We start from the raw sequence: 55,048 nt of genomic DNA on the forward strand, positions 1-55,048 counted from the left end.
GACAGCCCAGCAAAGCCGCAAGCCCTCTGGCCGATACCCTCCACGCCTTGCTGGTCGACCTGCCGCTCGCGCTGCGACTGACCATCACCTTCGACAACGGCACCGAATTCGCCCTTCACCATCGCCTGCGCGACCTGCTCGACATCCAGACCTTCTTCTGCGATCCGCACGCACCCTGGCAGAAAGGCGGCATCGAAAACGCCATCGGACGACTGCGACGAGACCTGCCAAGGCGAACCGATCTCTCCGKCCTCCAGCCCCTCGATCTCATCCGCATCGCCAGACGCTACAACCACACCCCTCGGCAATGCCTGGACTTCCGCACACCTGCCGAGGTCTTCTCCTCACTGTTGCACTTCAAATGTGAGTCCACATCCCCACTTCCGCGGGGATGACAGGAACGGTGAGGTTCGGCAAGGTCTTGCCTGTGCGGGAGTAACCCGCAAGGCGCGCGCTCTCAGGCCGCCGCGGCCCCTCGGGCGATGAAGCCGGCATTGGCGAAGCCGGGCTTGGCATAGGCCAGCGGATGCCCGGTCAGGGGATCGTCGATCCGGCCGCCGGCGGCGTGCAGCACGGCATCGGCCGCCGCGGTGTCCCATTCCATGGTCGGGCCGAAGCGGAGATAGAGATCCGCCTCCCCCGCCGCGATCAGCACGATCTTCAAGGAACTGCCGAGCACCCGTCGCTCGGCGACATGGCGGTCGGCCAGCGCCGCGTCCAGCCGGGGGTCGTCCCGGTGCGACCGGCTGGTCAGCACCACCATCCCACCCTCCGGCGGGGGACGGACGGCGATCCGTTGCGGCGCCGCATCGCCCTGTTGCTGCCACGCCTCGCCGCCGGCCGCCCAGAAGCGCCGGTCGAAGGCCGGCGCCTCGACCACGCCGAGCACCGGCACACCGTCCACGACCAGCGCGATGTTGACCGTGAACTCGCCGTTGCGGCGCAGGAATTCCTTGGTGCCGTCGACCGGGTCGACCAGCCAGAAGCACTTGGCCGTGGGCGGGACGCCCTGGGCGGCGCATTGCTCCTCGGCCACCACAGGCACGCCCGGCATCAGGGCCCGCAGCTCCGGCACGATCAGCGCCTCCGCCGCATGGTCGGCGGCGGTGACCGGGCTGCCGTCCTGCTTGCGGATGCTGGCGCCGTCGAAACCGTTGTAGATCTCGAGCACCACCTGCCCGGCGCGGCGGGCGAGGTCGACCAACGCCTCGATCGGCGGCAAGTCTGGCGGCAGGGCTTGCCTGTCGGTCATGCCGCCTCGCGCAGCGCCGACCAGCTTTCCTCCAGCGCCACGTCGAAGCGGCGCAGCATCTCCGCCACCCCGGCCTCGTCGATGATCATCGGCGGACAGAAGCCGATAAGGTCGCCCGGCATGGCCCGGGTCAGCAGGCCGTGCGCCTGGGCCCGACGGACCAGTCCGGCGCCGATGCCGCGGGCCTTGTCGAAATTGGTCCGGGAGGCCTTGTCGGCCACCAGCTCGACCCCGGCGATCAGGCCCAGGCCGCGCACCTCGCCGACCAGCGGATGATCGATGTAGCGGCGCAGCCCCTCCTGCAGCGCCGTGCCGACGCGCCGGACCCGGCCGACGATGTCCATCTCGTGGTAGATCTTCAAGGTCTCCAGCGCCACCGCCGCCGCGACCGGATGGCCGCCATAGGTGTTGCCGTGGCCGAACATGCCGTGCTTGTCGCTGCCGGCCACCAACGCCTCATAGACCGGGCCCGAGACCAGCGTCGCCGCGATCGGCAGGAACCCGGCCGACAGCTGCTTGGCCACGGTCATGATGTCAGGGCGGATGCCGAAGGTGTCGCAGCCGAACCAGTTGCCGGTGCGGCCGAAGCCGCAGATCACCTCGTCGGCGATGAACAGCACGTCGTGGCGGCGCAGCACCGCCTGCACCTTCTCGAAATAGGTCCGCGGCGGCACGATCACGCCGCCCGCGCCCATCACCGGCTCGGCGATGAAGGCGGCCACCGTCTCCGGCCCCTCGGCCTGGATCGTGGCCTCCAGCTGTTCGGCGAGGCGGGTGGCGTAATCCTCCTCGCTCTCGCCGGGTTCGGCGCCGTGGTAATGATGCGGGGTGTCGACATGCACCACGCGGCTGACCGGCAGGTCGAAGCCATCCTGGGCATAGGCCAGGCCGGTCAGGCTGCCCGACATCACGGTGACGCCGTGATAGGCCTTGCGCCGGGCGATGATCTTCTTCTTCTCCGGCCGGCCCAGCGCGTTGTTGACGTACCAGGCGATCTTGACCGCGAGGTCATTGGCCTCGGATCCGGAATTGACGAACAGGGCACGTTCCAGCGGCTTCGGCGCGATCGCCATCAGCGCCTCGGCCAGGTCGACCAGCACGTCCGGCACCTTGCCGCCGAAGGCGTGGTAGAAGGGCAACTGCCGCATCTGCCGCGACGCCGCCTCGACCAGCCGCTCCTGGTCGAAGCCGAGCCCGGCGCACCACAGCCCGGCCAAGCCTTCGATGTATTCGCGCCCCTCCTCGTCATAGACGTGGATGCCCTTGCCGCGGCTGATCACCAGCGGCCCGCTCTCGCGATGGGCGCTGAGATTGGTGTAGGGATGCAAGAGATAGGCGACGTCGCGCGCGGCGGTGGAATTGGGGATCACGGGCGGCGTCCTCCGGCTGTTCGTTGGTGTCCGCCATGGTTACCGAAAGGTAAGGCATCCGTCCCGGGCGTTTCGCGCATGGCAGGGGAAAGGCGCGGGGACGCCACGGCGGCCGCTAGGGAGGGTTGCCGCCCGGCGAGATCGCCAAATCCGTCGCCGCCGGCAGACGCGGCGACACCAGCCGCAGCGTCTCGGCAATCCGGCGGATCACAACCGCGGCCGCCGAGACGCGGCGCAACGCCGGCAGTTCCACCGCCATCCAGGACAGGTAGGCCACCGGCAGAGTGACAAGCACCATCAGTGGGAAGAGCTGCGGCCACAGCAGCCCGGGCCACAGGCTGGCCAGGATCTGGCCGAGTGGCCAGTGCCAGATATAGGTGGCATAGGACAGCTCGCCGACCCGCCCATAGCCAAGAATCCGGCCTTTCGGAACCAGTGCGAGCCAAAGCGCGCCCATGGCGCAGGCCAGGATCGAGGTCAGCTCCGCCCACGCCGTGCCCCGCACCAGCACGGTCAGGCCGCCGAACACTGTGACCAGCCAGAGGGATAGCGGAATCCAGCGGCGGTAGTGATAGAGCGCGACGCCGATCATGAAGCTGATACCGAAGCCGGCCATGGCGTCGACGGGGACGATCAGGCGCGCGTTCGTGCCGAAGGTGACGGTGAGATAGAGACCGGCAACGGCGGTCAATGTCAGCGGCAGGCGCCGCGGGTGCAGCCATCCGGCAGCCCACAGCAGCGCCAGCACAATATAGCAGAGGATCTCGTAGAGCAGCGTCCACAACGACGGATTGACCAGGATCGGGTACGGAGCGGTCTCGAACACGCCAGGCAGGTCGGGCACGAACAGCCCGCTCGCGGCCTTCGGCAAGAAGAGCCACGTGTCCAGCCGGCTGAAATAGCCAAGGACCGGCAGGTTGGTCATAAGCGGCCCGATCACGAAGACCATGATGGCGGAGAACAGCAGCAGCGGCGGGAAAATCCGCATTGCCCGGGCCGCGGCGTAAGCGCTGAGCGAGGCTCGCTTCTCCAGGCTCATCGCCACCATGATGCCGCTGAACAGGAAGAACAGCCTCAGCGCGTTCTTGCCCATCAGGATCAGTGTCGCCACGAATGCAGGATCGTACTGTTGATAATAGGGTTTCAGACCGCTGATCTCGATCGAATGGACGAAAATGATGAACAGCGCACCGATCATGCGGCACAGATGGAAGTTGTTCTGCCGCGGCTCCATCGCCTTCTGCAGTGTCCGCAAGCGGGCCTCCATGGCGTCCGGCGCCGTCGCTGCGGACGACCGGCATCGCGTCGACCCTCTTCTGCAGGCGACGTGGCCCCGCCCCGCAGCCATGCGCGTCGACATACGTGGCTGGTCGATCAAGCATCCGGCACGACACGATTGTTGATCAAGGCGGCCACAAGGCGAGGAGGACTACCCGAAGGACGGAGGGCCCGGCCGTCTCAGCCCTCATGCGTCTCGTGCCGGCGGCCGAGGGCGACGGCCAGGGTCAGGGCCAAGCAGGGAGTGGCCGACAGCGAGCGGAAGGAGTCGATCTCGCCTTCATGCACCACGAAGCAGGCATCGGCGATCGGGTAGACCGGGCTGAGGTCGCTGTCGGTGATGGCGACGATCGGCACGCCGGCGGCCCGGGCCCGGCGCGCCACCTCCTGCACATCGGGGGCATAGCTGCGGAAGGTGACGACGAACAGCGCGTCGCCGGGGCGGATCGCCCGCGCCTGCTCCGCCAGCATGCCGCCGAAATTGTCGAGCAGGTGGACCGGCCGATCGAGCTGGGCCAGCAGGTAGGACATGTAGACCGCGATCGGGAAGGACCGGCGCTGCGCCACCAGGTGGATGCAGTCCGCCTGGGCCAGGATGTCGACCGCCCGGGCGAACATCACCGGGTCGACATCGCCGCGCAGCCGCTCCAGCGCGCCGATCGATGTGTCGATGAAGGCGTTGAGCGGACCAGATTCCGTCTCCGCCTCGCCGAAGCGGGCGTCGAGGGTGCGGATGCGGACGTCGTAGCTGGGCATCCGTTCGACCAGCTGGGCCCGGAACAGCCGCTGCATCTCGGAGAAGCCATCGAAGCCCAGCGCCTGGGCGAAGCGCACCAGGGCCGAAGGCTGGACGTCGGCCCGGGCGGCGATCACCGCCACCGTCTCCAGCGCGATCACGTCGGGATGGGCCAGGGCGAATTCGGCGATGGTCTTGAGCCGCTTGCTGAGACCGGGATAACGGGCCGCGATCGCCGCCCGCAGCGCCTCGAAACTGTCCGGCGCCGCCTCGACCATGTCCGCATCCATCCCCGCCATGCGCAGCGACCCCGTTCCAAATGTTCCAACTCCTGGAACAATAATCCCGGAATCCCCGGGCGGGAAACCGCCATTCGCGATGGCCGGGCCGCCGGAGAGGTGGTATAGACCAGTCGGCGCGAGACACGAGCGGGCTGACGCGGCCGGCACGGCTTGCTAGCGTCCCGCGCCACCATCACCGGGACCAGGGCATGGCGACACGCATCCATATCGGCGTCGACGGCGGCGCGACCGGCACCAGGCTTCGCGCCGTCGATCCGGACGGCCGCATCCTCGGCGAGGGCACGGCCGGCCCGTCGAGCCTGACGCTGGGCGTCGACGCCGCCTGGGCGCAGATCCGGATCGCGCTGGCCGCCGCCGGCATCGCCGAGGCGGATCACCCCGACACCACCGTCGCCTGCGGACTGGCCGGCACCGGCCGGCCGGAGAAGCGCGCCGATTTCCGCGCCAAGGCCCCCGGTTTCGCCAGGCTGCGCCTGTGCTCCGACGCCCATGCCACGACGCTGGGCGCCCATGCCGGCCGGCCCGGCGCCGCGATCGCGCTGGGCACCGGCACGGTCGGCAGCGCCCTGTTCGCCGATGGCGGCACCCGCCAGGTCGGCGGCTGGGGCTTCCCGGTCGGCGACGAGGGCAGCGGCGCCTGGCTCGGCCTCAAGGCACTGGGCGAGGCGCTGCAGCTGCTGGATGGTCGTAATGTCGAGCCGTCAGGTGGCTCGGCCCTGCACCGGGCGATGTACGAGACCTGCGGCGCCACCGCCCCCGAGCTGCTGTCCTGGACCTACCAGGCGCCCTCGACCAAATACGCCACCCTGGCGCCGATCGTGGTGCGGCTGGCCGAGCAGGGCGACCCCGCCGCGGTCCGGCTGATGCGGGCCGCGGGGCGCGAGGTCGACCGGCTGGCCCGCGCCCTGGACCCCGACGGCGTCCTGCCCTTCTGCGCCGGCGGCAGTCTGGCGGCACCGCTGCGCCCCTACATGGACCCGGCGATCACGGCCCGGCTGCGCCCGCCGCAGGGCGACGCCCGCGACGGCGCGGTGCTGCTGGCCCGGTCCCTGGCCCCCGGCGAAGCCTGGAGCGACGCATGAGCAAGATCCTGGAAGGCCGCATCCTGACGCCCGACGGCTGGGTCGCCGGCCGGCTGCATTTCGACACCCATATCCGCAGCGTCGAGCCGGTTCCGGGGCTCGAAGGCCCGCTGGTGATCCCGGGCTTCATCGACCTGCACTGCCATGGCGGCGGCGGCGGCGACGCGATGGAGGGCGAGGAGTCGGTCCGCACCCTGGCCCGCACCCATGCCCGGCACGGCACCACTGCGCTGCTGGCCACCACCATGACCTCCCCGGTCGAGGAGATCGGGCCGGCGCTGGACGGCGCCAGCCGGGTCGTCGCCGGCCGACGCCCGAACGAGGCGCGGGTGCTGGGCGTGCATCTGGAAGGCCCCTTCATCAGCCCCGACCGGCTGGGCGCCCAGCCGCCCTATGCCATCCCGGCCGACCTCGCCCTGATGGCCCAGTTCTGCGACCGCGCCGACATCCGGGTCATCACCTGGGCGCCGGAGGCCGACCCCGACGGCAGCCTGCAGGCCTTCCTGGCGGCGCGCGACATCCGGGTGCAGCTGGGCCATTCCTCCTGCGACTACGAGACCGCGGCCGAGGCCTTCGCCCGCGGCGTCGACGGCGTCACCCACATGTTCAACGCCATGACCGGGCTGCACCACCGGGCGCCAGGCATCGTCGGCGCCGCCTTGGCCCATGCCGAGCATGCCGAGCTGATCCCCGACCTGCTGCATGTCCATCCCGGCGCGATCCGGGCCGCGCTGCGGGCGATCCCGTCGCTGTACGCCGTCACTGACGCCACCGCCGCCTCCGGCATGCCGGACGGCGACTACCGGCTGGGCCGCTACACCGTGCGCAAATGCGGCAACGGCGTGCGGCTGGACGACGGCACCCTGGCCGGCAGCTGCCTGACCATGGACCAGGCCTTCGCCAACCTGGTCTCGATCGGCCTGGCGCCGGAGGAGGCGTCGCGCCGCACCGCCACGCTGGCCGCAGACTATCTCGGCCTGGCCGACCGCGGCCGCCTGACGCCCGGCGCCTGGGCGGACATCGTTGTTCTCGACGCCGATCTGAAGATCCGCAGCGTCCATGTCGAAGGAGAGTCCATTGACCTCGATCATGCTTGAGGAGGCGCGCGAGGCGCCCGCCCGCATCGCCGAGCTGCTCGCGGCCGACGGCGACCTCTATCGCGACCTGGCCGTCCGGCTGCGCGCCACCCGGCCGCGCTTCGGCGTCACCATCGCACGTGGCAGCTCCGACCACGCCGCCACCTATGCCGCCTACCTGCTCGGCAGCCGGCTCGGCGTCGTCACCGCCTCGCTGCCGCCCTCGCTCGAGACGCTGGGGCACAGCGACCTGGACCTGAAGGGCAGCGTTGCCATCGCCGTGTCGCAGTCCGGCCGCAGCCCCGATCTGGTGACGCCGCTGCGCCGCGCCCGCGAGCGCGGGGCGCTGACCATCGCGATCCTGAATTCGACCGACAGCCCGGCGGCCCAGGCCGCCGAGATCGTGCTGGACCAGCATGCCGGGCATGAACGGGCGGTGGCCGCAACCAAATCCTACATCGCCAGCCTGGTGGCGGCCGCGCGGCTGGTCGCCGAATGGGCCGAGGATGCCGAGTTGAAGGCCGCGCTGCAGCGGCTGCCCGAGGCGCTGGAAGCGGCGACGCGCTGCGACTGGTCGGCTGCGGTCGAGACCCTGGTCAAGGCCGACCGGATGATGGTGGCGGGGCGCGGCCTGAACCTGGGCGTCGCCCAGGAGAGCGCGCTGAAGTTCAAGGAGACCTGCATCCTGCAGGCCGAGGCGATGAGCGCGGCCGAGATCATGCACGGACCGAAGGCGCTGGTCGAAGCCGGCTACCCCGTGCTGGCCTATGCCCCCAACGACGGCGGGCGGGACAGCGTGCTGAAGATGGCGGCGGAGTTCCGCGGCCTCGGCGCCAACGTGCTGCTGGCCGGCGCGCCGGGGGTCGAGGGCGCCACCCTGCCGCTGCCGCCGCCGCTGCACCCGGCGCTGGACCCGATCCTGGCGATCGGCGCGTTCTATCCCTTCGTCGCCAGCCTGTCGGTGGCCCGCGGCCTGTCGCCCGACGCGCCGCGCAACCTGAGCAAGGTGACCGAGACGGTCTGACCCACCGATTCGGCCCGGATCCCGCTGATCATCCCGGACGGCCCACCAGGGCCGATCCGGGATATTTTTTGGCCCCGCCGCCCCGCCGGCGGATGGGAAACGAAGCGGAACGGGGCGAAAATCCGGCTTTGTAACAAAGTGATTCACGCCGGACCCGCAATCGCTTTACCTTCTGCCCAAAGCGCGGGCATCCGGCCCGCCGATATCGAAGTGGGGAGATTCGCATGAGCAGAGTCCGCAGCGGGACGTTCGCCTCGATTCTGGCGCTGGCCACGATCCTTGGCGGCTCGGCCGCCTGGGCCGATGTGACCATCGGCGCCGGCTTCGTGCTGAGCGGCGGCAATGCGCCCTATGGCCTGCAGGAGCGCCGTGGCGTCGAAGCCGCGGTCGAGGCGATCAACGCCGCCGGCGGGGTCAACGGCGAGAAGATCAAGGTGGTGTTCGGCGACGATGCCGGCGACCCGCGCCAGGCGGTGCAGGTGGCCAACCAGATGGTCAACGACAAGGTGGCGGCCGTGATCGGCCACACGCTGTCGGGTTCGACCGTCGCCGCCGCCGCGGTCTATGACGAGGAAGGCGTGATCATGATCACGCCGTCGGCCACCGCCGTGGACCTGACCGAGAAGGGCTACAAGACGGTGTTCCGCACCGTCGTCCGCGACGACCAGCAGGGCAACGTGGCCGGCGCCTACATCGCCGCGCACTTCAAGGACAAGAAGATCGCCTTCGTCCAGGATGCGACCACCTACGGCAAGGGCCTGGCCGACGCCACCAAGGCGGCGGTCAACGCCGCCGGGGTCAAGGAAGCGGCCTATGAGACAATCACGCCGGGCGAGCTCGACTACTCCGCGACCATCTCGAAGCTGAAGGCCGGCAATATCGACGTCGTCTATTACGGCGGCCTGTACAACGAGGCCGGGCTGCTGCTGCGGCAGATGCGCGACCAGGGGCTGAAGGCGCAGTTCATCTCCGGCGACGGCCTCTACGCCCAGGATTTCTGGTCGATCGTCGGCCCGGCCGGCGAGGGCGTGCTGCTCACCGTCGACCAGCTGCCGGAGAACAACCCGGCGGCCAAGGACGTGGTCGCATCGCTGAAGGCCAAAAACATCGACCCGGCCGGCTACACCCTCTACGCCTACGCCGCGGTCCAGGTCTGGGCCGAGGCGGCGAAGAAGGCCGGCTCGACCGACCCCGCGAAGGTTGCGGCCGCGATGCATGACGGCAGCAGCTACAAGACCGTGATCGGCGACATCGCCTATGACGCGAAGGGCGACCGCATCAAATCCGACTACTCCCTGTTCCGCCGCGTCGGCACGGCCTTCGAGCCGGCGAAGTAAGCAGCAGTCTCGATCGCTGCGGAGACCCAGGGGCCGGCCTTGTGCCGGCCCCTTTTCTACGGCTTCTGCCGCAGCAGCCGTTCGTCGACCAGGAAGTCGACGCCGCGCAGCCATGCCGTGTCTGTGTCGCCTCGAATCTGGCCCTGGACATGGGCCACGTACTGCCCACTGCGCAGGTCGGCAATCCGGAGATCCATCGTCGAGATCAGGGTGGAGACCTTGTGCACCGTGGGCAGCACCGCCAGCTCCGCCCCGCTTTTCCGCGCCACATCCAGCCAGCAGCCGCCGCAGCCGTATCGCGGCGCGGTCGCCGCGACCTCGGCGGCGAGAGGCGCGAGGTCGACCGGACGATAGCGGCCGGACTGCTCCAGCTTGCGGGCCAACTGCGCGGTGGCCAGTGCGATACGCGCGCCGTGATCGGGCGACGCCGCCTCGCCGCTGGTGTCGGCCAGCTCGAACGGGAACACCGCCACGGTCGCCGGCGTCTGCGCCCCGGCCGGCCCGGCGGCCAGGACGACGATCAGCAGCAGCCACCGCAGCACCATCCCCCGGCCCTCCGCCTTTGCGACCGGACCAGCCTAGGCCGCGGCTGCTGTGTCGGAAACGCGACTTACGGACGAGGCGCAGCCTTTACGCCACGCCGCGCCCGCCTTACATCGGCGTGATGCCGCCCTCCCCCAGATCGCTTTTGCTCGCCCTCGCCGCCGGCTTGGCCCTGGCCGCGGCGGGCCCGGCCGCGGCCCAGTCCGCCTCCGCGCCGACGCCGAAGGAGGCCAGCCCCGGCCTCGACCCCACCCTGCTGGGCTCGGTGCTGCAGCGGGCGGCGGCGCTGCCGCGGCTGCATGCGCTGATCATCGCCCATGACGGGGTGACGGTGGTCGAGCGCGCCTTCCACGGGCCGGGGCTGGACCAGCCGGTCAACATCAAGTCGGCTTCGAAGACGATGATGTCGGCGCTGGTCGGGATCGCCATCGAGCACCGCGTCTTCACCGGCGTCGACCAGCCGATCGCCCCGATCTTCGCCGGCTTCCTGCCGCCCACGCCGGATCCGCTGCTGGGCCGGATCACCATCGACCATCTGCTGTCGATGCGGGCCGGGCTGGACCGCACCTCCGGTCCCAACTACAGCCGCTGGACGCAAAGCGCGGACTGGGTGCGCTACATCCTGGCCCAGCCCTTCGTCGACCAGCCCGGCGGGGGCATGCTGTATTCGACCGGCGACACCCACCTGCTGTCGGCGGCACTGACCCGGGTCACCGGCCGCAGCACCCTGGCGCTGATGCGCGACTGGCTGGGCGGCCCGCTGGGCATCGCCATCCCGGCCTGGCCGCGCGACCCCCAGGGCATCTATGTCGGCGGCAACGACATGCGGCTGTCGCCCCGCGCCCTGCTGCGCCTGGGCGAGCTGTACCGGCATGACGGCATGGTCGGCGGCCGCCGGGTGCTGCCGCAGGGCTGGGTGCAGGCTTCGTGGACGCCCCGCACCCGGTCGCCCCACACCGGCCATGCCTATGGCTATGGCTGGTTCATCACCGCGGCGCGCGGCCATCCGGTCTATTACGCCTGGGGCTTCGGCGGCCAGATGCTCTATGTCGTGCCCGATCTGGGCCTGACCGTGGTCATGACCTCGAACCCGGCGGCGCCGTCGAACGACGGCTACGTCCAGGACCTGCACGGGCTGCTGGCCGACGGTATCGTGGCGGCGGCGGAAGCGGCCGGGAAGCCGGCGATCTAGGCTGGTACCGGACAACGAAAAAGGGCCGATGCAATGCACCGGCCCTTCGAAACCTTGCCGAGGATGAGGCTTACGCCTTTTCCTTGCCCTGCTCCTGGGGCTTGTTGTCGCGACGCTCGGTGATGCGGGCGGCCTTGCCGCGGCGGTCACGGAGGTAATAGAGCTTGGCGCGGCGGACGGCACCGCGACGCACGACCTCGATCGAGTCGATGCGCGGGCTGTACAGCGGGAAGACGCGCTCGACGCCCTCGCCATAGCTGATCTTGCGCACGGTGAAGTGGCTGTTCAGGCCGGCGTTCTTGCGGCCGATGCAAACGCCCTCATAGGCCTGCACGCGCTCGCGCGTGCCTTCGATGACCTTGACGTTGACCTTGACCGTGTCGCCGGGCTGGAAGTCCGGGACCTTGCGGTCGGCGGTGAGCTTCTCGATCTGCTCCTGCTCGATCGTCTGGATGATGTTCATGGCTCTAGTCCTTCTTGTTCATTGGTGTCGCTTCGCCAATCGCTTGGCGATCTCGGCCCGGGCGCTTTCGGACGTGGCTCCCGCCGCCCTGCTCCCTCTCGGGATGCGCGGCGAGGTATCGCTGCCAGAGGTCCGGGCGTCGCTCCCGGGTGATGCTTTCCGCCTGGTCCAGGCGCCAGCGCCGCACCTTGCCGTGATCGCCGGAGACCAGGATCTCCGGCACCGCGCGCGGTGCGCCGTCAACGCCTGTCCACAGGGCCGGCCGGGTATAGTGCGGATACTCCAGGAGCCCCGCCCCGAACTCGTCCCCGAAACTCTCCTCCCCGGCGCTGTCCGCGTTGCCCATGACGCCGGGGAGCAAGCGCACCACGGCATCGATCAGGGCCAGCGCGGCGACTTCGCCGCCGGACAGGATGAAATCGCCCAGGCTGACCTCCTCCGCGCCTTGCGCGTCGAGAAGCCGCTGGTCGACCCCTTCGTAGCGGCCGCAGAGCAGGACGATCGCCTGTTCCGCCGCCAACTCCCGCACCAGCGCCTGATCCAGCAGCCGGCCGCGGGGGCTCAGATAGATCAACCGCTCCCCCGGCCGCCGCACCGCCTGGATGGCGGTGTCGAGAACCTGGGGAAGCATGACCATGCCGGCGCCGCCCCCGAAGGGGGCGTCGTCGACCGAGCGGTGCTTATCGCGCGCGAAACCGCGAATGTCCACCGATTCCAGCGCCCAGTCGCCCCGCGCCAGCGCTTTTCCGGCCAGGGACTGGCCGAGCGGCCCCGGAAACATCTCCGGGAACAGCGTCAGGATGCGGGCGGTCCAGGCCATCTCAGACCTGGTCGTCCGGGCCGGGTTCGCCTGCCGGCGGCGGCTCCGCCGGTTCCAGCAGCCCGACCGGCGGGTCGATCACCACGCGGCGGCCGGCGATGTCGACCACCGGCACCACCGCCAGGGTGAACGGCACCATGATGGTGCCGCCCTCGGCCCGCGCGACCTCCAGGAACTCCCCGGCGCCGAAGTCGAAGACGGCGCGGATCGTGCCGAAGCGCGACCCGTCGGCGAGTTCCATCGTCAGGCCGATCAGGTCGGCATGGTAGAACTCGTCCTCCTCCGGCTCCGGCAGGGCGGCGCGGTCGACATAGAGCCGCACGCCGCGCAAGGCATGGGCCGCGTCGCGGTCGGCCACGCCGTCGATGCGCGCGATCCAATGGTCCTTGGCCCAGGACAGCAGATGCAGCGCGAAGCGGCGCGAGCCGGCCTCGTCCGAGACCGGGCCGTAGGCGGTCAGGTCATCCGGCGCGGCGGTGAAGGGCTTGACCTTCACCATGCCGCGGACGCCGTGCGCCCCGGTGATCTGGCCGACGCAGACCTTGGCAGGTTGGGACATCGCGGAGGCTCCGATTGCGGTCCTCCCCCGCCCTTCCACTCCTGTCATGCCACGGCTTGACCGTGGCATCCAGGGGCAGCAAGAGCTGCTTTTGGTGGCCCCTGGATTGCCCGGTCAAGCCGGGCAATGACAATGAAAGAACGAAGGGGAGAAGGCGCTCGGATCAGCCCTCGGCCGGAACGGCAGCGGCGGCGTCGGCAGCGGCCTTGGCGCGCTCCTGGGCCTTCGCCTTCGGGGCGGACTTGGACGGGGTCTCGCGCCAGGTCGGCATCGGCGCCAGCTCGGCCTGGCCGAGGAACTTGGCGACGCGCTCGGTCGGCAGGGCGCCGACCGACAGCCAATGCTTGATGCGCTCGGCCTTCAGCACCAGACGCTCCGGATGATCCTTCTCGAGCATCGGGTTGTAGGTGCCGACCTTCTCGATGAAGCGGCCGTCGCGCGGGCTGCGCGTGTCGGCGATGACGATCGAGTAGAACGGGCGCTTCTTGGCGCCGCCACGGGTCAGGCGGATCTTGACGGACATTACGGTACTCTCCTCAGGGTCAATCTATCGTTTTGCACGGGGGTGGCCGGACGAAGTGCGGCCGCCCCTACATCTTGAAGCCGGGCGGCAGCATGCCTGGCGGCAGCTTGGGCATGCCGCGCATCATCCCGGCCTTCCCCAGCTTCTTCATCCGCTTCATCATGTCCGCCATCTGCTGATGCTGTTTCAGCAGCTTGTTGACATCCTGCACCGTGCTGCCGGAGCCGGCGGCGATGCGGATCTTGCGCTTGGCGTGGATGATCTTGGGGTTGCGGCGCTCGACCGGCGTCATCGACGAGATGATCGCCTCCTGCCGCTTGATCATCTTGTCGTCCAGGCCGGCGGTCTTCATCTGGTCCTTGATCTTGCCGACCCCGGGCAGCATGCCCATCAGGCCCTGCAAGCCGCCCATCTTGCGCATCTGGCGCAGCTGGGAGGCGAGGTCCTCGAGATCGAACTCGCCCTTCTGGATCTTAGCGGCGAGCTTCTCGGCGTCTTCCTTCTCGATCGTCTGCGACGCCCGCTCGACCAGGCTGACGACGTCGCCCATGCCGAGGATGCGGTTGGCGATGCGGTCGGGATGGAACAGCTCAAGCGCGTCCATCTTCTCGCCCGTGCCGATCAGCTTGATCGGCTGGCCGGTGACGGCGCGCATCGACAGGGCGGCGCCGCCGCGGCTGTCGCCGTCGACCCGGGTCAGGACGATGCCGGTGACGCCGACCCGCTCATGGAAGGTGCGGGCGACGTTGACCGCGTCCTGTCCGGTCATGGCGTCGGCCACCAGCAGGGTCTCGGTCGGCTTGGTGGCGTCGCGGATGGCGACCACCTCAGCCATCAGCTCCTCGTCGATGGCGAGGCGGCCGGCAGTGTCGAGCAGGACGACGTCGAAGCCTTCGAGGCGGCCGCGCTCCAGCGCGCGGCGGGCGATGGCCAGCGGCTCCTGCCCCGGCACGATCGGCAGGGTGGTGACGCCGATCTGCTCGCCGAGGATCTTCAGCTGCTCCTGCGCCGCCGGGCGCCGGGTGTCCAGCGACGCCATCAGGACCTTGCGGTTGTCGCGGTCCTTCAGGCGCAGGGCCAGCTTGCCGGTGGTGGTGGTCTTGCCCGAGCCCTGCAGGCCGACCATCAGCACCGGCACCGGCGGCACGGCGATCAGGTTGATCGGGGTCGGGGCGTTGATGTCGGGCATCTCGCCGGGCGTGCCGCCCAGCATCTCGATCAGGCAGTCATGGACGATCTTGATGACCTGCTGGCCCGGCGTGACCGACCGCAGCACCTCATGACCGACCGCGCGCTCGCGCGCCTTGTCGATGAAGTCCTTGACCACCGGCAGGGCGACGTCGGCCTCGAGCAGCGCCACGCGCACCTCGCGCAGGGCGGCGCCGACATCGGCCTCCGACAGCGCGCCGCGCTTGCGAAGCCGGTCGAAGATGTCGCCGAGACGGCCGCTCAGTCCTTCGAACATGATCGCCCTTACGAATCCCGCGATCCCAAACGGAAAAACGCCAGTGCGCGACACTCGCGAACTGGCGGCACCCCTTGGGGTCTCGCTGCGGGCCAATCCCGCAACGGTGGGTCTTTTAGGCGGGGGACGCGCCGGAGTCAACCAAAGCGGCCAGCGACCCCTTCCCTACCGCTGCCCGTCGTCCCGGCGCAGCACCAGGATGAAGCCGTCCTCGCCCGGCAGGCCGCGGCCGGCCTCGGAAGGGACGGCGCCCTCGACCGGCACCGGGTCGACGCGGTCGAGGAACGCCTCCATCGCCGCCACCGACCAGTTCCAGATCGTCTTGTCCCGCGGCACCGCGCCGATCGCGTCGTAGAAGCGGCGCGCGCCGTGGTTGACGGGATCCATCTCCCAGCGCACCCGCATGTCCTGGGACACGCCCTTGTCGGCCAGCGCCCGCATCAACTGCCGGCCGACGCCCTGGCTGCGCGCCCGCTCGCGGACATAGACGTCGTCGACGCGGATGAAGTCGCCGCCCGCCCAGATCGAATAGTCGATGGTGTAGCTGAGATAGCCGACCACGCCGCTGCCATCCTCGGCGATCAGGCCGCGAAAGCGCGGCGGCACCTCGGCCAGCGCCTCGTCGAGATCGGCGCGCTGCGCCGTGATCGCCGCGGACTGGCCGGTGTGGGCCGCCAGCTCGCGCAGCATGTCGAGCAGCATCGGCACATCCGCGGCCACCAGCGGCCGCACGCTCAGGTCGCACATCACAGAGCCTCTCCCACCTTCCCAAGGGGTTCGGGAGGGGCCGGGGCATGGGCGGACCTCGCCCTGACGCCGGCTCGCCGCCCGGGGACACCCCGCCCGGTCACACGCAATCCTTCGACGGCAGGTCTCCTGGCTCGCGGGTCGCCGCCTCGCACCCCCTTCCCGGACCGGCTCCGGTGGCTTCGGGTACAGACTCGCCGCCTACAGTTGCGGGGGCAGCGCCGGCATGACCCCAAATTGGGGAGTGACCGGCTTCCCTTTTTCACCCCGGTCTCCCGGGGCACCGTCGGCCGCCATGCTACCCGGCGGCCCCCGCCCTGTCGATCACGCAGGCCTTAGGCCTCGCACCCATGGCCGCGATGATGCCATATGGAGGGGGAGAGACTTGGGAGTGGGCGATGGACGGGCTGCCGTTCTGGAAGATGCATGGGCTGGGCAACGACTTCGTGGTGCTGGACGCGCGCGAGCGGCCGATCACGATCCATCCCGACCAGGCCCGCCGCATCGCCAACCGGCACCGCGGCGTCGGCTTCGACCAGCTGCTGGTGATCGAGCCGACGCAGACGCCGGGCGCCGATGTGTTCATGCGCATCCTGAACGCCGACGGCACCGAATCCGGTGCCTGCGGCAACGGCACGCGCTGCGTCGCCGCGCTGGTCATGGCCGACACCGGCGCCGAGACGCTGGCGGTCGAGACCCGCGCCGGCCTGCTGGAATGCCGCACGGCACCCGGCGGCGTCACCGTCGACATGGGCCCGGCCCGGCTGGGCTGGCAGGACATCCCGCTGGCGCATGAGGCCGACACGCTGCATTTGCCGGTGTCGTCCGGCGCGCTGTCGGACCCGGTGGGCGTGTCGATGGGCAACCCGCACGCCATCTTCTTCGTGCCCGACGCCGAGGCGGTGCAGATCGACGGCGTCGGCCCGGTGCTGGAGCACGACCCGCTGTTCCCCGAGCGCGCCAATATCGGCGTGGTCCAGGTGCTGGGCCCCGACCGGCTGCGCTACCGGGTGTGGGAGCGCGGGGTCGGCGTCACCCAGGCCTGCGGCAGCGGCGCCTGCGCCGGCGCCGTCGCCGCCATCCGCCGCGGCCTGGCGGACCGCACCGTCTTTGTGGTGCTGGACGGCGGCGACCTGCTGATCGAGTGGCGCGAGAGCGACGGCCATGTGCTGATGACCGGCCCGGCCGAGACCAGCTTCGCCGGCATCCTGTCGCGCGACCTGCTGGACGCACCGAAAGACGCGTAGCCCTATCGCAGCGCTGCCAGCAGCGCCGCGATCACTGTCCCCGGCGCCGTCGCGCGCATGACGCTGCCCATCACCGCGATGCCGGCGAATCCGGCAGCCAGGAGCCCGGCCACCAGATCGGGTTCGACGCCGCCGAGCGCGATCACCCGCCCGGGATGGCGGCGGGCGATGGCGCCGGCTGCGGCGAGTGACAGCACAGGGACGTAGCCCGGCTTGCTCGCGGTCGGCGCCAGCGGCCCCAGGGTGACGTAGTCGGCGCCGGCCGCGAGCGCGGCCCCGACCTCCGCCCCGGAGTGGCAGGAGGCGCCGATCAGCGCGGACGGTCCGAGCCGATGCCGTGCCGAGACCGGGTCTCCGCCGCCCGCGAGGTGCAGCCCGTCGACCTCGGCCGCCCCCTCCAGCTCGGCATGGACCGTGACGACCGCCCCGACCGGCCGCGCCAGGGCCTGGATCCGGCGCAGCAGGGCGCGGCGCTCCGCCGCCGGCAGGTCCTTCTCGCGCACACTGACCCAGCGGCAGCCGGCGGCCAGCGCCGCCGCCACCACGGCTTCGAGCGGCCGTGCCGCCTGGCTGCGATCGGTGATCAGCAGCAGCGCCGGCGCCGGCAGCCTGGTCACGTCCCGATCAGGCCGAGCTGCGGGCTGGAGGGGTCGGCGAGGTGGCGCTTGGGGATGCGTCCGGCCAGCGCGGCCAACCGCCCGCCCTCGACCCCCGCCCGCATCGCCCGGGCCATGCGCAGCGGGTCGCGCGCCTTGGCGATGGCGGTCGACAGCAGCACGGCGGAACAGCCCAGCTCCATCGCGAGCGCCGCGTCCGAGGCGGTGCCGATGCCGGCGTCGAGCACCACCGGCACCGACAGGCGGCTGCAGATCATCTCGATCGCATGCGGGTTGGAGATGCCGAGGCCGGAGCCGATCGGCGAGCCCAGCGGCATCACCGCGGCGCAGCCGACATCGGCCAGCCGCAGGCAAGTGACGAGGTCGTCGTTGCAGTAGGGCAGCACCACGAAGCCGTCGCGCACCAGCTCGTCCGCCGCCTCGACCAGCTGGGCCACGTCCGGATACTGGGTCTCGCGATCGCCGATCAGCTCCAGCTTCAGCCAGTTGGTGCCCAGCGCCTCGCGCGCCAGCTGCGCCGTCAGCACCGCATCCCGCTTCGTCATGCAGCCGGCGGTGTTGGGCAGCAGGCGCCAGCGGTCGCCGACCAGGTCGACCAGGCTTTCGGCATAGCCCTCCAGGCTGATACGGCGGATCGAGGCGGTGACGATCTCCGCCCCCGACGCCTCGATCGATTCCAGCATCAGCTGCCGGTTGGGATAGCCGGCGGTACCGATCAGGAGGCGCGACTGCAGCGCCACGCCGGCAATGATCAGGGGATCCTGCATATCCATTTTCTCCTCAGCCGCCCTGGCCCCTAACCGCCCTGAAATGGGCGGACGATCTCGACCCGGTCGCCGGCCGCCAGCTGCCGCTCCGGCCAGCGCGCCCGCGGCAGTACGGCGTCGTTCAGCGCCACCGCCGTGCCGCGCGCCGCCGGGTCGATGCCCTTGGCCAGCAGCAGGTCGAGGATGCTGATTCCGATGACGGCTTCGACCTCGCCGTTCACGACCACATTCATTGCGCCGCCTCCGCGATCCGGGTGAAGCGGTCGATGCGGAACGGCTCGGCCGCCGCCGTCAACCGGCCTTCCAGGATGGTTCCGGCCACCGCCTCGACCGTGGCCGGCAGCAGCAGGATGCCGTTGCGATGGTGCCCGGTGGCGAAGACCAGCCCGTCGATCGCCGACGGGCCCAGGATCGGCGCGTCGTCGCGGCTGCCGGGCCTGAGGCCGGCCCAGCTTTCGACCACTGGCAGCTCCTCGATCCCCGGCAGCACCCGCCACGCGGCGTCGAGCAGCGACAGCATGCCGCCGGCGGTGACGGTGGTGTCGAAGCCGCGCTCCTCCACCGTGGCGCCGATGATCAGGCGGCCGTCGAGGCGCGGCACCAGATAGGCCTTGCCGGCCCACAGCACGTGGCGCAGCAGCGGCGCCGCCGGGTCCATCTGCAGTGCCAGCATCTGGCCCTTCACCGGCCGCACCGGCGGCAGCGCCTCGCGCGGGATGCCGGCGATGCCGCCGGACCAGGCCCCGGCCGCCAGCACCACCACATCCGCCGGCCGCGCCGTGCCGGCGACCACCACGCCGGTGGCCCGGCCGCGATCGGTGACGACGGCGTCGACCGCAGCATGGTCGTGCACCACGCCGCCGGCCCGGCGCAGCGCCTCGGCCAGGGCCGGCACCAGCCAGCGGTTGTCGACCTGGTGGTCGGCCGGGCTGTGCACCGCGGCAGCCAGGCCGGGGCGCAGCATCGGCTCGCGCTTCAGCAGTTCGGCCCCGGTCAGCCTTGTCAGATCGACCCCGAGCCGGGTCTGGAATTCGGCGGAGAAGCGCAGCTCCGCCGCATCGTCGCGGGTCAGGGCCACCGCCAGCGTGCCCTCGTCGCGATAGCCGATGGGCAGGCCCGAGGCGGCCTCGACCTCCCGCGCGAAACCGGGCCAGAGCGCCTGGGCATGGCGGCAGAAGCCGAACAGCGCCTCCTCGCCCGGCTCGGCCTCGAGGCCGGCGGCGAGCATGCCGGCGGCGGCCCAGCTGGCCTCGCGCCCGACCGGCCCGCGGTCGTAGACGTCGACCGGGCAGCCGGCCCGGGCCAGGCGCCAGCCGATGGCCAGACCGTTGACTCCGGCGCCGACGATGGCGACGCGCGGTTTCGCGCCGCGCAGCGGTGGCGTGTCGGGAAGATCGTCCCGATAGCGGGACGGATTCGGAATGCCGGTCACCTCAGGCTCCCTCCGCTGGCATGATCCAGGTCAGGTTCGATGGGTATGATCTCAGCCCGCCGTAACGGTGGGCACCCCAGCCGATGCCGCCATTTCAGTCCCGGTTGCGGGCGGGTGCAACCCTTTTCTGCAGGCGGCCCAGACCCGCGCCGGCCCGACTTACGAAGTTCACATGCGGCGTGGTAAGAAGCGCGCATGACAGAACAGACCAACGACAGCGGCGCAGGGGCGCCGAAAAAAGGGTGGTTCACCCGACTGAAGGAGGGGCTCTCGCGCTCCTCCGCCAAGCTGACCGAAGGCATCAGCAGCATCTTCACCAAGCGCAAGCTGGACGATGCCACGCTGGAAGAGCTGGAGGAGCTGCTGATCCAGGCCGATCTCGGCCCCGCCACCGCCGCCAAGCTGACCGCCGAACTGGCGCGCACCCGCTTCGGCAAGGAGGTCTCGGATGACGAGGTCCGCCGCGCCTTGGCCGACCATGTGGCGCAGATCCTGCGCCCGGTCGCCAAGCCCTTGATCCTGTCGCCCGACCGCAAGCCGCAGGTTGTGCTGGTGATCGGCGTCAACGGCACCGGCAAGACCACTACGATCGGCAAGCTGGCCAAGCAATGGCGCGAGGACGGCCGGTCGGTGATGATCGCCGCCGGCGACACCTTCCGCGCCGCCGCGGTGCACCAGCTGCAGGTCTGGGGCGAACGCTCCGGCTGCCCGGTGGTCACCGCCGCCCCGGGCGCCGACGCCGCCGGCCTGGCCTTCGACGCGCTGACCCGGGCGAGGGCCGAGGGCCGCGACGTGCTGCTGATCGACACCGCCGGCCGGCTGCAGAACAAGGACACCTTGATGGCCGAGCTGGCCAAGATCGTCCGCGTCATCAAGAAGATCGACCCGACCGCGCCGCACGACGTGCTGCTGGTGCTGGATGCCACCACCGGCCAGAATGCCCACAATCAGGTCGAGGTGTTCCGCGACATGGCGGCGGTGACCGGGCTGATCGTGACCAAGCTGGACGGGTCTGCCCGCGGCGGCGTGCTGGTGGCTCTGGCCGAGCGCTTCGGCCTGCCGGTGCACGCGATTGGGGTCGGCGAGAGCATCGACGACCTGAGGCCGTTCGACCCCGACCAGTTCGGCCGGTCGCTGATGGGAGTCGAAGCATGAGCCAGACCTTCGCCCCCCAGACCTTCGCGCCGGAGCTGTTCCACGACGCCGCCGCGGCGGTGGCCCGGCTGCACGCGATCTACGACGCCCAGACCAGCCTGCTGCGCGACGCCTTCCGCGACTACACCCGCGGCGAGGAGCCGCCGGCGCGGATCCGCGCCTGCTATCCCTACATCTCGGTCACGGTCGAGGATTTCAGCCGGGCCGACACCCGCCTGTCCTACGGCTTCGTCGACCGCCCGGGGACCTTCCGCACCACGGTGACGCGGCCGTCGCTGTTCCACCGCTACCTGACCGAGCAGATCGGCCAGCTGATCCACAATCACCATGTGCCGGTCGAGGTCGGGGTCAGCGACACGCCGATCCCGGTCCATTTCGCCTTCCCCGACGGCATGCATGTCGAGGGCGACCTGACCCGCGAGCGCATGCTGCACATGCGGGCGGTGTTCGACCTGCCGGACCTGGCGCTGATGGACGACAGCATCGTCAACGGCACCGCCGTGACCCCGCTGGACGAGCCGGACCCGCTGTCGCTGTTCACCGCCCCCCGGGCCGACTATTCGCTGTTCCGGCTGAAGCACTACACCGCCACCGGCTGCGAGCATTTCCAGAACTTCGTGCTGTTCACCAACTACCAGTTCTACATCGACGAGTTCGTGCGCCACGCGCATGAGCTGATGCAGGGCGACGGCGGCGGCTATGACGCCTTCATCGAGCCGGGCGACCGCGTCACCCTGCCCGGCGGCCGTGCCCGCGGCGCCCCGGCGGCGCGGCTGCCGCAGATGCCGGCCTATCACCTGACCCGGCCGGACCATTCCGGCATCACCATGGTCAACATCGGCGTCGGCCCGTCCAACGCCAAGACCATCACCGACCACATCGCGGTGCTGCGGCCGCATGCCTGGATCATGCTGGGCCACTGCGCCGGCCTGCGGAACACCCAGAAGCTGGGCGATTACGTCCTGGCCCATGGCTATGTCCGCGAGGACCATGTGCTGGACGCCGACCTGCCGGTGTGGGTGCCGGTGCCGGCGCTGGCCGAGATCCAGGTCGCGCTGGAACATGCCGTCAGCGAGATCACCGGCCTGTCCGGCTACAGCCTGAAGAGCGTGATGCGCACCGGCACGGTCGCCACCATCGACAACCGCAACTGGGAGCTGCGCGACTACAGCGAGCCGGTGCAGCGCTTCAGCCAGAGCCGGGCGATCGCCCTGGACATGGAAAGCGCGACCATCGCCGCCAACGGCTTCCGCTTCCGGGTGCCCTACGGCACGCTGCTCTGCGTCTCCGACAAGCCGCTGCATGGCGAGCTGAAGCTGCCGGGCATGGCCGACGCCTTCTACAAGCAGCAGGTCGGCCAGCACCTGCAGATCGGCATCCGCGCCATGGAGCGGCTGCGCGAGCTGGGGCTGGAACAGCTGCACAGCCGCAAGCTGCGCAGCTTCGCCGAAGTCGCGTTCCAGTAAGGCCATGCCCGAGGACAGCGGTTCCCCCAAGGCCATGATGGACCGGCCGCGGATCGGCGTCGGCGCCGTGGTCTGGCGCGACGACCGGCTGCTGCTGATCCAGCGCGGCAAGGCACCCCAGGCCGGGCAGTGGAGCATCCCCGGCGGCAGCCAGGAGCTGGGCGAGACCCTGTTCGAGGCGGCGCTGCGCGAGACGCTGGAGGAGGCCGGGGTCGAGGCCGAGGCGCTCGGCATCCTGACCGCGGTCGATTCGATCCACCGCGACGCCGATGCGCAGGTCGAGTGGCACTACACCATCATCGACGTCGAGTGCGAATGGCGGTCCGGCGAGCCGGTGGCCGGCGATGACGCCGCCGCGGCGCGCTGGGCGACGCTGGACGAGGCCGATGCGCTGATCGAATGGCCGGAGCTGCGGCGGGTGCTGCACCTGTCGGCCCGGCAGCGGCACCAGCGCCAGCGGCGGCAGGGCCAGGTGCGGCTAAAGCCGCGGCCGGACCTGATGCGGCTGATGCGGACGCCCTTGGGCCGGCTGGTGGCGAGGCCGTGGTTCGACGGCATGTCGCTGGCCCTGCTGCGCGGCTGGTTCCTGCCGGCGTCGCGCAGCCTGGCCGCGGCCATCGCCGCCGAGGGCGACCTGCACCGCTTCTGCGCCGAGCTGGAGATTGCCCCCGAAGTGCTGGGCAAGCGACCGCTCTGGCTGGGCCGCACCCTGCGCGACATCTCCCGCCTGACCGAGCAGCACCGCCAGGCCGACGCCGAATGGCAGCGCCTGCTGTTCTCGACCACCGCGCCGCTGGCCGATGTGGTGGCGGCGGAGGAAGCGCGGCTGGATGCGGCCTCGGCCCTGACCACCAGCCGGCTACGCTTCGCCCTGTTCGGCAACAACCGCAAGATCCCGGCCTGCCGCTGGGCGATCCCGACGGTGGCCGAGGTCGACGACCGGCATGGCGCCCGGCTGGCCGATTCCGAGAACGCCTACCGGCTGCCCGACCTGCTGCCGGTGATCGAGGAGACCCGGCGGCTGCCGAGCGAGCTGGGCACCGACCACTGGGTGACCTTCCCGTCGCCCGAGCCGGCGGTGGCCAGCGCCTGCTGGGCCCGGGTGTTCACCCCGGCCGATGTGGTGAACCCGCCGACCGTGGTCCATCTGCACGGCGTGTGCATGGAGCCGGACCATCTGCGCGGCCCGCTGACGGAAATCGAATCCCTGGTCCGGCGCGGCCTGCGCGTGGTGCTGGTCGAGGCGCCCTGGCACGGGCGGCGCAAGCGTCACGGGTCCTACGCCGGCGAGCCGATGGTGGCGTCGACCCCGCTCGGCGCGCTGGACCACCTCTCGGCCGCGGTGCGCGAGGTCGCGATCCTGACTCGCTGGGCCCGCCAGACCAGCACCGGCGCGGTGGGCTGGAGCGGCATCAGCTTCGGCGCGCTGACCGCGCAGCTGGCCGCCACCCACAGCGGCAGCTGGCCGGCCGCCTGCCGGCCCGACGCGCTGCTGCTGTTCACCACCTCGGAGGGGATCGAGGACATCGCCTTCGGCGGGTCCTTCGCCCGCGCCTTCGGCCTCGACCGCGCCCTGGCGGCGGCCGGCTGGGACGAGGCGGCGCTGAGCCGCTGGCGGCCGCTGACCGACCCGGTCGGCCGGCCTGAGATGGACACCGGCAACGTGTTCATGGTGCTGGGCAGCAAGGACGACGTCACCCCCTTCGCCGGCGGCCAAGCCATCGCCCGGCGCTGGGGTGTGCCCGAGGCCCAGGTCCATGTCCGGCCGCAGGGGCACTTCTCGGTCCCGGCCGGGCTGATGGTCGACGGCGCCCCGATCGCCGACTTCGCGGAAAGGCTGCTGGCGCTGTGAGCCTGCTGATCGTCACCGGTGGCGGCCGCGGCATCGGCGCCGCCATCGCCCGCCGCGCCGCGCGGGACGGCTGGGCGGTGTGCGTGAACTACCGCAGCGACGCGGCCTCGGCCGCGGCCGTGGTGGCGGAGATCGCCGGCACCGGCGGGCAGGCCATTGCCGCGGCCGGCGACACCTCGGTCGAGGACGACATCCGGACCCTGTTCGACCAGGCGGAGGCCGCCTTCGGGCCGGTGCGTGGGCTGGTCAACAACGCCGGCATCACCGGCCGCAACGGCCCCCTGGCCGAGCTGGAGGCCGACACGCTGCGCCGGGTGGTCGACGTCAACCTGATCGGCCCGATCCTGTGCGCGCGGGAGGCGGTGCGCCGCTTCCGCGCCGCCGGGACCAAGGGTGTGATCGTCAACCTGTCCTCGGGTGCGGCGCAGAGCGGCAGCCCGGGCGAATATGTCCACTACGCCGCGACCAAGGGCGCGGTGGAGAGCTTCACCCTCGGCCTGGGCCGCGAGCTGGCGGCCGAGGGCATCCGGGTCAACGCGGTGTCACCGGGCATGATCCGCACCGAAATCCATGAGCCGGGGCGGCTGGACCGGGTGACGGCGCGGATCCCCGCCGGCCGGCCGGGCGAGCCCGAGGACGTTGCCGAAGCGGTGGCCTGGATGCTGTCCGACGCCGCGCGCTACACCACCGCCACGGTGCTGAAGGTGGCGGGCGGACTCTAAGGCGATCCGGCGTGCCAAGGTTTTGCCTTCCGGCGCGCGCAGGATCGGGGACCGATCGGGCGATGCCGGATCTGTCGGCCGGGTCGGCGATCTGATACTGGACGGACACCCGGTGTGGCCAGCCGCACCCGGTGGGACCGGTCCAACGGTCGAGGCAGGTTGAGGGAGGAATGATGGTGCGGCGCGGTTTGCTTCCCATGGTGCTGCTGTTGAGCGGCCTTGGCATCCAGGCAGCCCAGGCGAGCGGGGATTTCGGCTGCTCGCTGAGCTGGTCGCTCAAGCGCGATCAGCTCGACGGCTGCAACAGCCTGCCCTTCCTCAGCCCGGCGAATGACAGCCGGGTCAATCTGCGCCTGCTGCTGGCCGACCAGGGCCTGGAGCCGCTGCCGGACCAGCCGGTCTCGCAGTTCGACGAACAGATGGGCTACGGGTTGGTGCCGTTCTCGATCGACCGATTGTCCGGCCCACAGGACGGCAGCCCGACCGGCGACAGCGCCGACGGCACCACCGATGGCACCACGGTCGTCGAGACCCCGGCCGCCCCGAGTGCCGCCGACGCCGCCGCCGCGGCGCTGGCCGATCTCGCCAAGCAGATCGGCGTGACGCCCGAGGCGGCCGGCACCGCGACCGCCGACACCGCGGCCAACCTGTTCGCCAGCGGCGAGGGCAGCCGCTGCGCCAGCAATGACGACGCCACGGCGCGGACCTTCCTGGAACAGCTGGTCGCCAGCACCGAGCTGCCCGACGCCGAGCGCAAGGCCCTGGCCCGCAGCCGGCTGGCGCTGCTGGGCGCCTGCACCTGGGACCCGGCGCAGCAGGCCGCGATCGCGCCCCAGGGCGTCCAGTCGCCGCTGGGCAAGCAGTTCGCCGACTACCTGCAGGGCGCCATGGCCTTCTATGCCGGCGACTTTCCCGCGGCGACCCGTGCCTTCACCGGCCTCGCCGGCAGCGGCCGGGCCTGGCTGAAGGAGACCGCCGGCTACATGGCGGCGCGGACCCTGCTGAACCAGGCTCAGGCGAACAGCTTCGACGACATGGGCTATCCCAAGCTGGAGAATGTCGACCAGCCGACGCTGGACGCCGCCGAGAAGGCCTTCGACCAGTACCTGCAGGCCTATCCGTCCGGCCTCTATGCCGGGTCGGCCCAGGGCCTGCTGCGCCGTGTCGCCTGGCTGCGCGGCGACCGGACGAAGCTGGCCGCCGAATACGCCTCGCTGCTGGCCCGCCCGAACACGCCGCCGCAATCCCTGCCGCTGGACGCGCTGGTGCAGGAGGCCGACAACAAGCTGCTGACCCAGGTGGCGCCGGCCGACGTCACCGACCCGCATCTGCTGGCGGTGCTGGACCTGATGCAGATGCGCCACCGCGATCCCGGCGCCGACGGCACCGCCTTCGCCCTGGCCGACCTGCAGGCGCAGAAGCCGCGCTTCATCAGCGATCCCGCGCTGTACGGCTATCTCGTCAGCGCCTTCCACTTCTATGTCGAGGCCGATCCCGACAAGACCCTGCAGGGTCTGCCGGACGCGCTGCCGACCAGCGCGCCGGACTACCTGGAATTCAGCCGGCAGACCCTGCGCGGCTTCGCCCTGGAGGCGAAGGGCGACTGGGTCGGGGCGCAGGATCTGTGGCTGAAGCTGATGCCGCTGGTGCAGCAGCAGCCGCTGCAGCGCGCCCAACTGGACCTGGCGCTGGCGATGAACTACGAGCGCAGCGGCCGGCTGGCCGCGGTGTTCGCGCCGGACTCGCCGATCCAGACCCCGCAGATCCGGCAGATCCTGCTGCGCAACCTGGCCGGGCCGGCGCTGCTGCGCCAGCAGGCCAAGGCGGCCGGCGCGCCGGAGACCGAGCAGGACACCGCCCTGTTCACCCTGCTCTACAAGGACCTGCTGCGCGGCCATTACCGCGATTTCGGCAGCGACCTGGCGCTGCTGCCGGACCCGCTGCCGGAGAAGCCGTCGGTGCCGTGGGACCAGTCGCTGTCCCTGTTCCACTGGGACGGCAAGACGGCGGAATCCGACTACACCTGCCCGTCGATCCGCGATATCGCCGCCACGCTGCAGCGCAACGCCGGCAGCCCCGAGGGACTGAACTGCCTGGGCGAGTTCATCCTGCGCAACGGCCTGGACTCCTATGCGCTGGACCACCAGCCGGACGCGCAGGACCTGGGCGGCACCGCCACCGAGTTCCCGGGCAAGGTCTATTCCCGGCTCGACGGCTACATGCAGGTGATCGGCGACAGCAAGGCCGGCCGCAACGACCGCGCCTACGCCCTGTACCGCGCCATCAACTGCTTCGCCCCGAGCCAGAGCAACGGCTGCGGCCCGCAGGACATCCCGACGGCCCAGCGCAAGCAGTGGTTCCAGACCCTGAAGTCGCGCTATCCCAACACCAGCTGGGCCAAGACCCTGAAATACTACTGGTAGGCGATGCCGATCCTGGCGCGCTGGGCGCTGGCCGCAGCGCTGCTGGCCACGATACCGCTGGTCTCGACGCGGTTGGCGGCCGCGGCCGGCGTCGACGCCGCCGCGCATGACGCCTTCTGGCTGTGGGCGGGGGTGGCGCCGCAGCCGGTGCTGGCCCGGGCACGGACCCTGTATATCCTGCAGGGCCAGGTCGACCCGCCGCGCCGGGGCGGCCATGGCCCGGCGCGGATCATCGCCCAGGGCATCGCCGTGCCCCGGCTGCGCCAGGGCGAGGTCTGGCTGGCCTACCGCGCCCACACCCTGCGCTGGCCGGCGGAGATCCTGCCGGTCATCCTGTCCCAGGCCCGGCGCTGGCGGCAGGCCGGCAACCCGGTGGTCGGCATCCAGATCGACTTCGATGCCCGCACCCGGCACCTGCAGGACTACGCCGCCTTCCTGCGCGACCTGCGCGCCAAGCTACCGGCCGAATACCGCTTAAGCATCACCGGGCTGATGGACTGGGGCAGCAACGCCAGCCCGGACGCGATCAACCAGCTGCAGGGCGTGGTCGACGAGGTGGTGATCCAGACCTATCAGGGCCGCCACACCATCCCGAACTACCGCGCCTACCTGCCCCGCATCGCCCGGCTGACCCTGCCGTTCAAGATCGGGCTGGTGCAGCACGGCGAGTGGGAGGCGCCGGAGGGGCTGGAGGACAGCCCCTGGTTCCGCGGCTACGTCGTGTTCCTGCTGGATCCGTGAGCGCCGCCGTCGAACAGCGCCAGCCCGAGGGCGCGATCCTCCGGCCGCCACGACCACAGGGTGGCGGGAAGGGCGGGATTGTCATCGGTCATTGGCGATTCTCCGTGTCCCGAATCTGGCGTATGAACCGGGGCCAGGAAGGCTTCACAAAGGGACGGGCCCCCATGATCCGACGCATCGCCTGCGGCCTCGCCCTGCTGGGCGCGCTGGCCGCCCCCGCCATCGCCTATGACGACGCCACCGAGGCCCGGATCCGGACCCTGGTCGACACCGGCATGCAGTACTACTGGTCCGGCGGCGACGTGAAGAAGGCCGAGGCGGAGGTGTTCAAGGGCATCACCCTGCACGGCCGCTACGACGTGGTCGAGCAGGCCTTCGCCGAGGCCTCGACCCTGGCGCCGGAGCGGCTGGACTTCCGCTACGCCGTGGCCTCGACCCAGATCATCCAGAAGAAGATCCCGGAGGCCGAGGCGACCTACCAGGAGATCACCCGGCACGATCCGCGCGCCACCGACGCCTATGCCTGGATGGCGGCCCTGGCCCGGGTGCGCGGCGATGCCGATGCCGCGGCCCTGGCCGACATCGCCCTGGCCGGGCTGGACCGCGCCCAGGCCCTGCAGTACCGCGCCCGCTTCGCCCGCACCGAGGCGATCCTGGCCGACCCGCCGGCCCTGGCGGTTCCGGCCCTGCCGGGCAAGCCGGTGATCCTGGTGCTGGGCTACGCCCTGGCCAAGGACGGCACCATGCAACCGCCGCTGATGGACCGGCTGGCGGTGGCGCTGAAGGCGGCGCAGGCCAACCCGACGGCCCGGCTGATCGTCACCGGTGGCCAGCCCCAGGCGGGCGTGACCGAGGCCGACCTGATGACCCGCTGGCTGGTCGAACAAGGCGTCGACCGCGACCGCATCATCGGCGAGGACAAGGCCAAGGACACCGTCGGCAACGGCCTGAACGCGGCGTCGCTGATCAAGCGCCATGGCGGCGATGCGGTGATCCTGGTCACCAGCGCCAGCCACATGCGGCGGGCACGGGTGGTGGTCGAGGAGTCGCTGGCCCAGTACGGGCTGGCGCTGCCGGTGGTGCCGGCGATCGCGCTGGACGCCCCGTCGCTGGAGGAGGCCGCGAAGGTCAGCCCCGATGAGCGGCTGGTGGTCTATCGCGACCTGATGCGGACCTCGGGGCTTTGGGCCTATCCGGGGCTGCAGCAGTAGAGCCCGGGAAGAACAACCTCTCCACCATCATTGCGAGCCCCGCAGGGGCGTGGCAATCCAGGGGGCGGTGCCGCTGGATCGCCACGTCGCTTCGCTCCTCGCGATGACGATCAGAAAACATGAAACGCCCGCACCCCATGTCCTCCGACCTCGCTGCTATCAGGCGCGCCACGCTGATCGGCGGCACCGCCGTGCTGATGTGGGCGACGCTGGCCCTGCTGGTCACCTGGGCGCGGGCGATCCCGCCGTTCCAGCTGACCGGCATGGCCTTCGCCATCGCCTTCCTGATCGGGCTGGTGTGGATGCGGGTGCAGGGCCGGTCACCGCTGGCCGCCGCGCGCCAGCCGCCGGCGGTGTGGCTGCTCGGGATCGGCGGGCTGTTCGGCTACCATCTGGTGTTCTTCGTGGCGCTGCGCCTGGCGCCGCCGGTCGAGGCCAACCTGATCAACTACGCCTGGCCACTGCTGATCGTGCTGTTCTCGGCCCTGCTGCCCGGCGAGCGGCTGCGCTGGTGGCACCTGGCCGGCGCCGCGCTGGGCCTGGCCGGCGTCGCCGTGCTGATCGGCGGGCGCGGGGTGGCCTTCGACCCGCGCTTCGCCCTGGGCTATGGCGCGGCCGCCGTCTCCGCCATGATCTGGGCCGGCTATTCCGTGCTCAGCCGGCGCATCGGCGCGGTGCCGACCGAGACCGTCGGCTGGTTCTGCGGCGGCACCGCCCTCCTGTCCCTGCTGTGCCATCTGGCGCTGGAAGAGACGGTGGCGCCGGATGCCGCGGGCTGGGCGGCGATCGTGGCGCTCGGTCTGGGGCCGGTCGGCCTCGCCTTCTTCGTGTGGGACCATGGGGTGAAGCGCGGCGACATCCGCGCGCTGGGCGCCTTCGCCTATGCCGCGCCGCTGCTGTCGACCCTGCTGCTGATCGCCTTCGGCCAGGGCGCGCTCACGGCATCGGTCGGCATCGCCTGCGCCCTCATCGTCGGTGGCGCCATCCTGGCCGGGCGCGACCTGTGGGCCCGCCGCGCCCAGCCGGAGTCCTTTGCGAAGTCCTGAACCTGTCCCGGACCTCAGGACGCCTGCGACTGGAGTGTCATGCGGAGAGCACGCTGTCGTCCGACCTGCAGCATCGCGATGCTGGCGAGAATCAAGACCACAGCCACCACCTCCAACGGGCCGACCTGCTCGCCGGCGGCCCAGCCGATGAGCAGCGCGACCACCGGCGTGATGTAGGTCGAGCCCGAGGCCGCGACCGCGCCGAGCTGCTGCAGCAGGAAATAGTAGATGAGGAAGGCGGTTCCGGTCCCCAGGACGCCCAGCCCGATCGCCACGCCGACGGCGGCATGCCAATCCTGGAGGATGCGCCCGATGCCGGTAAGGTCGGTCACCAGGAGCAGCACCGGCAGCGCCAGCCCGATCTGCCAGGTCGAGAGCGCGAGCGGCGGCAGGTTGGCCGGCGACAGGAAGCGGCGGACATAGACATAGGACAGCCCCAGGATGATGGCGCCGCCCAGCATCCAGAAGACCCCCAGAAGGTCGATCGAGTTGCGCGCCCCCTCCCAGGGACGCGAGATCAGGACGATGCCGGCAAAGCCCGAGACGACCCCGGCCGTCATCAGCCCGTTGAGCCTCTCGGTCCTAAGGAACAGCAGCGAGGCGATGGCGGTGAACAGCGCGATCGACCCGCCCAGGACGCCCGCTATGCCCGATGGCAGCAGCGCCGTCCCCTTGACGATGGCGAAGTAATAGAAGGCGGTCGCCACCACCGCCATGACGAAGAAATGCGGCAGATGCTTCACCTGGCTGCGGTTGATCACCCCTTTGCGCCAGGCCACGAAGGCCAGGGGCAGGAAGCCGAAAAACACCCGCAGCAGCGTGATCTGCGCCGGGCTGATCAGTTCGGAGGCCCATTTCATGTAGGTGAAGTTCGACCCCCAGATGAGGCCGAGAACGACAAAGGCGATGTAGGTCAGTTTCATCGGTTGTGCCCTGCCGATCGGGCCTTGAAGGCGGCCCCGCCGGCAGTATTGCCGATCCGGCCACACCCGGAGAGAATGGGTGCGTCAACCGGCTATGATCGGTGCGACACCTTCAGGGGGATCGGGATGGGCGAACGCCGGCCGGCCGGGTCGAACCGGGAAGCCCCGAGACTGTCCGTCGGGTTCATCCTGGCGCGGCACTTCACCCTGAACGCCTTCGCCAACTTCGTCGATGTCCTGCGGCTGGCGGCGGATGAGGGCGACCGCAGCCGGCCGATCCGCTGCGAGTGGCGCGTGCTGTCCGACACCATGAGCCCCGTGGCGTCCAGCAGCGGCGTGGCGGTTGCACCCCATGAACGGCTGGGCGATCCCGGCGCCTTCGACTACATCGTGGTGGTGGGCGGGCTGATCGACCAGACCTTCGATCTCGACCCCCAATACCGGCAATACCTGCACCGGGCCGCGGCCGCGAAAGTGCACCTCGTCGGCGTCTGCACCGGCGCCTTCATCCTGCACCGCGCCGGTCTGATGGACGGCTATCGCTGCTGCATCAGCTGGTTCCACCACACCGATTTCCTGGAGCAGTTCGACGGCCTCCAGCCCGTGTCGAACCAGATCTTCCTGGTCGACCGCGACCGCCTGACCTGCCCCGGCGGCGCCAGCGCGGCCCATCTGGCCGCGTTCCTGGTCGAGCGGCATCTCGGCAAGGCACCGGCGGCGAAGAGCCTGCACATCATGATGATCAACGGGGCGGAGGCGGGAGAGACACCGCAGCCGAGCCCGGCCCTCGATGTCCAGACCAGCGATCCCTTCGTCCGAAAGGCCCTGCTGCTGGCGCAGCAGAGCCTGGATGCACCGCTCGCCATCGGCCAGATCGCCCGGCATCTGGGCATCACCCGGCGCCGGCTCGAACGGCACTTCGCGACCGCGCTCGGCAGCTCGCCCCGGGCGGCCGTCATGGACATGCGGCTGTCGCTGGCGCGCCACCTGGTGGAGACGACCGACAAGCCCTTCGCCGCGATCGCGGTCGAATGCGGCTTCTCCGACTCGGCGCATTTCAGCCGGAGGTTCCGCCATCGCTTCGCGAGCACGCCGGGCGATTTCCGCCGGTCGCGGCTGGTGCGACACGACGGAATCGCCTCGGCCTAGGTCAGCCCAGCTCCGGCCGCCAGTCCGGCGCTGCCAGGGTAAAGCCTTCGAAGCGGAAGGCGGGAGCGACGACGCAGCTGACCAGGGTCCAGTCGCCCAGGCTGCGCGCCGCCTGCCAATGCCCCTCGGGCACCACGGCCTGGAAGCGGTCGTCCGCCATCAGGTCGGGGCCCAGCCGGACCGTCTCTCCGGCCTGTCCGGTCTCGGCGATCGACAGCGCCAGCGGCGCACCGGCCTGCCAGATCCAGATCTCCGGCGCATCGACCGCGTGCCAGTGCGACACCTCGCCGGCCTGCAGCAGGAAGTGGATCAGCGAGGCCCGGCCGCGCCCACCTTCCGGCGGCGGGTCGCGCCACAGCTCGACATAGTGCCCGCCCTCGGGATGCGGCCGCATCCCGAGCTTGGCGATGATGCCCTGCGGCGTCATCCCGGCGGATCCGCTCATGCCTTGACTTCGGTCGTGGCGTAGGACGGCCGCTGGGCGAAGGCCGCGTGCCAGGCGGCCAGCCGCGGATGGCCCTCGCGCCAGCCCCAATCGCCGAAGCGCAGGTCGAGATAGCCGAGCGCGGCGGCGGCGGCGATCGAGCCGATGGTCGGCGCGCCGTCGAGCTCCGCCGCATCCGCCTCCATCCGGTCGAGCGCGCGCCGGATCTTGGCCTGCTGGCGTTCGACATAGGGCGCGTGCTGCCGCTCCGCCGGGCGCAGCGACGCCTCATAGCGGATCAGCAGGGCGGCGTCCTGCAGCCCGTCGGCCAGGGCCTGCCAGCGCAGGGCCTGCCACCGCGCCGGGCCGGCGGCCGGGAACAGCTTCGGGCCGTCATGCAGCGTGTCTAGATATTCGCAGATCACCGGGCTGTCGTAGAGCGGGCCGAATTCGGTCTCGAGCACCGGGAGCTTGTTCAGCGGATTGTGCTCGGACAGGCCGCTGGCCGGGTCCTCGGTGCTGGTCGTCACCACCTCGATCCGGTCCTGCAGGCCGGCTTCGAAGGCAACGATGCGCACCTTGCGGGCGAAAGGCGAGAACGGACTGTACAGGAGCTGCATGATCGTCCTTGGTCGAGGTCAGAAATTGTCCTTGCGCCGGCGGATCTCGGCGAAGACGGCGACGGGTTCGGCGCCGGCCATGCCGACCGCGGCCTGGAGGTCGGCGGCATCGGCACGCAGGAACGGGTTGGCCAGCTTCTCGCGGCCGAGCTGGCAGGGAATGGTCGGCGCGCCGCTGCTGCGGGTGTCGTCGACATCCTCGGCATAGGCCTGCAGCACCGGGTTGGCGGGGTCGACGGTCAGCGCGAAGCGCGCGTTGGACTGGGTGTATTCATGGCCGCAATAGACCCGCGCCGTGTTCGGCAGGGCGCGCAGCTTCTGCAGGCTCGACCACATCTGCTCCGGCGTGCCTTCCAGCAGCCGGCCGCAGCCCAGCGCGAACAGCGTGTCGCCGCAGAACAGCGCCCCCGCCTCCTCGAACCAGAAGGCGATGTGCCCGGCAGTGTGGCCCGGCACTTCGAGCACCGAGCCCCGCGCGGCCCCGATCATGACATGGTCACCCTCGGCCACGCCGCGGTCGAGGTCGGGGATGCGGTGCGCCTCCGCCGCCGGGCCGACGATCGAGGCGCCGTAGCGCTTCGCCAGCTCGTGGTTGCCGCCGACGTGGTCGCCGTGATGGTGGGTGTTCAGGATCCAGTCCAGCCGCCCGCCCTTGGCCTCGAGCTTCGCCGCGACCGGATCGGCCTCGCCCGGGTCGACGACGCCGACCATACCGGTCGACTCGTCCTCCAGCAGATAGGCGTAGTTGTCCTTGAGGACGGGGATCAGCGTGACGCGAAACGAGGCCATGCGTGCTCCTGGACGGACGGGGCGGGAACGGGTGGCAGCATAGCCGCTCCCGCCGCCCGCGGCGACCCCGTCAGGGCGCCAAATTGCCGCCGGTCACAGCACGATGTCATCAAGGCTTTCGATCACGGTCACCACGGGCGCGGCCGCGACCACGCCGCGGCCGCGCGCCCGGCGCGCCGGGGCCGTCCGGTCGTCGGCGGCCTTGAGGTCGCCGAAATCCAGCCCGGTGCGGGTCTCCAGCTCCGCGATCGGCAGCTGGTACAGCCGGAACTGCTCCAGCCCCAGCGCCTCGATCCGGTTCAGCAGGTCGTCCTGGGTCAGCAGGAATGCCTTGGCCTTCAGCGCCCCGGCCTCGACATAGGCGACGATCTTCCAGAAGTCGCGCGGGATGGCGACGCCGCGATAGACCGGGTCGTCGTCGCGGAACACCGGGCCGCCCAGCGCGGAGATGCGCAGGTGCTCGACCTCGACCTCCTCCAGGATCGCGTTCTCCAGCAGGCCCCACAGCCCGTTCAGGCCGGACTGGTTGTAGGCCTCGTGCTGCGGCGCGATGTTGGTGAAGTAGAAGGATTCGCGGTTGGCCCGCGCCGCCTCCTCCGGCGGGCCCCACACCAGGTCCTGGCGCCGGGCGATGTGGCCGCGGTCGAGGCGGTTGGCGACGTAGAGCGCGTCGTCGGTCTGCCACTTGGCGTCGACCAGCGGGTCGAGCACGAATTTCAGCCCGCTGCGGCTGAGCAGCCTGATCTGGCCGCCGTCGATGTTCCAGGCCACCCAGCGGGCCAGCCGGCGCGCCTTGCTGAGGGCCAGGGAGTAGTGGGTGTGGCGGATGGTCGTGGAATCGCCGACCTTCACCGCGTCCGCGGCCTGGGCCCGCGACATCACCGGCACCGCCACGGCCGTGCCGAGGAAGCCCGGATCGTAGCCGGAGGCGGCGGCCATCGGCACGGCCAGCGCCCGCTCGGACGGCGCGGGCTCGATCTCCAGCTTCTTGAACACGCTCTCGGCGGCGCAGGCCAGCGCGAAGTCGCCCTCGCCGGCGTCGGCGGCGTCGGATTCGCCGCCAAAATGCAGGCCCAGCATCACGCCGGTCGGCCGGCCCTGCGGATCGAGGCCCAGCCAGGCGGAGCCGGAATCGCCGCCCTTGCTGATCTCGTCCTCGGCCGCCGGATGGTCGGGGTCGGGCCCGATCTCGAAACCGCCGATCTTCTTGGTCCCGACCGCATCGCCGTAGAACAGCTTCACCGTGGTCTCGATCCGGGTGACGATGCCCCAGGTGACGCCGGTGGTGCGGCCGGACTTGACCACCCGGTCGCCGAGTTCCGGCTTGCCCAGCCGGTCCACCGCGACGCCGAGGCCGAGGATCTCGGGGTCGACCCCGCGCCCCTCGATCCGGGCGATGGCGCAGTCGCCGGCCAGGCCGAGATGGCTGCGCACCAGCACCCCGGCCTGGTTGTCGTCGACCCGGTTGTCGTCGAACGGGCCGGGCTGGACGATGTCGTCGCCCAGCCGCCCGCCCTCGCCCTGCAGCACATGCCAGTTCGACAGGATGTGCGGCCGCCCCTCCTGCCGGTCGTAGACGATGCAGCCCAGCGTGCCGGCGGCGCCCCTGGGGTGGCTGATGCTGATGCCGGGCACCAGCGGGTCCTGCCGCCGCTTGCGCGGGTCCTTCGCCGTCTGCGGCACCAGCTGCCAGGACGGCTTGTAGCGCCGCTCGATCACATCGGTCGGGACCTTCACGCCATCGACGGTGATGCTGGCCGGCAGCGGCGGGATGCCCTCCTCGACCAGCGCCTGGGGCGCGATCTTGCGGCCAACGGTGAACTGGATGCACAGCTCGCCGGTGGGCTTGCCGCCCGCCATCTTGCTGCCGATGCCGACCGAGGTGACGTTGGGATGGTCGAGATACGCGTCGGCCGCCTCCCGCACCGCCTGTTTCAGCCGCTCCGGGTCGATCTTGCGCGGTGCGGGCTTGCGGGCCATGGCGCAACTCCTGAATATCAGTGTGTGCGAACAGCTGGGACGCGGCGGCGACGCCCGGTCCGGGCCGGCCGCCGATGAGGTATTGTATCCTGAGACAGGCTGCGGGACGACCGGCGGATGTACAGCGACGTCATCGATCTGCGTGAATTCTACGACACCAGCCTGGGGCTGGTGGTGCGCCGCATGGTGCGGCGCCAGATCCGCACGCTGTGGCCGGACACGCGCGGCCAGATCATCATCGGCCTGGGCTACGCCACGCCGTTCCTGCGCCCCTTCCTGGGCGAGGCCGAGCGGGTGATCGCCTGCATGCCGGCCGAACAGGGCGTGACCCATTGGCCGCCGGACGGGCGCGGCCTGGTGGCGCTGACCGAGGAGTGCGAGCTGCCGCTGCCCGACATGTCGGTCGACCGGGTGCTGCTGGTGCATGGGCTGGAGGCGACCGAGCAGCTGGGCGAGCTGATGCGCGAGATCTGGCGGGTGCTGAACGGCAGCGGCCGGCTTCTGGTGGTGGTGCCGAACCGGCGCAGCCTGTGGGCGCGGTCGGACCGCACCCCGTTCGGCCACGGCAAGCCCTATTCCGCCAGCCAGCTGAACCAGGCGCTGCGCCAGCACCTGTTCGTGCCGGAGCGGGTGGCCCGGGCGCTGTGGCTGCCGCCGACCGGGTCGCGCTTCCTGCTGTCGACCGCCGGGGTATGGGAAGAGGCCGGCGCCCGCTGGTTCCAGCGCGTCTCGGGCACGGTGATGGTCGAGGCGTCGAAGCAGATCTACCAGCTGTCGCGCGGCAAGAAGGTGCGGGCCCGGCGGCCGGTGCTGGTGCCGGTCGGCGCCCCCCAGACCGCCCTGGGCATGCGCCGCGACGGCGACGAGCCGGGCTGAACCAGGGCCCCGTCAAGCCCGCTGCAGCAGGAAGACGCCGGTCTCGCCGATCCAGTTGGCCCAGTCGCCCGGCGCCATCGGCACCGCCTTGCCGGAGCGGTGGACCACCATCGCCCGTTCGATCCGGATGCCCATCGCATCGCACAGGGCGACGAAGTCGGCGATGGTGCAGTGATGGATGTTCGGGGTCTCCCACCATTGGTCGGGCAGCCCCTTGGTCACCGGCATCCGGCCGCCATGCAGCAGGGCGAAGCGGACCCGCCAGTAGCCGAAGTTCGGGAAGCTGACCAGGGCGTGGCGGCCGATCCGCACCAGATGGCCCAGCGTCGCCTTGGGGTCCTTCATCGCCTGCAGCGTCTGGCTGAGCACGACATAGTCGAAGGCAACGTCGGGATAGTCGGCGAGGTCGGTGTCGGCGTCGCCCTGGATCACCGACAGGCCGCGGGACAGCGCCACGCTGACCCCCGCCGGCGAGATCTCGATGCCGCGCGCATCGACCCGCTTCTCGCGCCAGAGATGGGACAGCAGCGCGCCGTCGCCGCAGCCGACGTCGAGGACGCGGGTGGCGGGCGCCACCATGTCGGCGATCAGCCGGAGGTCAGGGCGCAGTTCGAGGCCGCCGGGCAGGGGCAGGTCGCGCGGCATCAGCGGGAGGCCACCAGGCGCTGGCCGAGCCCGCGATGCTCGGCCAGGCCTTCGAGGAAGCCGCGCATCACGCGGTGGAATTCCGGCTCGTCGAGCAGGAAGGCGTCATGGCCCTTGTCGCTGGCGATCTCGACGAAGCTGACATTGGCGGCGACGGTGTTGAGGCCGTGGACGATGGCCCGGCTTTCCGCCGTCGGGAACAGCCAGTCCGAGGAGAAGGACACCAGGCAGAACCGCACCGGCGTCGGCTTGCCGCCCGGCCGGAACGCATCCGCCAGCACGCCGCCATGCTCCGCGGCCAGGTCGAAGTAATCCATGGCGCGGGTGATGTAGAGGTAGGAGTTGGCGTCGAACCGGTCGACGAAGGTCATACCCTGGTGGCGCAGATAGCTTTCGACCTGGAAGTCGGCGTCGAAGCTGAAGCCCAGCCGCTGCCGGTCCTGCAGGTTGCGGCCGAACTTGCGGTGCAGCGCCGTCTCGGACAGGTAGGTGATGTGCGCCGCCATGCGCGCCACCGACAGGCCGCGGGTCGGCCGGATGTCGCGCGCTGCGTAGTCGCCGCCATGCCAGTCCGGGTCGGCCATGATGGCCTGGCGCCCGACCTCGTGGAAGGCGATGTTCTGGGCCGAATGCCGCGCCGCCGTCGCGATCGGCAGCGCCGCGAACACCCGGTCGGGATAGGCCGAGGCCAGCTGCAGCACCTGCATCCCGCCCATCGACCCACCGATGACGCAGAACAGCTGGTCGATGCCGAGATGGTCGACCAGCAGCATCTGCGCCCGCACCATGTCGCCGATGGTGATCACCGGGAAGGTCAGGCCGAAGGGCCGCCCCGTTTCCGGATCGGTCTCGGCCGGGCCGGTGGTGCCCATGCAGCCGCCCAGCACATTGGCGCAGATGATGAAGTAGCGGTCGGTGTCGATCGGCAGGCCGGGGCCGATCAGCATGCTCCACCAGCCCGGCTTGCCGGTGACCGGGTGCGGCTCGCACACGAACTGGTCGCCGGTCAGCGCGTGGCAGACCAGGATGGCGTTCGAACGGTCGGCGTTCAGCGTGCCGTAGGTCTGGTAGGCCAGGGTGAACGGGCCGATGGTGGCGCCGCTGTCCAGTGGCATTGGCCGGTCCGCCGCCAGCTGCACCCGCCGGCCGGGCAGATTCGGCCGCGTCGACGAGGCGGCTGAGCTGTGGATGTGAAGCGGGGCGACCATCGGGTGCGGCCAAGGATTTCAGGACGCGATAGCTAGAGTCCGGGGTTCCGGCATGTCAATGCTTCGATGCATAAAACCCAAGATGTTTCCTTTGCTTTCGCACCCTCCCCGTTCTACACCTGATCCCCTTCAGCCCGGCAGGTTTCAGCCCCTTTTCAGACGATGCCAGACACCCCCCAGACCCTCGAATCGTTGCGCCGGCAGATCGACGAGATCGACGATGCGATCCATGACCTGATCATGCGTCGCGCCGGGGTGGTCGGGGATATCGCCGCGACCAAAAGCAGCGACCGGGTGGCGATGCGGCCGGGCCGCGAAGCCACGATCCTGCGCCGGCTGGCCGCCCGGCACGAGGGCGCCTTCCCGCTGCCGGAGCTGACCCGGATCTGGCGCGAGCTGATCACCGGCTTCACCCGCATGCAGGGCCCCTTCGCCATCGCCGTCTATGCGCCGGAAGGCCACGACGACCTGTGGGACCTGGCGCGTGACCACTATGGCAGCCACACCCCGATGACCCCGGTGGCCGCGCCGATCCAAGCGATCCGCGCCGTGCACGAGGGCACCGCGACGCTGGCCGTGGTGCCCTGGCCGGTCGAGGCCGACGGCGACCCCTGGTGGCGCATCCTGTTCTCGGACGATCCGCGCACGCCCCGGATCGTCGGCAGCCTGCCCTTCGTGGTCACCGAGCGGCACCGCGACGAGCCGCTGGCGCTGGCCGTCGCCCATATCGAGCCGGAGCCGACCGGCGACGACCACGCCATGATCGCGGTCGAGGTCACCGGCGACATCAGCCGCAGCCGGCTGAAGCAGACCTTCGAGACCGTGGGGCTGCCGCCCGTCGCGTTCTGGACCCGGCAGGCCCGCACCGCCGAGGATCCGGTCATCCACCTGGTCGACGTCGCCGATTTCGTCGCCATCGACGACAGCCGGCTGCTGCGGCTGGCCGAACGCCTGCAGGAGGACCTGGCTCCCCGCATCCGCCTGATCGGCGGCTTCGCCACCCCGATCGCCATCGGCCGCCGGAGCTGACGAGACTATGACGACCATCCAAGCGCCGCGTCCGCGCCCGGGCCTGCTCGACATCGATCCCTATATCGGCGGCGAGGCCAATGCCGTGCCGCATCCGCGGCTGGGCCGGACCATCCGCCTCGCCTCCAACGAAGGCGCCTTCGGCCCCAGCCCGCAGGCGACCGCCGCCTATCGCGAGCTGGGCGGCGAGATCCACCGCTATCCCGACGGCGGCGCCTGCGCGCTGCGCGAGGCCCTGGCGGCGCGCTTCGGCCTGGACGCCGGGCGCATCGTGGCCGGCGCCGGCTCGGACGAGCTGATCGCCCTCCTGGCCAAGAGCTATGCCGGGCCGGGTGACGAGGTGCTGTACAGCCGCCATGGCTTCCTGATGTATCCGATTGCCGCCAAGGCGGTCGGGGCCACGCCGGTCGCGGCGCCGGAAGCGCAGCTTCACACCGATGTCGACGCGCTGCTGGCACGGGTGACGCCGCGCACCCGCATCGTGTTCCTGGCCAATCCGAACAACCCGACCGGCTACCTGCTGCCCCGGGCCGAAGTCGAGCGGCTGCACGCGGCGCTGCCGTCGGACGTGATCCTGGCGCTCGACGCGGCCTATGCCGAATACATCGACGATCCCGACTACAGCGCCGGCGCCGACCTGGTCGACCGGGCCGGGAACGTCGTGATGCTGCGCACCTTCTCTAAGATCTACGGCATGGGCGCGCTGCGGCTGGGCTGGGCCTATGCCTCGGCCGGCATCACCGACATCCTGCATCGCGCCCGCGGGCCGTTCAACGTCAGCGCCGCGGCGCAGGCGGCGGGTGTGGCCGCGCTGGCCGACCGGGATTTCGTGGCGAAGAGCGTCGCCCACAACGCCGAATGGCGGCGCTGGACCGCGGCGGAGCTGGCGAAGCTCGGCCTTGCGCCCCTGCCCTCCGCCGGCAACTTCCTGCTGGTCGATTTCGGCGACCGCGACGCCGAGGCGGCGCGCCAGCACCTGAAGGGCACCGGCATCCTGGTCCGCCAGATGGGCGGCTACGGCCTGCCGTCCTGCCTGCGCATCACCATCGGCACCGAGGACGAGATGCGGGCCGTGGTCGAGACGCTGGCCGAGCATCTGCGCGGCCGATGAGACCCGAGGCGACAGGCGCGGAACCGGCCGCGCCGATCTTCCGCCGGCTGGCGCTGCTGGGCATCGGGCTGATCGGATCGTCGGTCGCGCGCGCCGCCCGCAAGCACGGGCTGGCCGGCGAGATCATCGGCCATTCGCGCCGGCAGGAAACGCGCGACGAGGCCATGGCGCTGGGCTTCCTCGACCGGGTCGAGGCCGATCCCGCGGCCGCCGTGGCCGGCGCCGATGCGGTCATGATCTGCGCCCCGATGGGCGCCTATGAGCAGCTGGCGAAGGCGATCGCCCCGGCCCTGGCGCCCGGCGCCGTCGTCACCGATGTCGGCTCGGTCAAGGGCATGGTGGCGAAGACCATCGCCCCCTACCTGCCGGCCGGCGTGCACCTGGTGCCCGGCCACCCGATCGCCGGCACCGAGCATTCCGGCCCCTCAGCCGGCTTCGCCGAGCTGTTCATCGACCGCTGGTGCGTGCTGACGCCGGAAGCGGGCGTCGACCCGCAGGCGGTGGCCAAGGTCGAGGCGCTGTGGCGTGGCATGGGCATGATGGTCGAGAAGATGACCGCCGAGCACCACGACCGGGTGCTGGCCATCACCTCGCACATCCCGCATCTGATCGCCTACACCATCGTCGGCACCGCGTCGGACATGGAGGAGGCGACCCAGGCCGAGGTCATCCGCTTCTCCGCCGGCGGCTTCCGCGACTTCACCCGCATCGCCGGCTCGGACCCGGTGATGTGGCGCGACGTGTTCCTGACCAACAAGGACGCGGTGCTGGAGGTGCTGCAGCAGTTCACCGAAGACCTGGTCCGGCTGCAGCGCGCCATCCGCCGCGGCGAGGGCGACACGCTGCAATCCTGGTTCACCCGCACCCGCGCCATCCGCCGCGGCGTCGTCGACGCCCATCAGGAGGAGATGGAGCCGGAAAAGGCCGCGCGGCTGACCAAGGACGACTGAGGGCCCGTTACGGGGCCCAATGCACCTCGGGCAGCTTCGCGACCTGCATCGGGCCGAACGACACCTTGCCCTTCTCGATCGTGATCGGTGCCGTCACCGTGCGGGTGCCGTCCGCCGCCGGCTGGCCCGCCATCAGGTCGAGCCCGACCTTGGCGAAGCCGGCATCGCGCGCCTTCACCACCCCGGCCTGCTGCAGGTCGTCGATCACCGGGCCGTAGCCGCGGATCTTCGCCGTCAGCGTGCCCTGCGGCTGCAGCTTGTCGTCGAGGTCGAGGGTGCCGTCGGCATCGATCGTGAGCGGGCCCCAACGCAGCGCCATCTGGTCGACCCGCAGCTTGCCCCCGGCGTCGCGCCAAGCGGTCAGCTGGGCCGCGGTGGCGGCCTTCGGCAGCACGCCGAGCACGGTCAGCCGCGCCGCCAGCATGTCGACCCGCCGGCCCAGCGTGGCCAGGCCGAGATCCGGCGTCTCCACCCCCTCGATGTCGAGCGACAGCGTGGCGCCGGCCCCGGCCTCTTCCGGCGCCCGGTCGACCGACCCGTTGATCCGCGCCACCGGCAGCGGCGCCGGCAGCAGCCCGCCCGCCAGCTCGACCTGCGCCAGGGTCAGCTGCAGCCGCGTCGGCTGGCCGTCGGTTCCCATGCGGGCGCTGCCGCTGCCCGACCCCTTGACCAGGGCGGTCAGCGCCGGGTTGCCCGGCAGCGTCACGTGCTGCGGCGGGGCGATGGCGAAGCCGATATCCGGCAGGGTCCAGGGCTTGACCGTGGCGACCAGCCCGGCGGCGTCCCAGGCCAGGCCGTCGATCCGGCGCAGGCTGGGCGCCTGCGATTCGACGGTGAAGGTGAAGGGGAAGCCGTCGACCTTGAGCGCACCGGGATTGACCGTCATTCCGGGCGGCGGGTTGGCGGCGGAGGCCCGCGCCTGCGCCTGCACCTTGCCCGCGGCCCAGTACCAGCCGCCGCTCCAGCCGGCAGCGATCAGGGCGACGAGGGTGGCGGGGACGGCGACGATGCGGCGCATGGAGGATCCCGGACGATTTCACAGGCGGGCACGAGGCCGCGCCGCGGCCGCCCTGTCAAGCCGAAGCCGCAGAACGCGACACGAAGCCTCTCCCCTTCGCAGCTGCAAAACGCTACATCTGGCAAATGGCCGATGGTCATCACGACTGGAAGACACCGAACCTGCCGCTGACACCGGGCGAACCACTCTGGGTGTTCGGCTATGGTTCCCTGATGTGGAATCCGGGCTTCCCGCATCTCGAGCGGCAGCCGGCGGTGCTGCACGGTTATCACCGCCGCTTCTGCGTGCTGTCCCACCGCTACCGCGGCACCCCCGAGCGGCCGGGGCTGGTGCTAGGACTGGACCGCGGCGGCTCCTGCCGCGGCATCGCCTTCAAGGTCGCGCCGGACGACGTCCCGGCGGTGGTGGCCTATCTCTGGGACCGCGAGATGGTGACCGGTGTCTACCGCCCGAGCCTGAAGCAGATCCGCCTGCCGGCCGGCCCGGTCACGGCCTGCTGCTTCCTGGCCGACCGCCGCCACCGCCAGTATTGTGGCGCGCTGGATGCCGAGAAGACGGTGGCGATGATCCTGACCGGCGTCGGCATCAGCGGGCCGAACCGAGACTACCTGCTGAACACCGTCGAGCACCTGCACGAGCTCGGCATCCGCGACGCCGCCCTGTCGGCCCTGGCGGACCGGGTGGCAGCCGAGCCGGCGGTCGAGATCGCCTGACGCGCGGTCAGCCGCAGCGCGAATAGCCGCAATTCAGGCAGGTATCGCAGCCCTCCTGCCGGATCAGGGTCGGATGGCCGCATTTCGGGCAGGACCGGCCCGGCGGCCGCGCCGGTGCCGCGACCGCCTCGGCCGTCACCTCGACCGCGACCTCCGGCACCAGGCCCTCCGGCTTCTCCAGGAAGCCGGTCGCGATCATGTGCCGCTCGATGGTCTCGCCGATCGCGGCCAGCAGCGACGGCACGTAGCGGCCGCCCATCCATTGCCCGCCGCGCGGGTCGAACACGGCCTTCAGCTCCTCGACCACGAAGGCGACGTCGCCGCCGCGGCGGAACACGGCGCTGATCATGCGGGTCAGCGCCACGGTCCAGGCGTAGTGCTCCATGTTCTTGGAGTTGATGAAGATCTCGAAGGGCCGGCGCTGCCCATCCTGGACCGTGTCGTTGAGGGTGACGTAGATGGCGTGGTCGCTGTCCGGCCAGCGCAGCTTGTAGGTCTCGCCCGGCAGCACCTCGGGCCGGGCCGCGGGCGCGCCGGGCGCCGGCGTCTCGGCTCGCACATCCGCCGTCCTGGGCCGCGCCTCCAGCACCGCACCGGTGATCGCGTTCGGCCGGTATGTGGTGCAGCCCTTGCAGCCCAGCGCATAGGCCTGGGCATAGATGTCCTTGAAATCCTCGAAGGCGAGGTCTTCGGGGCAGTTGATGGTCTTGCTGATCGAGCTGTCGATCTGGCGCTGTGCCGCCGCCTGGATGGCGAGGTGATCGGCCGGCGCCAGGGTCTGGGCGTCGACGAAATGGTCGGGCAATGGCGCGTCGGCGCCGTGGATCTCGCGATACAGGCGGTAGGCGAAGTTCTCCACCGTCTCGGCCCGGCGGGTGCCGTCGGGCAGCAGCACGTTGCGGGTGTGGGTCCAGGCGAACACTGGCTCGATGCCCGAGGCGACGTTGCCGGCGAACAGCGAGATGGTGCCGGTCGGCGCGATCGAGGTCAGCAGGGCGTTGCGGATGCCGTGCTGGGCGATCAGGGCGCGGATGTCCTCGGGCAGCTCGACGACGCCGGGGGCGGCCAGGAACCGGTCGCGGTCGAACAGCGGAAACGCCCCCTTCTCCGCCGCGATCTCCGCCGAAGCGCGATAGGAGTGGCGCTTGATCGCGCCCAGCCAGTCTTCGACCAGCGCGGCCGATTCGGGCGACCCGTAGCGCACCCCCATCATCAGGAAGGCGTCGGCCAGGCCGGTGACGCCGAGGCCGATGCGCCGCTTGGCCTTGGCCTCGGCCGCCTGCTCCGGCAGCGGGAAGCGCGAGACGTCGACGACATTGTCCATCAGTCGGATCGCGACCGGCACGATCTCCGCCAGCGCGTCATGGTCGAAGGCGGCCTGCGGCGTGAACGGGTCCCGCACCAGCGTCGCCAGATTGACCGAGCCGAGCAGGCAGGCGCCATAGGGGGGAAGCGGCTGCTCTCCGCACGGATTAGTGCTTTGAATTTGCTCGCAATATTGCAGGTTGTTCTGGGCGTTGATGCGGTCGATGAAGATCACGCCCGGCTCGGCCGAATCATAGGTCGAGCGCATGATCCGGTCCCACAGCTCCCGCGCCGGCAGGGTGCGGAAGACGCGGCCGCCGAAGACTAGGTCCCACGGCCCGTCGGCCGCGACCGCCGCCATGAACGGGTCGGTGGCCAGGACCGAGAGGTTGAACATGCGCAGCCGCCCGGGGGTGCGCTTGGCCTCGACGAAATCGACGATGTCGGGGTGGTCGCAGCGTAGCGTCGCCATCATCGCGCCGCGGCGGGACCCTGCCGACATGATGGTCCGGCACATCGCGTCCCAGACATCCATGAAGGACAGCGGACCGGATGCGTCGGCGCCGACGCCGGCGACCAGCGCCCCCTTCGGCCGCAGGGTCGAGAAGTCGTAGCCGATGCCGCCGCCCTGCTGCAGCGTCAGCGCCGCCTCGCGCAGATGGGCGAAGATGCCGGACATGCTGTCCGGCACCGTGCCCATGACGAAGCAGTTGAACAGGGTGACGTCGCGCCCCGTGCCCGACCCCGCGAGGATACGGCCGGCCGGCAGGTAGCGGTGGTCGCGCAGGATGCCGAGGAAGCGTTCGGTCCACAGCGCCGGGTCCGATTCGGCAGCGGCCACCGCTGCGGCGACGCGGCGCCAGCTGTCCTCGACGGTCAGGTCCACGGGGGTGCCGTCCGGCCGCTTCAGCCGGTACTTCATGTCCCAGATCTGGGTCGCGATATCGCCCGGCTCGGCCACGCTGGACCTCCCGCAGAACGGCGTACCCCCAAAGGATGGGGGTACGCCCGGACCGGGTCAACCAGGGTTCGTGGCAGCCCCCAGGGCGCCGCTATTCCAGCCCGGCATAGATCGCGGCGCGCATCTCGGCGACGAATCGGCCGTTCATGCCCTCAGGCGCGGTGTTGGTCAGGCCGACGACGCTGAGCCGCTTCGCCGGATCGACGAACCAGCTGTGGCCGTAGACGCCGCCCCAGCGCCAGGTGCCGGCGGTCATCGGCACCCCGGCCGCGGCGGGGTCGGTCACCAGCGCGAAGCCGTAGCCGAAGGTGGTGCCCGGCGACTCCGGCATCGCCAGCCCCGGGATCTGGCTGGTGGCCATGGCCTGCACCGTCTCCGGCTTCAGGATCGGCGCGCCGCCGCGGCGCAGGGCCTCGAGAAACACCAGGAAGTCGCCGGCCGTACCGGCCATGCCGGCGCCGCCGGAGGGGTAGGAGGCCGGGTCGAAGATGCGGCCGGGCGCATAGCTGAGCCCGGCGAAGGGCCGCGTCGCGGGGATGACGTGGTGCTCGCCCATCCGCACCGGCCCGGCCTCGTCATCGGCATAGGCCACGGCCAGGCGCGACCGGTCCGGCGGGGCGAAGCCGGTGTCGTTGAGCCCGAGCGGTTCGGTGATCCGGCGACGCACCAGCTCTCCCAGGCTTTCACCGGCCGCCCGCTCCAGCGCGGCGCCGAGCACGTCGAGCGCCACCGAATAGGACCAGGCCGCCCCCGGGGCGAAGGCCAGCGGCGCCGAGACGATGCGGCGCAGATTCTCGGCGAAGGAGCGGCCCGGCGCGTCGAGCCCATCGGAGACGCCGGCGCGGTGATAGGGGCCGTCCGCCGGCTCGGCGAAGCTGTAGATCAGGCCGGAGGTGTGGGTCAGCAGGTGGTGGATGGTGATCACCGGCTCGCTGCCGTCGGCCAGCTTGGGCCGGAAGTCGGGCAGGAACTTCGTCACCGGGTCGGCCAGGGCGACCCGCCCCTCCTCGACCAGCCGCAGCGCGGCGGCGGTGACCATCGGCTTGGTCAGCGAGGCGTAGAGGAACACCGTGTCCTCACGCACTGGCCGCCCGGCCTCGCGGTCGGCCAGGCCGGCGGCGCGGCGGTATACCAGTTGGCCATCCTGCGCCGCCAGCACCACCGTGCCGACGATGCGCTTCTCCGCCAGCGCCCGGTCGATCGCGGCATCGATCCCTCGCGACAGGGCCGGATCGGCGGTCGGCGCGGCATCCAACAGGGCGGTCGTCATCGCAGGACTCCATTTTCGGATGGATCGCTACGAAATATGATCGCAGAGTGTTCGTCAACCAGATTTTCAGACCGATCGCTATGAAAACAGATCCGCCGCGACCCCGCGGCCGCCCCCGGGGCTTCGACCGCGACGCCGCGCTGGACCGGGCGCTGCCGGTGTTCCGGCGCCAGGGCTATGAGGGCGCGTCGATCGCCGACCTGACCGCGGCCATGGGCATCACCACACCCAGCCTGTACAGCGCCTTCGGCTCGAAGGAGCGGCTGTACCACGAGGTGCTGGACCGCTATCGCGCCGATCCGCAGCGCGCCGCCCCTTGGGCGATGGCGGCGCCCACGGCGCGCGAGGCGATACAGTTGATCCTGGAGGGCTCGGCCCGCGACTTCAGCGATCCGGCCCAACCGCCCGGCTGCATGATCTCGACCGCCGTCCTGACCTGCGCCCCGGAGAACCGGCCGGCGGCGGCGGCGTTGGCGTCGATGCGCGGCAACACGGTGGCGCGCCTGCGCAGCCGCTTCGCCCGCGCCCTGGAGGACGGCGAGCTGCCGCCCGGCACCGACCCGGACGAGCTGGCGCGGTTCTACGGCGCCATCATCCAGGGCCTGTCGGTGCAGGCGCTGGACGGCGCCACGCACGAGGACCTGCTGAAGATCGTGCGTCGGGCGATGGCGGCGTGGGACTTCGCGGATCGCTGACCCGGTCGATCGATCGGGGGCAGGTGCACGGAGTCTGGATGACGACCTAGTCGCCAAGCGTCTGTCTGATCAGCGCCGCGATCTGGTCGGTCCCCAGGGCCTTGAGCTCCTCGAATGCCGCCGCCGTGAACTCCTTCTTGCCGTTGCCTTCCCCGTAGAGTTGGTAGATGCCGTTCTCGAGATAGAGCATGAAATAAAATCCGTGCGCCGGATTGCCGATATCCGCCGCGATAACAAGGGTCGAGTGGTCGGAGCAGCTGTAGAGCTGCCACGGACCGCCACCGAACGTCTTATGCAGCGGCCCGAAATCGCATTTGAGAGGCACCTTTGGCGTGGCCTCCGCTGCCAAAGCCGGTGCCGTTAGGGCGGCCAGCATCAGGCCGACGACAAGCAGCCGCATTGCGACGCCTCGCACTCGAAGGTGATGTCTTCGCCAGCTTACCGCAAAGCCGTCTCGACACCCATTGCCCGAATCGCTCGCCCTGCTAGTCCGGCAGGGCCACCGGTTTGGCGGCGGCCAGGGGCGCGCGCAGGCGGTCGGGGTCGTCGTAGCGCCACAGCGGGATGCCGGCACAATGCTCGACCCGGTCGGGCATGCCGTAGCGGGCGACCACCGCGTGCAGGTTCAGCCCGTCCATCAGGATGAAGGCGAAGGCTGGCGCGCCGGCACTGCCGACCCAGTCCCGCCCGGCCCAGTCCTGGTTCATGATCCAGTGATAGGGCGCACCGTTCCGCGCCACCTGGGCCGGCTGGATGCGGCGGCCGGAATGCAGCAGCAGCGGCTTGGCCCACCAGTAGCTGGCGAGGCCGGCGATCGGCTCGGCCGGCGCGAGGCAAGCCAGGACCGGCGGCGGCTGGATCCGCGCCGCCAGCTGGTCGGGACGGGCCCACAGCGCCGCGCCGAGCACCAGCAGCACCGCCAGCCCGGCGCCGATCGGGCTCAGCCCGGGCCGCGGTCCGACCCATTCAGCCGCGAGATGGGCGACCCACAGCGCTGTCAGGAACAGCCAGGGTTGGAAATAGCGCAGGAAGGAGTCGTCGCGGAAGATGCCGAACAGCACCACCGCCAGCAGGGTGGCGAGCGAGGCGGCGGCGACAAAGAGCGCGATCCGGTCCGCTGCCGCGATCTCGCGGGCGCCCGCCGCCAGGCCGCGCAGCACCGCGACCGCGCGGATCACCGGCAGCAGGGCGAAGGCGATCAGACCGAAATTGACCGCCAGCCCGGCCACGTCTCCACGCCACAGCACGCCGCCGAGGCGGGACAGGCCGTAGCCGATGCCGAGGTCGAGCTGGCGGCGGTAGATCCCGTTCAGCGGGTTGATCCAGCCCTGCAGCAGGAAAGCCGCCAGGGCCGCGGCAGCGACCACGGCCGCAGCGGCCAGTGCGGCGCGACGGGTCTGCGGCGCCCAGGCGCAGAGCAGCGCCAGCGCCAGGGCCGGCGCCGCCGCATAGGGCAGGACGAAGCTGTCCGACAGCACCCCGGCGAGGATCAGGACCGCGAGCCCGGCCAGCGGCCAGGGGCCGGGGCGGTCGAGCTGGCGCAGCAGCAGGGCCAGCACCGCGGCGGCGATCAGGATGGCGCCGAAATGGAAGGTGGCGACGAAGGGATAGATCAGCCAATAGAGCGCGTAGAAGCCGGCGAGGCCCCAGCCGAAAGCGAAGAGCGCGGCCAGCAGCACGGCGAGCGCCACCAGAGCCAGCGGTGCCGAGCGGCCGCCGGCGGCACCGTGCACCGCGATGCCGAGCAGCAGGTAGAGCCCGAGCTGCAGCGCCGCATTGAGGCCGATCGCCTGGCGGAAATCCGCCGCAGCCAGATCGGCCAGCCCATAGACCAGCATGTCGGGGAAGACATAGGGGCCGGGCGTCAGGTGCCAGCCACGCAGCGCATCCAGGCCGCGATGGAGGTCGTCGAACAGCGCCGGAAGGTACAGGGCGTCGGCATTGTCCAGCAGATCGGCGGCGCCGGGCAGGCGCAGCACCAGCGCCGTGGCCAGCAGCGACAGGCCGGCGACGGCCAGGAGCAGCAGGAGCCCGCGCAGCCGCCGCCCTGGCGCGATCGGGGTCAGGCCGGGGCGGCCGCGCTGGTCGGGCGCACGGTCGGCGGGCCGCCGGCGGCGACGGACAGGCGCTCCGACGCCGTCTCCAGCTCCTCCTCCAGCCGGCGCATCATCTCCTCGCGCTTCAGCCCGGCGGGGATCGGCGGCAGGAATTCGACCGTGATGGTGCCCGGCCGCTTGCGGAAGGCGCGGCGGCCCCAGAACACGCCGGAGTTCAGCGCCATCGGCACCACCGGCACGCCCAACCCCTCATAGAGGGCGCCGACGCCGATGCGGTAGGGCCGCCAGGTGCCGGGCGCGGTGCGGGTGCCCTGGGGGAAGATCGCGATCGGCCGGCCTTCCGCCACGCGCGGCCTGGCCTGCTCGATCATCTCCTTGACCGCCCGGCTGCCGGCGCCGCGATTGACCGGGATCATGCCGGTGCGCACGAGGTAGCGGCCCCACACCGGCACCTTCAGCAGTTCGGCCTTCAGCACGATCGCCGGGTCGCCCAGCAGCAGGTGCAGCTTCAGCGTCTCCCAGGCCGACTGGTGCTTGGCGGCGACGATGCAGGCGCCGGCGGGCAGGTTCTCGCGCCCGACCACGCGGTAGTCGATGCCCAGCACCGTCTTCTCCAGCCAGTGCACCACACGCAGCCAGACGAAGATCCAGGCCATCATCGTGCGGTGCGACAGGAACAGCGACGGCAGCAGCGCGAAGCAGCACACCGCCGTCCAGCCGAAGAAGAGCAGGTTGAAGAGGGCGGAGCGCAGGATGGTCATGGCTTCCGCTATATCCCGCCAAGGGTGACGCGCGCCAGCGCAACCAGGAATTTATTGTATTCGGAGACGATCAGCCGCGCCGTTCCGGGCCAGGCCCACCAGCGCTCGAGATGCACCGTCCCGGGGTCGACCGGCTGCCGCCGGATCTCGATCTCCGGCATCGCGGCGCGGAATTCCAGCATGGCGCGCGGCATGTGGTAGTTCGAGGTCACCAGCCGCAGGCTGTGGAAGCCCTGCGCCCGCATCCACTCCGCCGCCTCCTGCGCATTGCCGATGGTGTCGTCCGCGGCGTAGCCGAGGTCGACGCAGCAGCGCAGCGAATCATCGGTCGGGCCGAGGGCGAACAGCTCCTCCAGCCGCACGTCGCGATGCACGCCGCTGACCAGCAGCCGCTCGGCCACGCCGCGCGCCAGCAGGTCGAAGCCGACGCGCAGCCTTTCGCTGCCGCCGGTCAGCACCACGATCGCGTCGGTGTGGTCGGGGTCGACCTCGCCGCCGCGCTCGGCCTGCGCCACGAACCAGCCCAGGCCGAGCGACCAGGCCGCGGCGAGGACGAGCAGCACCAGCAGCGCCCGGCGCAGGCGGCGGCGCCAGGGCCGGGGTTTGACGGGCGGATCGGCGGTCATCGACATCGGACGGAAGATTGCTGTGGCACCGGGCTGGAAGTGACGGCGCCCGGACAGGAAGGGGACGGATCGTGGCAAGATTATGCGTTGGCGTCATCGCCTGGATGAAGCGGCCGGCGCCATGCCTCCAAGTCGTTCCCGTCACTCACAAAATCGCCTCGGATGATATAGGCATCGGCGGATCGGCATGCGATAACGCGGCATGATCGTCACCTGCCCCAGCTGTTCGACCCGTTATCTCGTCGACCCGGCGGCGATCGGCCATGACGGCCGGCGCGTCAAATGCGCCCGTTGCGGCCATTTGTGGCGCGAATCCTCGGTCGAGGTCGTGGCGGCGGCGCCGGCATCGCCGCATTCCGTGCTGGTCGGGCCGGCGGCGGCGCAGGCCGCCCCGGCCGCGGCCGCCGGCCAGATCCGCAACCTGCCGGCGGTGATCGCGCCGCGGCGGCGCGACGGCCCCGCGGTCGGCGTGGCGCTGGCCGTGCTGCTGATCGGCGGGCTGGCTGGGGTCGGCTATTTCGCGCGGGACTCGATCGTCCGCTTCTGGCCGCCGGCGATCCAGCTGTACGACACCATCGGCGTGCCGGTGGCGGAGCCGGTCGAGACCGGGGCGCTGGGCCAGGGGCTGGTGCTGCAGGAGTTGCAGGTCCGCCGCATCGCCGGCGCCGGGCTGGAGCAGGTGGTGGTCACCGGCCGGGTCGAGAATCGCGCCCTGGTGACCCGCCCGGTGCCGCCGATCGAGGTGCGCCTGCTGGATGGCAGCCGCACGGTGGTGGCGCGCTCACCGCTGACCGTCGCCACATCATCCCTGGCGCCGGCGCAGTCGGTCGATGTGGTGGCGACGATCGAGACCACGCCCGACGCCGCCACCCGGATGGAGATCGGCGCCCAGACCGCGACGGCGCCGTAGGGTCGAGCCCACCCGACCTAGATGGTGGTGGCCCGCAACACCGTGGCCCAATTCACAAGCCGGTCCTTCAGCGCCCGCTCGCGCACATAGGCGATGTCCTCGTCCTCGAGCTGTTCGAGAATCGCGAAGGCGAACGCTTCCGGGCCATGCGCGCGCCAGGCGGCCTGCAGCGAGCGGTGCGGATTGCTGCCCTGGCGCAGGGTGAACCACAGACGGTTCTGGATCGTGGCCAGGTCGGGCGCCCGGCCGACCCAGCATTCGCCCGACGATTCGCAGCGGACCGCATAGATGCCGGCCGCGACCGTCCGTTCCTTATAGGCATCCACCACTGCCTTGCGATCGTCACCCTTCATCCGTGCCCCCTTCGAACTGATGCCGGATCCGTACTCCGAGGCATCAGGAAACGCAATATCACCCGGGTGAATTCAGGCATTTCCCTCAGCCCGGATGAACCCCAGCAGGTCGCGGGTGAAGCGGTCCCTGTCGGTCAGGAACAGGCCGTGCGGGGCGCCGGGATAGATCCCGAGCCGGCTGCCGGGAATCGCCGCGGCGATGGCGCGGCCGCAGAGATCGGCCGGCGCCAGCTGGTCGGCGTCGCCCTGGAGGATCAGTGCCGGCACCCCGATGTCGCGCAGATCGGATCGGAGATCCACGGTGGCATTGGCGCGCTGGCAGCCGATCGCCGCCCACAGCGCGGTCTGCAGCGCGAGGTCGAGGCCCCAGCGCGCCAGCTCCGGCGAGCAGTCCGGTCCGAACAGCGCCGTGGCGTTGGCGGCGTAATAGGCCGGGCGGTCCGCCCGCATGCCGGCGATGGCATGGTCGAACACGGTCCGCCCGGCCTCGTCGGCGGGAAGCGCCAGGGCGGGACATGGTGCCAGGGGTGCCGCCAGCACGATGCGGGCCACCCGGCCGGGGCCGTGGCGCGACAGGCACCGGGCGATCTCTCCCACCGCCATGGAATGGCCGACCAGGGTGACCTCGCGCAGGTCGAGCGCGGCCATGACAGCGGCGAGGTCGTCGGCCAGCGTGTCGAAATCATAGCCGTCGCCCGGATGGTCGGACCGGCCATGGCCGCGCCGGTCATAGGCGATGCAGCGCAGCCCGGCTTCGGCCAGGTCCGCCATCTGGTACTCCCAGATGTCGGCATTCAGGGTGAAGCCGTGGATGAACAGGACGGGCCGGCCATGGCCGCATTCCTGCAGGTGAAGCCGGGTGCCGTCGGTGGTTTCGATCATCGGCATGGTGTGCGCCTCCCTGGGAGAAGACACCGATCTGGCCCCAGACTGGATATGAAAGCGATTACCCCAGGGGTAACGGCAGGTTACCCCAGGGGTAACGGCAGGTTACCCCAGGGGTAACGGCAGGTTACCCCAGGGGTAACGCCGACCTCGTGATCGGCGGCAGTGGCAAGCCTGACCTCATTTCACCTCAGTGAAAATTCTCGATCTGCGCTTGCCGTCCCCGAAAGCCGCGGCCTTCCTCATGTCCCAGCCGAGGCTGCGGCCGACGCCGCGAGCCGGTGGAAAATGGGCTTGACAGTCTCTCGGCCTCCCGGCCAGGCTTCTTTCACAAAAATGAAAATCTGCCACCTGACAGGGGGTGAGATCGATGCTGATGCGGGCCATGCGATCGCCGGCGCCGTCACCCGAGGCCGCGCCCCGGGCGCACAGCCTGGCCCTGGCGCGGCTGTCCCGCAGCTACGGCCCGATCCGCGCCGTCGACGACGTGTCGCTGGACATCCCGAGCGGTGAGTTCCTGACCCTGCTCGGCCCCTCCGGCTCGGGCAAGACCACCCTGTTGATGATGATCGCCGGCTTCGTCGCGCCGACCGCCGGACGGATCGCGGTCGACGGCCGCGACGTCACGGCGATGCCGCCGGAGAAGCGCAACTTCGGCATGGTGTTCCAGGGCTATGCCCTGTTCCCGCACATGACCGTGGCCGAGAACATCGCCTATCCCCTGCGGGTGCGCGGCCTGGGGCGGGCCGAGATCGCCGCCAAGGTGGCCGCAGCCATCGCCCGGGTGCGGCTGGACGGGTTCGACGACCGCCGGCCCCGGCAGCTGTCGGGCGGCCAGCAGCAGCGCGTCGCGGTCGCCCGCGCTTTGGTGTTCGACCCCGACATCGTGCTGTTCGACGAGCCGCTGGGCGCGCTGGACCGCCAGCTGCGGGCCGAGATGCAGCTGGAGCTGAAGACGCTGCACCGCGACCTGGGCGCCACCTTCATCCTGGTCACCCACGACCAGGACGAGGCGCTGTCGATGGCCGACCGCGTCGCGGTGATGGAGCGCGGCCGGCTGGTCCAGGCCGGCGCGCCGGACGAGCTGTACGAACGCCCGCGCAACCGCTTCGTCGCCGAGTTCCTGGGCAAGAGCAACTGCCTGGCCCTGCGCATGTCCGGCCGGGACGGCGCGCTGATCCGGCTGGAGAGCGCCGGGGCCACCGTGCTGCATCATGGCCCGGAGACACCGGCACTGGGCCGCGCCGTGCTGCTGGCGCTGCGGCCGGAGAAGCTGCGGGTTTCGGCGCAGGAGCCGCGCGAGCTGGCCAACCGGGTGCCCGGCCGCATCCTCGACATCGCC

Annotated in this window: 55 protein-coding genes and 2 riboswitches (1 of these 57 cut by a window edge); of the genes, 24 read left to right on the forward strand and 31 right to left on the reverse strand. The window is 70.9% G+C overall.

What is annotated here, in order from left to right; translation table 11 throughout:
* The coding region (locus AB4112_RS30675) for an IS30 family transposase (RefSeq protein ID WP_441725236.1) at positions 1–395 on the forward strand (395 nt) is incomplete at its 5' end.
* A gap of 62 nt (positions 396–457) precedes the next feature.
* On the opposite strand, the gene cysQ is transcribed toward AB4112_RS30675, so the two are convergent.
* The 4 genes from cysQ to AB4112_RS30695 form a co-directional block, all read right to left on the reverse strand.
* Entirely contained in the window at positions 458–1,252 is a 795-nt protein-coding gene (gene cysQ / locus AB4112_RS30680; RefSeq protein ID WP_309801619.1) for a 3'(2'),5'-bisphosphate nucleotidase CysQ, read from the reverse strand.
* The gene (locus AB4112_RS30685; RefSeq protein WP_441725239.1) at positions 1,249–2,622 is read right to left on the reverse strand and encodes an aspartate aminotransferase family protein; all 1,374 of its coding nucleotides are present in this window, start codon (positions 2,620–2,622) and stop codon (positions 1,249–1,251) included. The genes cysQ and AB4112_RS30685 overlap by 4 nt, the downstream gene beginning before the upstream one ends.
* 115 nt (positions 2,623–2,737) lie before the next feature.
* The gene (locus AB4112_RS30690; protein WP_309801622.1) at positions 2,738–3,877 is read right to left on the reverse strand and encodes an acyltransferase family protein; all 1,140 of its coding nucleotides are present in this window, start codon (positions 3,875–3,877) and stop codon (positions 2,738–2,740) included.
* A gap of 203 nt (positions 3,878–4,080) precedes the next feature.
* Positions 4,081–4,926, reverse strand: coding sequence for a MurR/RpiR family transcriptional regulator (locus AB4112_RS30695; RefSeq protein WP_441725242.1), 846 nt, complete (start codon positions 4,924–4,926; stop codon positions 4,081–4,083).
* 200 nt (positions 4,927–5,126) lie between these two features.
* Here AB4112_RS30695 and AB4112_RS30700 point away from each other — a divergent pair, with 200 nt between their 5' ends.
* From AB4112_RS30700 to AB4112_RS30715, 4 genes are all read left to right on the forward strand, one after another.
* A complete protein-coding gene (locus AB4112_RS30700; protein WP_309801624.1) occupies positions 5,127–6,020 on the forward strand; it encodes a BadF/BadG/BcrA/BcrD ATPase family protein in 894 nt (297 codons plus the stop codon).
* Entirely contained in the window at positions 6,017–7,117 is a 1,101-nt protein-coding gene (gene nagA, locus AB4112_RS30705; RefSeq protein WP_309801625.1) for an N-acetylglucosamine-6-phosphate deacetylase, read from the forward strand. Before AB4112_RS30700 ends, nagA begins: the two co-directional genes overlap by 4 nt.
* Complete coding sequence (locus AB4112_RS30710; RefSeq protein ID WP_309801626.1) at positions 7,098–8,120, forward strand: SIS domain-containing protein; 1,023 nt, start codon at positions 7,098–7,100, stop codon at positions 8,118–8,120. The genes nagA and AB4112_RS30710 overlap by 20 nt, the downstream gene beginning before the upstream one ends.
* A 224-nt stretch (positions 8,121–8,344) precedes the next feature.
* On the forward strand, positions 8,345–9,457 hold the full coding sequence (locus tag AB4112_RS30715; protein WP_441725247.1) for a branched-chain amino acid ABC transporter substrate-binding protein: 1,113 nt from the start codon (positions 8,345–8,347) through the stop codon (positions 9,455–9,457).
* Between the two features lie 56 nt (positions 9,458–9,513).
* Here the strand turns inward: AB4112_RS30715 and AB4112_RS30720 are convergent, their stop codons facing one another.
* The gene (locus AB4112_RS30720) at positions 9,514–10,002 is read right to left on the reverse strand and encodes a DUF3280 domain-containing protein (RefSeq protein WP_309801628.1); all 489 of its coding nucleotides are present in this window, start codon (positions 10,000–10,002) and stop codon (positions 9,514–9,516) included.
* A 143-nt stretch (positions 10,003–10,145) separates the two neighbouring features.
* Here AB4112_RS30720 and AB4112_RS30725 point away from each other — a divergent pair, with 143 nt between their 5' ends.
* On the forward strand, positions 10,146–11,192 hold the full coding sequence (locus AB4112_RS30725; RefSeq protein WP_441725250.1) for a serine hydrolase domain-containing protein: 1,047 nt from the start codon (positions 10,146–10,148) through the stop codon (positions 11,190–11,192).
* 70 nt (positions 11,193–11,262) lie between these two features.
* On the opposite strand, the gene rplS is transcribed toward AB4112_RS30725, so the two are convergent.
* The 6 genes from rplS to AB4112_RS30755 form a co-directional block, all read right to left on the reverse strand.
* On the reverse strand, positions 11,263–11,655 hold the full coding sequence (gene rplS, locus AB4112_RS30730; protein WP_309801630.1) for a 50S ribosomal protein L19: 393 nt from the start codon (positions 11,653–11,655) through the stop codon (positions 11,263–11,265).
* A 4-nt stretch (positions 11,656–11,659) separates the two neighbouring features.
* Positions 11,660–12,475 carry a tRNA (guanosine(37)-N1)-methyltransferase TrmD gene (trmD, locus tag AB4112_RS30735; RefSeq protein ID WP_309801631.1) on the reverse strand — a complete coding sequence of 272 codons (816 nt, stop codon included), beginning with the start codon at positions 12,473–12,475 and terminating at the stop codon, positions 11,660–11,662.
* A gap of 1 nt (position 12,476) precedes the next feature.
* Positions 12,477–13,034, reverse strand: coding sequence for a ribosome maturation factor RimM (gene rimM / locus AB4112_RS30740; protein WP_309801632.1), 558 nt, complete (start codon positions 13,032–13,034; stop codon positions 12,477–12,479).
* Between the two features lie 163 nt (positions 13,035–13,197).
* Positions 13,198–13,557: a 30S ribosomal protein S16 gene (gene rpsP / locus AB4112_RS30745; protein ID WP_309801633.1), complete on the reverse strand. Its 360-nt coding sequence runs from the start codon at positions 13,555–13,557 to the stop codon at positions 13,198–13,200.
* Positions 13,558–13,624: 67 nt separating this feature from the next.
* Complete coding sequence (gene ffh / locus AB4112_RS30750) at positions 13,625–15,022, reverse strand: signal recognition particle protein (protein WP_309801635.1); 1,398 nt, start codon at positions 15,020–15,022, stop codon at positions 13,625–13,627.
* A 165-nt stretch (positions 15,023–15,187) separates the two neighbouring features.
* Positions 15,188–15,769, reverse strand: a complete 582-nt coding sequence (locus tag AB4112_RS30755; protein ID WP_309801638.1) for a GNAT family N-acetyltransferase — start codon at positions 15,767–15,769, stop codon at positions 15,188–15,190.
* 102 nt (positions 15,770–15,871) lie between these two features.
* Positions 15,872–16,072: riboswitch (cobalamin riboswitch) on the reverse strand.
* Between the two features lie 95 nt (positions 16,073–16,167).
* On the opposite strand from AB4112_RS30755, the gene dapF reads away from it, so the two are divergent.
* Positions 16,168–17,016: a diaminopimelate epimerase gene (dapF, locus tag AB4112_RS30760; RefSeq protein ID WP_441725257.1), complete on the forward strand. Its 849-nt coding sequence runs from the start codon at positions 16,168–16,170 to the stop codon at positions 17,014–17,016.
* Between the two features lie 2 nt (positions 17,017–17,018).
* On the opposite strand, the gene AB4112_RS30765 is transcribed toward dapF, so the two are convergent.
* From AB4112_RS30765 to thiO, 4 genes are all read right to left on the reverse strand, one after another.
* Positions 17,019–17,633 carry a thiamine phosphate synthase gene (locus AB4112_RS30765; RefSeq protein ID WP_441725260.1) on the reverse strand — a complete coding sequence of 205 codons (615 nt, stop codon included), beginning with the start codon at positions 17,631–17,633 and terminating at the stop codon, positions 17,019–17,021.
* Positions 17,630–18,400, reverse strand: a complete 771-nt coding sequence (locus AB4112_RS30770) for a thiazole synthase (protein ID WP_441725263.1) — start codon at positions 18,398–18,400, stop codon at positions 17,630–17,632. Before AB4112_RS30770 ends, AB4112_RS30765 begins: the two co-directional genes overlap by 4 nt.
* 29 nt (positions 18,401–18,429) lie before the next feature.
* Positions 18,430–18,633 carry a sulfur carrier protein ThiS gene (gene thiS / locus AB4112_RS30775; RefSeq protein ID WP_309801643.1) on the reverse strand — a complete coding sequence of 68 codons (204 nt, stop codon included), beginning with the start codon at positions 18,631–18,633 and terminating at the stop codon, positions 18,430–18,432.
* Positions 18,630–19,832, reverse strand: coding sequence for a glycine oxidase ThiO (gene thiO / locus AB4112_RS30780; RefSeq protein WP_441725267.1), 1,203 nt, complete (start codon positions 19,830–19,832; stop codon positions 18,630–18,632). The genes thiS and thiO overlap by 4 nt, the downstream gene beginning before the upstream one ends.
* Positions 19,823–19,921, reverse strand: a riboswitch (TPP riboswitch). Its footprint overlaps the gene before it by 10 nt.
* Positions 19,922–20,027: 106 nt before the next feature.
* Here thiO and ftsY point away from each other — a divergent pair.
* The 8 genes from ftsY to yddG all read left to right on the forward strand — a co-directional run bounded on the left by ftsY (position 20,028) and on the right by yddG (position 30,448).
* A complete protein-coding gene (ftsY, locus tag AB4112_RS30785) occupies positions 20,028–20,987 on the forward strand; it encodes a signal recognition particle-docking protein FtsY (protein ID WP_441725272.1) in 960 nt (319 codons plus the stop codon).
* Positions 20,984–22,453 (forward strand): AMP nucleosidase, encoded by a 1,470-nt coding sequence (locus tag AB4112_RS30790; RefSeq protein ID WP_441725275.1) that lies wholly within the window; start codon positions 20,984–20,986, stop codon positions 22,451–22,453. The genes ftsY and AB4112_RS30790 overlap by 4 nt, the downstream gene beginning before the upstream one ends.
* 4 nt (positions 22,454–22,457) lie before the next feature.
* Complete coding sequence (locus tag AB4112_RS30795; RefSeq protein ID WP_441725277.1) at positions 22,458–24,305, forward strand: NUDIX domain-containing protein; 1,848 nt, start codon at positions 22,458–22,460, stop codon at positions 24,303–24,305.
* Positions 24,302–25,027: an SDR family oxidoreductase gene (locus AB4112_RS30800; protein ID WP_441725278.1), complete on the forward strand. Its 726-nt coding sequence runs from the start codon at positions 24,302–24,304 to the stop codon at positions 25,025–25,027. The genes AB4112_RS30795 and AB4112_RS30800 overlap by 4 nt, the downstream gene beginning before the upstream one ends.
* A 197-nt stretch (positions 25,028–25,224) precedes the next feature.
* Entirely contained in the window at positions 25,225–27,450 is a 2,226-nt protein-coding gene (locus AB4112_RS30805; RefSeq protein WP_441725280.1) for a hypothetical protein, read from the forward strand.
* 3 nt (positions 27,451–27,453) lie between these two features.
* Positions 27,454–28,191: a DUF3142 domain-containing protein gene (locus AB4112_RS30810; protein WP_441725283.1), complete on the forward strand. Its 738-nt coding sequence runs from the start codon at positions 27,454–27,456 to the stop codon at positions 28,189–28,191.
* A gap of 164 nt (positions 28,192–28,355) precedes the next feature.
* The gene (locus AB4112_RS30815; RefSeq protein WP_441725286.1) at positions 28,356–29,402 is read left to right on the forward strand and encodes an ElyC/SanA/YdcF family protein; all 1,047 of its coding nucleotides are present in this window, start codon (positions 28,356–28,358) and stop codon (positions 29,400–29,402) included.
* Between the two features lie 119 nt (positions 29,403–29,521).
* A complete protein-coding gene (gene yddG / locus AB4112_RS30820; RefSeq protein ID WP_441725289.1) occupies positions 29,522–30,448 on the forward strand; it encodes an aromatic amino acid exporter YddG in 927 nt (308 codons plus the stop codon).
* 14 nt (positions 30,449–30,462) lie between these two features.
* Here the strand turns inward: yddG and AB4112_RS30825 are convergent, their stop codons facing one another.
* The gene (locus AB4112_RS30825; protein ID WP_441725291.1) at positions 30,463–31,371 is read right to left on the reverse strand and encodes a DMT family transporter; all 909 of its coding nucleotides are present in this window, start codon (positions 31,369–31,371) and stop codon (positions 30,463–30,465) included.
* Between the two features lie 126 nt (positions 31,372–31,497).
* Between AB4112_RS30825 and AB4112_RS30830 the strand changes: the two genes are divergently transcribed.
* Positions 31,498–32,520 carry a GlxA family transcriptional regulator gene (locus AB4112_RS30830; protein WP_441725294.1) on the forward strand — a complete coding sequence of 341 codons (1,023 nt, stop codon included), beginning with the start codon at positions 31,498–31,500 and terminating at the stop codon, positions 32,518–32,520.
* Position 32,521: 1 nt separating this feature from the next.
* Here the strand turns inward: AB4112_RS30830 and AB4112_RS30835 are convergent, their stop codons facing one another.
* The 4 genes from AB4112_RS30835 to AB4112_RS30850 all read right to left on the reverse strand — a co-directional run bounded on the left by AB4112_RS30835 (position 32,522) and on the right by AB4112_RS30850 (position 36,333).
* The gene (locus AB4112_RS30835; RefSeq protein ID WP_309801658.1) at positions 32,522–32,965 is read right to left on the reverse strand and encodes a cupin domain-containing protein; all 444 of its coding nucleotides are present in this window, start codon (positions 32,963–32,965) and stop codon (positions 32,522–32,524) included.
* Complete coding sequence (locus tag AB4112_RS30840) at positions 32,962–33,564, reverse strand: glutathione S-transferase (protein ID WP_441725298.1); 603 nt, start codon at positions 33,562–33,564, stop codon at positions 32,962–32,964. The genes AB4112_RS30835 and AB4112_RS30840 overlap by 4 nt, the downstream gene beginning before the upstream one ends.
* Positions 33,565–33,582: 18 nt before the next feature.
* A complete protein-coding gene (gene gloB / locus AB4112_RS30845; protein WP_441725301.1) occupies positions 33,583–34,353 on the reverse strand; it encodes a hydroxyacylglutathione hydrolase in 771 nt (256 codons plus the stop codon).
* Positions 34,354–34,446: 93 nt separating this feature from the next.
* Complete coding sequence (locus AB4112_RS30850; protein ID WP_441725304.1) at positions 34,447–36,333, reverse strand: DNA/RNA non-specific endonuclease; 1,887 nt, start codon at positions 36,331–36,333, stop codon at positions 34,447–34,449.
* 117 nt (positions 36,334–36,450) lie between these two features.
* Between AB4112_RS30850 and AB4112_RS30855 the strand changes: the two genes are divergently transcribed.
* The gene (locus AB4112_RS30855) at positions 36,451–37,209 is read left to right on the forward strand and encodes a class I SAM-dependent methyltransferase (protein ID WP_441725307.1); all 759 of its coding nucleotides are present in this window, start codon (positions 36,451–36,453) and stop codon (positions 37,207–37,209) included.
* A 12-nt stretch (positions 37,210–37,221) separates the two neighbouring features.
* Here AB4112_RS30855 and metW read toward each other — a convergent pair whose 3' ends face one another.
* Together metW and metX are read right to left on the reverse strand one after the other, a co-directional pair.
* On the reverse strand, positions 37,222–37,854 hold the full coding sequence (gene metW / locus AB4112_RS30860; protein ID WP_441725310.1) for a methionine biosynthesis protein MetW: 633 nt from the start codon (positions 37,852–37,854) through the stop codon (positions 37,222–37,224).
* Complete coding sequence (gene metX, locus AB4112_RS30865) at positions 37,854–39,062, reverse strand: homoserine O-acetyltransferase MetX (protein ID WP_441725313.1); 1,209 nt, start codon at positions 39,060–39,062, stop codon at positions 37,854–37,856. The genes metW and metX overlap by 1 nt, the downstream gene beginning before the upstream one ends.
* A 162-nt stretch (positions 39,063–39,224) precedes the next feature.
* Between metX and AB4112_RS30870 the strand changes: the two genes are divergently transcribed.
* Genes AB4112_RS30870 through AB4112_RS30880 form a run of 3 tightly spaced genes read left to right on the forward strand, consistent with a single transcriptional unit; the run spans position 39,225 to position 42,152 of the window.
* Complete coding sequence (locus tag AB4112_RS30870; protein WP_309801670.1) at positions 39,225–40,091, forward strand: chorismate mutase; 867 nt, start codon at positions 39,225–39,227, stop codon at positions 40,089–40,091.
* 7 nt (positions 40,092–40,098) lie between these two features.
* Positions 40,099–41,202 (forward strand): histidinol-phosphate transaminase, encoded by a 1,104-nt coding sequence (gene hisC, locus AB4112_RS30875; protein WP_441725316.1) that lies wholly within the window; start codon positions 40,099–40,101, stop codon positions 41,200–41,202.
* The gene (locus AB4112_RS30880) at positions 41,199–42,152 is read left to right on the forward strand and encodes a prephenate/arogenate dehydrogenase family protein (RefSeq protein WP_441725319.1); all 954 of its coding nucleotides are present in this window, start codon (positions 41,199–41,201) and stop codon (positions 42,150–42,152) included. The genes hisC and AB4112_RS30880 overlap by 4 nt, the downstream gene beginning before the upstream one ends.
* 7 nt (positions 42,153–42,159) lie before the next feature.
* On the opposite strand, the gene AB4112_RS30885 is transcribed toward AB4112_RS30880, so the two are convergent.
* Positions 42,160–43,170: a DUF2125 domain-containing protein gene (locus AB4112_RS30885; protein ID WP_441725321.1), complete on the reverse strand. Its 1,011-nt coding sequence runs from the start codon at positions 43,168–43,170 to the stop codon at positions 42,160–42,162.
* Positions 43,171–43,295: 125 nt separating this feature from the next.
* Between AB4112_RS30885 and AB4112_RS30890 the strand changes: the two genes are divergently transcribed.
* Positions 43,296–43,883: a gamma-glutamylcyclotransferase gene (locus AB4112_RS30890; RefSeq protein WP_441725324.1), complete on the forward strand. Its 588-nt coding sequence runs from the start codon at positions 43,296–43,298 to the stop codon at positions 43,881–43,883.
* Positions 43,884–43,890: 7 nt separating this feature from the next.
* Here AB4112_RS30890 and AB4112_RS30895 read toward each other — a convergent pair whose 3' ends face one another.
* Together AB4112_RS30895 and AB4112_RS30900 are read right to left on the reverse strand one after the other, a co-directional pair.
* Positions 43,891–46,149 carry an adenosylcobalamin-dependent ribonucleoside-diphosphate reductase gene (locus tag AB4112_RS30895; protein WP_441725327.1) on the reverse strand — a complete coding sequence of 753 codons (2,259 nt, stop codon included), beginning with the start codon at positions 46,147–46,149 and terminating at the stop codon, positions 43,891–43,893.
* Between the two features lie 91 nt (positions 46,150–46,240).
* Positions 46,241–47,419, reverse strand: coding sequence for a serine hydrolase domain-containing protein (locus AB4112_RS30900; protein ID WP_441725330.1), 1,179 nt, complete (start codon positions 47,417–47,419; stop codon positions 46,241–46,243).
* Positions 47,420–47,499: 80 nt separating this feature from the next.
* On the opposite strand from AB4112_RS30900, the gene AB4112_RS30905 reads away from it, so the two are divergent.
* Complete coding sequence (locus AB4112_RS30905) at positions 47,500–48,114, forward strand: TetR/AcrR family transcriptional regulator (RefSeq protein WP_441725333.1); 615 nt, start codon at positions 47,500–47,502, stop codon at positions 48,112–48,114.
* Between the two features lie 46 nt (positions 48,115–48,160).
* Here the strand turns inward: AB4112_RS30905 and AB4112_RS30910 are convergent, their stop codons facing one another.
* From AB4112_RS30910 to AB4112_RS30925, 4 genes are all read right to left on the reverse strand, one after another.
* Entirely contained in the window at positions 48,161–48,514 is a 354-nt protein-coding gene (locus AB4112_RS30910) for a hypothetical protein (RefSeq protein ID WP_441725335.1), read from the reverse strand.
* 85 nt (positions 48,515–48,599) lie between these two features.
* Positions 48,600–50,093: a hypothetical protein gene (locus tag AB4112_RS30915; RefSeq protein WP_441725338.1), complete on the reverse strand. Its 1,494-nt coding sequence runs from the start codon at positions 50,091–50,093 to the stop codon at positions 48,600–48,602.
* A gap of 83 nt (positions 50,094–50,176) precedes the next feature.
* The gene (locus AB4112_RS30920; RefSeq protein ID WP_441725341.1) at positions 50,177–50,932 is read right to left on the reverse strand and encodes a lysophospholipid acyltransferase family protein; all 756 of its coding nucleotides are present in this window, start codon (positions 50,930–50,932) and stop codon (positions 50,177–50,179) included.
* 8 nt (positions 50,933–50,940) lie between these two features.
* On the reverse strand, positions 50,941–51,558 hold the full coding sequence (locus AB4112_RS30925) for a YdcF family protein (RefSeq protein WP_441725344.1): 618 nt from the start codon (positions 51,556–51,558) through the stop codon (positions 50,941–50,943).
* Between the two features lie 202 nt (positions 51,559–51,760).
* On the opposite strand from AB4112_RS30925, the gene AB4112_RS30930 reads away from it, so the two are divergent.
* Positions 51,761–52,468 (forward strand): DUF3426 domain-containing protein, encoded by a 708-nt coding sequence (locus AB4112_RS30930; RefSeq protein ID WP_441725347.1) that lies wholly within the window; start codon positions 51,761–51,763, stop codon positions 52,466–52,468.
* A 17-nt stretch (positions 52,469–52,485) separates the two neighbouring features.
* Here the strand turns inward: AB4112_RS30930 and AB4112_RS30935 are convergent, their stop codons facing one another.
* Positions 52,486–52,821: a GIY-YIG nuclease family protein gene (locus AB4112_RS30935; RefSeq protein ID WP_441725350.1), complete on the reverse strand. Its 336-nt coding sequence runs from the start codon at positions 52,819–52,821 to the stop codon at positions 52,486–52,488.
* 72 nt (positions 52,822–52,893) lie between these two features.
* Entirely contained in the window at positions 52,894–53,709 is an 816-nt protein-coding gene (locus AB4112_RS30940) for an alpha/beta fold hydrolase (protein WP_441725353.1), read from the reverse strand.
* Positions 53,710–54,091: 382 nt separating this feature from the next.
* Between AB4112_RS30940 and AB4112_RS30945 the strand changes: the two genes are divergently transcribed.
* On the forward strand, positions 54,092–55,048 hold the 5' portion of the coding sequence (locus AB4112_RS30945; protein ID WP_441725356.1) for an ABC transporter ATP-binding protein. It continues 177 nt past the right edge of the window; only the first 957 of its 1,134 coding nucleotides appear in the window; its start codon is at positions 54,092–54,094; the stop codon falls past the right edge of the window.

Origin of the sequence: Inquilinus sp. 2KB_23 (assembly GCF_052115705.1) — a bacterium.
Classification (GTDB): Bacteria; Pseudomonadota; Alphaproteobacteria; order DSM-16000; family Inquilinaceae; genus Inquilinus; species Inquilinus ginsengisoli_A.

Excerpts from the sequence above, each read along its gene's own strand:
- cysQ (WP_309801619.1), bottom strand. The coding sequence starts at position 1,252 with ATGACCGACAGGCAAGCCCTGCCGCCAGACTTGCCGCCGATCGAGGCG.
- AB4112_RS30695 (WP_441725242.1), bottom strand. The coding sequence starts at position 4,926 with ATGGATGCGGACATGGTCGAGGCGGCGCCGGACAGTTTCGAGGCGCTG.
- AB4112_RS30700 (WP_309801624.1), top strand. The coding sequence starts at position 5,127 with ATGGCGACACGCATCCATATCGGCGTCGACGGCGGCGCGACCGGCACC.
- nagA (WP_309801625.1), top strand. The coding sequence starts at position 6,017 with ATGAGCAAGATCCTGGAAGGCCGCATCCTGACGCCCGACGGCTGGGTC.
- AB4112_RS30715 (WP_441725247.1), top strand. The coding sequence starts at position 8,345 with ATGAGCAGAGTCCGCAGCGGGACGTTCGCCTCGATTCTGGCGCTGGCC.
- AB4112_RS30720 (WP_309801628.1), bottom strand. The coding sequence starts at position 10,002 with ATGGTGCTGCGGTGGCTGCTGCTGATCGTCGTCCTGGCCGCCGGGCCG.
- rplS (WP_309801630.1), bottom strand. The coding sequence starts at position 11,655 with ATGAACATCATCCAGACGATCGAGCAGGAGCAGATCGAGAAGCTCACC.
- trmD (WP_309801631.1), bottom strand. The coding sequence starts at position 12,475 with ATGGCCTGGACCGCCCGCATCCTGACGCTGTTCCCGGAGATGTTTCCG.
- rimM (WP_309801632.1), bottom strand. The coding sequence starts at position 13,034 with ATGTCCCAACCTGCCAAGGTCTGCGTCGGCCAGATCACCGGGGCGCAC.
- rpsP (WP_309801633.1), bottom strand. The coding sequence starts at position 13,557 with ATGTCCGTCAAGATCCGCCTGACCCGTGGCGGCGCCAAGAAGCGCCCG.
- ffh (WP_309801635.1), bottom strand. The coding sequence starts at position 15,022 with ATGTTCGAAGGACTGAGCGGCCGTCTCGGCGACATCTTCGACCGGCTT.
- AB4112_RS30755 (WP_309801638.1), bottom strand. The coding sequence starts at position 15,769 with ATGTGCGACCTGAGCGTGCGGCCGCTGGTGGCCGCGGATGTGCCGATG.
- dapF (WP_441725257.1), top strand. The coding sequence starts at position 16,168 with ATGGACGGGCTGCCGTTCTGGAAGATGCATGGGCTGGGCAACGACTTC.
- AB4112_RS30770 (WP_441725263.1), bottom strand. The coding sequence starts at position 18,400 with ATGCAGGATCCCCTGATCATTGCCGGCGTGGCGCTGCAGTCGCGCCTC.
- thiS (WP_309801643.1), bottom strand. The coding sequence starts at position 18,633 with ATGAATGTGGTCGTGAACGGCGAGGTCGAAGCCGTCATCGGAATCAGC.
- ftsY (WP_441725272.1), top strand. The coding sequence starts at position 20,028 with ATGACAGAACAGACCAACGACAGCGGCGCAGGGGCGCCGAAAAAAGGG.
- AB4112_RS30790 (WP_441725275.1), top strand. The coding sequence starts at position 20,984 with ATGAGCCAGACCTTCGCCCCCCAGACCTTCGCGCCGGAGCTGTTCCAC.
- AB4112_RS30795 (WP_441725277.1), top strand. The coding sequence starts at position 22,458 with ATGCCCGAGGACAGCGGTTCCCCCAAGGCCATGATGGACCGGCCGCGG.
- AB4112_RS30805 (WP_441725280.1), top strand. The coding sequence starts at position 25,225 with ATGGTGCTGCTGTTGAGCGGCCTTGGCATCCAGGCAGCCCAGGCGAGC.
- AB4112_RS30810 (WP_441725283.1), top strand. The coding sequence starts at position 27,454 with ATGCCGATCCTGGCGCGCTGGGCGCTGGCCGCAGCGCTGCTGGCCACG.
- AB4112_RS30815 (WP_441725286.1), top strand. The coding sequence starts at position 28,356 with ATGATCCGACGCATCGCCTGCGGCCTCGCCCTGCTGGGCGCGCTGGCC.
- yddG (WP_441725289.1), top strand. The coding sequence starts at position 29,522 with ATGAAACGCCCGCACCCCATGTCCTCCGACCTCGCTGCTATCAGGCGC.
- AB4112_RS30825 (WP_441725291.1), bottom strand. The coding sequence starts at position 31,371 with ATGAAACTGACCTACATCGCCTTTGTCGTTCTCGGCCTCATCTGGGGG.
- AB4112_RS30830 (WP_441725294.1), top strand. The coding sequence starts at position 31,498 with ATGGGCGAACGCCGGCCGGCCGGGTCGAACCGGGAAGCCCCGAGACTG.
- AB4112_RS30835 (WP_309801658.1), bottom strand. The coding sequence starts at position 32,965 with ATGAGCGGATCCGCCGGGATGACGCCGCAGGGCATCATCGCCAAGCTC.
- AB4112_RS30840 (WP_441725298.1), bottom strand. The coding sequence starts at position 33,564 with ATGCAGCTCCTGTACAGTCCGTTCTCGCCTTTCGCCCGCAAGGTGCGC.
- gloB (WP_441725301.1), bottom strand. The coding sequence starts at position 34,353 with ATGGCCTCGTTTCGCGTCACGCTGATCCCCGTCCTCAAGGACAACTAC.
- AB4112_RS30850 (WP_441725304.1), bottom strand. The coding sequence starts at position 36,333 with ATGGCCCGCAAGCCCGCACCGCGCAAGATCGACCCGGAGCGGCTGAAA.
- AB4112_RS30855 (WP_441725307.1), top strand. The coding sequence starts at position 36,451 with ATGTACAGCGACGTCATCGATCTGCGTGAATTCTACGACACCAGCCTG.
- metW (WP_441725310.1), bottom strand. The coding sequence starts at position 37,854 with ATGCCGCGCGACCTGCCCCTGCCCGGCGGCCTCGAACTGCGCCCTGAC.
- metX (WP_441725313.1), bottom strand. The coding sequence starts at position 39,062 with ATGGTCGCCCCGCTTCACATCCACAGCTCAGCCGCCTCGTCGACGCGG.
- AB4112_RS30870 (WP_309801670.1), top strand. The coding sequence starts at position 39,225 with ATGCCAGACACCCCCCAGACCCTCGAATCGTTGCGCCGGCAGATCGAC.
- hisC (WP_441725316.1), top strand. The coding sequence starts at position 40,099 with ATGACGACCATCCAAGCGCCGCGTCCGCGCCCGGGCCTGCTCGACATC.
- AB4112_RS30880 (WP_441725319.1), top strand. The coding sequence starts at position 41,199 with ATGAGACCCGAGGCGACAGGCGCGGAACCGGCCGCGCCGATCTTCCGC.
- AB4112_RS30885 (WP_441725321.1), bottom strand. The coding sequence starts at position 43,170 with ATGCGCCGCATCGTCGCCGTCCCCGCCACCCTCGTCGCCCTGATCGCT.
- AB4112_RS30890 (WP_441725324.1), top strand. The coding sequence starts at position 43,296 with ATGGCCGATGGTCATCACGACTGGAAGACACCGAACCTGCCGCTGACA.
- AB4112_RS30900 (WP_441725330.1), bottom strand. The coding sequence starts at position 47,419 with ATGACGACCGCCCTGTTGGATGCCGCGCCGACCGCCGATCCGGCCCTG.
- AB4112_RS30905 (WP_441725333.1), top strand. The coding sequence starts at position 47,500 with ATGAAAACAGATCCGCCGCGACCCCGCGGCCGCCCCCGGGGCTTCGAC.
- AB4112_RS30910 (WP_441725335.1), bottom strand. The coding sequence starts at position 48,514 with ATGCGGCTGCTTGTCGTCGGCCTGATGCTGGCCGCCCTAACGGCACCG.
- AB4112_RS30920 (WP_441725341.1), bottom strand. The coding sequence starts at position 50,932 with ATGACCATCCTGCGCTCCGCCCTCTTCAACCTGCTCTTCTTCGGCTGG.
- AB4112_RS30925 (WP_441725344.1), bottom strand. The coding sequence starts at position 51,558 with ATGACCGCCGATCCGCCCGTCAAACCCCGGCCCTGGCGCCGCCGCCTG.
- AB4112_RS30930 (WP_441725347.1), top strand. The coding sequence starts at position 51,761 with ATGATCGTCACCTGCCCCAGCTGTTCGACCCGTTATCTCGTCGACCCG.
- AB4112_RS30935 (WP_441725350.1), bottom strand. The coding sequence starts at position 52,821 with ATGAAGGGTGACGATCGCAAGGCAGTGGTGGATGCCTATAAGGAACGG.
- AB4112_RS30940 (WP_441725353.1), bottom strand. The coding sequence starts at position 53,709 with ATGCCGATGATCGAAACCACCGACGGCACCCGGCTTCACCTGCAGGAA.